The organism is Kitasatospora sp. NPDC001175 (assembly GCF_053598215.1).
This window is the reverse complement of the sequence record NZ_JBSFJU010000051.1, coordinates 1-53,290: the sequence shown is the minus strand read 5'-3', so window position 1 is coordinate 53,290 and position 53,290 is coordinate 1. Positions and strand designations below refer to the sequence as shown.

Below are 53,290 nucleotides of genomic sequence, written 5' to 3'. Positions count from 1 at the left end.
TTGGGTTCCCACTTGCACCAGAGGCCGGGCTGGCCCTCTGGGGGGCGGTTGTAGTCGCGGATGTCGGGGTCGTGGGCCTGGCCGTAGGGGGCACCGCCGTTGACGAAGTACGGGCCGTTGTCGCGGTTCATGCGGCGGGTGTCGGCGAACTTCCGCAGGTAGGTGATCTCGGTGGGGTTGAGGGGCGGGGTGATGGTGACGTGGCCGGTGAATTCGGTGGTGTAGCCCATAGTGGTCTCTCCTCGGGTTGGGGTGGCCGCCGTGCAACGGCCACCAAGTCAGTTCAGAGCGGGCTGAGCACACTGTTGGAAAGCTGGTAGGCGTATCCGTACTCGGGGTCCAGGAGGGGCCCGGCGGTGCCGTGGTGGTACTCGGCGACGGCACGAAGGAGCGCCTGCTGGGCGGCGAACAGGGCGTGGGCCTCGGTCTTCAGGTACTGCTGCGCCCACGTGGGGATGCTGCCCTCGACGACGTCGCCGCGGATCTCACTGTCGAGCTGGTCGAGGGCGTCGTACCAGGTGGACAGCATGTCGAAGTGTGCGCGGATGAAGGCGTCGGCTTCCTTTGCCGGGTATCGGCCGTTCTGGAGGCTGGCGGCGTATTCGGACAGTTCGCGGATGCTATCGCCGGTGAGGCTGTCGAAGCACTCAGGGATGCCGCCGATCGCGGCCTCGTAGGCGGCGATGCTGGGCTTGGTGGAGGGAGTCGAGTTGTCCATGAGTCGAGTTTATAGACCCCTATAAGATCAACTCAAGTGGTCTAGAAGAGAATCTTCAAGGCGTCTAGAATGCCCCCATGGAGCCCACCCCGGCCGAACTCACCCAGACCGCCATCGACCATGCCCTCGCCATGGACGACCCGGCCCAACGAGCACGCGCCATCACCGGGATCCTCGACGTCATCAAGACCGCCAGCCCACAGCTCCAAGCAACACGCCGCGCCGACGTCCTGAAGCTCCGCGAGACACTCACCCTCCGCGAGATCGGCGAAAGAATCGGGCTGTCCATCGGCCGCGTCGACCAAATCGCCAAGGGCGCCACCACCGGACGACGCGCCAAGGCCAAGGCAGACCAGGAGGCCGAGATAGAGGTTGAGCCTTCGGTCGGCACCGCCTAACCCACGTGTCACCATCGGAGCCCGCATGCGCAGCAACGCAACGAGCCTGCCGTCGGAGCGCCCGTACGATAGACGCCGTGCCGAACGCTCTGCCTCTCCCCGACGACCTGGTCGACCTCCACCGCGTCACCGCCGCTGCCGAGCTGGCGGTCAGCGAGTGCTGCGCCATGGCGCAGGCTCGCCGCCGCGAGTTGCACCCGGATGATGTCATCGCTCGCGCGTCGTGGGATGAGGAGGAGACCGCCGAGCTTGGCCGGCTTCGGGACGCGTATATGGAGGCGGCTCTTGCGGTGCGTGCGCATCCGTTGTGGGAGCAGGCCCGCGCTGAGGGGTGTCATGCTCAGACGTGGCAGGCGTTGATCGACGCCGTCAAGGAGTCGGCTGCGGCCTGAAATCCCTTAGGCGGCCGGCCTCTTCACTGCTGAGTGGAGGTTGCCGCGAACGAGGTACCACCCCAAGTGCGTTACCCTCGGGCACAGATCGATCCCTGGGTGTAGCCAGATTGGGAGTTCTCCGTGAACAGTGCCGTCAACCTCCCCAATCCGGGGCAGCCCTTCCGGCTCATCGTCACGGGAGGGGGAACCGGCGGCCACACTTACCCGGCGCTCACTGCGGTGCACACCCTGCGGGCCAGACTCGCAGCCGCCGGCAGGACGCTGGACGTGCTGTGGGTCGGAACCGCGACCGGCTTGGAGGCCAAGGTCACAACCGCCGAGCAGATCCCGTTCACCACGGTGGCCACGGGCAAGATCCGTCGCTCCCGCAACCCGCTCAAGCTCGCCTCGCCGGCCAACATCAAGGACATGGGGCGCGTGCCGCTCGGCGTTGCCCAGGCCCGCTCCATCGTTGCCGACTTCCACCCTGACGTGGTGCTCGCCACCGGCGGCTACGTCGCCGTGCCGGTGGGCCTGGCTGCTCGGATGTGCCGTCGTCCCTTGGTGGTTCACGAGCAGACGGTGCGCCTCGGACTGGCCAACCGGGGCCTTGCCCGCGCCGCGGCATGCTTCGCCGTGTCGTCGGAGTCCACGCTGCAGTTCCTGCCGGAGTCGGCCCGCGGGGCGGCGGTCGTCACCGGCAATCCCGTGCGCCCTCAGGTGCTTGCCGGTCACGCGGACAAGGCAGTCGCAGCTCTCGGCCTGTGGTCGTTCGACCGGACCCGCCCCACCCTGTACATCACGGGCGGAGCGCAGGGCTCGGCCCAGATCAACGGGTTGGTGCGCGACATCCTGCCGTGGCTACTGTCCTACGCCAACGTGATCCACCAGTGCGGGCCGACGCATGAGGAGAGCCTGCGGCAGGCAGCCGCAGCCCTCCCCGGCGACCTGGCCAGCCGCTACCTGGTCACTGGGTTCGTCGGCCCGGAGCTGCCAGATGTGCTCGCGTTGGCGGACTTGGTGATCTCCCGCAGCGGTGCCGGCACGATCGCCGAGCTGACCGCCCTTGGCAAGGCAGCGGTCTTCATCCCGCTCGCCAGTTCCGCCGGCAACGAGCAAGCGCACAATGCCAGCCACCTGCAGGAGATGGGCGCCGCAGTCGCCATGCTCGGCGAGGTGTCCCCGGCCAGCCTGCAGGAGGCCGTCGCCCCCCTGCTCGCGAACCCGGCCCGCCGCGCCGATATGGCGCAGCGGGCACGGTCGCAGGGACGGCCTGATGCTGCCGAGCGGCTGGTGGACGTTCTCCTGTCCGTTGCCGGGCGCTGAGGTTTCCGTCGCGCGTTGAAGCCCGAGGCGGCGATGCCTCGGGCTTCAACGGGTGCGCTGTCAGACCTGGTTGGCGGACGCCGCCCTCGTCCAGTCACTGCGGTAGCCGAGCGCGGTGTTGTCGCGGCTGTAGTGGGTGACGGCTTCGGAGTGGTCCTGTGGCCTGGGAACGATGTGGTCGAGCCGGGGCAGCGTGTCCGAGATGAGCTGCCGCCCGTAGCGCATGGCCCGGTCCCAGACGTCTTTGACCTCGTCGGTGTCCGGCCAGATGGAGAACACGGCTTCGGCGAGGATGGGGCCGGAGTCGATGCCGGTGTCGATGGCGTGGATGGTGATGCCGTGTAGCTGTTCGCAGTTGGCCAGTGCCCAGTTCACCGGCCGTGCGCCCCTGTATCGGGGAAGTCGGCCGGGGTGGCAGTTGATGATCTGCGGGGTGGTGTTGATTAGGCTCGGACCGATGATCTTGTCGTAGAGGACGCTGAACACCAGGTCGCACCGGCCGGGTTCCAGGTCCCGCCAGTCCCCCGATCGAATGATGCGGGTCTCGGGCCAGCGTTCGGCCACGTAGTCGGAGAGGCGAAGGTCCCATTCCGGCTCGACGGCGTTCGGGATCACCGTGTCCAGGGCGGTACCGGGCAGATCGGCGATAGCCTCGCACGCATGGGCCGCGAGCGAGCCCTTTCCCAGGACAGCCGCTCGCCTCATCGTCCGGCCCCGACGGCAGCGAGGGCCTGTTCCAGGGCCGTGACGACGCGGTGCGCATCGGTCCCGTCCATATGCTGGTGGAACGGCAGCGACATGATCTGCCGACTGATCTCCTCGGTCATGGGCAGCTGCCGGCTCCACGGTGCGAACGCGGGCTGGAGGTGGTTGGGCGGGTAGTGCACGCCCACTGCGATGCCCTGGCTCTTCATGTGGCGGAAGACCTGGTCACGGTGGGGCACTCGTACCACACACAGGTGCGGCACCGAGTGATCGACGTCCACGTCCACCAGCGTGACATCGTCTACGTGGTTGAGGGAGTCCCGGTAGGTCCGCCACAGCAGCTTACGGTCGGCCTCCGTGCCAGCGAAGTGCGGTAGTTGGGCGTTGCCGATCGCTGCGTTGATCGAGGACATCTGGTAGCGGAATCCGGCGGTCTTCACCTGGTAGGCGGTGGAGGTGGCTCGTTCGGCTGCCGATTCGACCACGCCGAGCATGCGCAGGTCGCGGATCTTCTGCGCTTCATCTGGCGTACGGGGGACGATCATTCCGCCTTGGCCGCAGGTGAGGTTCTTGATCGGCCCGAAGCTGAAGCAGGTGATCACAGCCGGGTCGGCGCCGACGCGCTGGCTGTCGAGGCAGGAGCCGAATGCGTGGGCCGCGTCTTCGATCACGGTGATGTGGCGTTCGGCCAGCAGGTCCTGGATGGGAGCCAGGTCGACGGCCCTGCCTCCGAAAAGGACGGGCATAACCGCCGTTGTGGTCTTGGAGAGATTGTTCAGCACATCCTCCGGGCACACGCACAAGGTGCCGGGGTCGACCTCCACAAAGCGGGGATTCGCGCCGCAGGCCAGGATCGCCTGGATGGTCGCGCAGAACGTCATGGAGGGGACGATGACCTCGCAGCCCGGTCCGACTCCGGCGGCGACGAGGGCCGTGTGGAGGGCGGCCGTTCCGGAGGAGACCGCGATGGCGTCCGGGACGTCGAGGAAGCGAGCCACCCCCCTCTCGAAGGCTTCGGTGACATCGGTGTGCCCGTAGTGGCCGCTGTCCAGGACTGCGGCGACGGCCTGCGATTCCTTCCCGTACAGGTAGGGGCTGGCGTTGCGGGTGGCGTCGGGCCGGTCGAAAGCGGGAATCACGATGGCTGCCTTTCTGTGAACGAACGCCGTCAAGCGGAGACTGTGAGAGTCGCCGTGGGAGAGGCAGAGACCTGCGACAGCGTCGCCCACCGGTCCGGGTTGCTGCGGTACCAGTCCACGGTCCCGGCGAGAGCGGCTTCCAGGTCCCGCTGCGGCTGGAAGCCGAGCGCGGCGACCTTGCCCCAGTCCAGGGCGTAGCGGATGTCGTTGGCGGTGCGGTCCTGGACGAACGTCACGGCGTCCCAGTCGGCCCCGACAGCACGAAGCAGCAGCGTGGTCAGCTCGATGGTCGTCAAGTCGGTGCCGCCGCCGATGTTGTAGATCTCGCCGGGCACACCGCGGCGCAGCACCAGTTCGAGGGCCTGGCAGTTGTCCTGGACGTGGAGCCAGTTGCGGATGTGCTGGCCGTGGCCGTGGACGGTCACCGGCTGGCCGTGAAGGAGCTTGCGGAGGAAGAACGGGATGAGCTTCTCGGGGTGCTGGCGTGGCCCGAAGTTGTTGCTGCTGCGGGTGATACACACCGGCACGCCGTAGGTGACGTGGTAGGAGCGGGCGATCAGGTCGCTGGCGGCCTTGCTCGCCGCATAGGGGACGGTGGGGCGCAGCGGGTCGCTCTCCAGCGCGGAGCCGGTCGGCAGCGGCCCGTACACCTCGTCGGTGGAGACGTGGACGACTTTCTGTACGCCGCACCGCATGGCGGCGTCCATGACGGTCTGGGTGCCCATGACGTTGGTGGCTACCGAGTTGCCCGCGTCGCGCAGGGAGCGGTCTACGTGGGATTCGGCGGCCAGGTGTACGACGGCGTTGTGGCCGAGCATGGTGTTGTTGACGAGCTGGGAGTCGCGGATGTCGCCCTGGACGAACCGCAGCTTCGGGGAGGTCTTAGCGGTGTCGAGGTTGCGCAGGTCGCCGGCGTAGGTGAGTGCGTCCAGCACGGTGACCTGGGTGATGTCGTCGGCCTGGAGGAGCCGGTCGACGAGGTGTGAGCCGATGAATCCGGCTCCTCCTGTGACCAGGATTTTTTCCATGGGAGCTGATCCAATCTGCCAGTGCTTTTGATGGAGCCGGTGACAGAGGGGCGCCTTTGATGGTGGCGCGCGCCACCAGCGGTCGATCGTTAAGCCAACTCGCGGACAGCGAAGCTAATTTGGTGCCAATCTGAAGGTCCGCTCTGGCCTCCACAGCCAGTACGGGCCATGTCACGACCGTATGGCGCGCCTGCGGCAAGAAGGACTCACCGGCAGTACGTGTTAAAGGCTCACCGAGGCTGTGGGGATGGCATGGCGAACCAGGAGAGTCGGCATTCGGCGAGCATCGGTATCGTCGCGGGTTACCTCCTTCGGCTGATCCGAGAGAGCACCCCGTTGACCCAGACCGGCTTGGCCGAGGCCCTGGAAGTGGACCTGGGAACGGTGCAGGGCTGGGAGTCCGGCCGCCGACCGCTGGCGAACATGAAGGCAGGTGCTCTCCTTACGCTGCGCCGCCGAATCCTGGCGCTCGGCGCGAGCCAACAGCTCGTACAGCTCCTGGATGCGGCCATGGACGCTGACAGGATCATCACGGCCTTCCTCCACCCACCGGCCAGCCTCGATCTCCATCCCCTTGCCCTGTGGGTCCAGACCCGCGAGACCGCTCACATGGTGGCCTGGGCAGCTCGCGACATCCCGCCGCCGGCGATCGTCGGACGTCCCGAGCGCCCTCGCCGAGGCCCTGTACCAACTGGGCCGAGACTCACCGCCACTGACCGAGCCGAGTTCTTCACCCATCTGCGGCTCATTGCCGAAACGGCTCAGTGCGCCGGCGATAGCGCGCACCTGCTGCGGCGTCAGGCCCTATACCTCGCCTCGTACGACCCGAGCCGAGACGCCCAGGAGTGGGCCAGCCACGTCCTCGGGAATCTCCGCGGCGCCCTGGCGGTACGCGGATGGTCCGACCGCTGGGTGGAAGCTCGAACCACTGCCACCGTCCTCGCCCGCCAGGGCGATCCGCAGGCGCTGTGGGACTTCATCGACCGGAGTCTGGTGGACGACGACACAGGGGAGGCGGCCAACCTCAACTATTGGGCGTACTGGCTCGGGGCCCTCCCCTCAACACAGTCCAACGATCGGTTCATGCGCGACCGCGAGCTGTCCCAGTGGAATCCACTGACACTGCTTCGCCTGCTTGTCGAGGGCCTCCACGAGACGCCAGGCTCGGTCGACCTGTACGTGCACTCGATGTGGGCGATCCTGACCGCGCATCCGTGGATCCCCCTGGCGGACCGCTGCTTAGCCGAAAGGATCGAGGACCGTAGCACACAGCTGCTCGACGGCAAGGTCATTTCGGCGAGGTCCCGGCGCGACCTCGGGGCGGTGCAATACCTTCTGAAACGACCCAACTGATGGGAACCGGAGGCATCACATGACGGAAGAGGCGGCCCACGCGACGGGCACTGCGGGATTCCTGCTGGAGGTCGGGATGCTCAAGCGGGCTAAACGGTCCGGCTGGTGGATCGCTGGCGTCAAAGACCCCGAGACGATCGCGGAGCACAGCTTCCGGGCCGGCATTATCGGTGCCGTCCTCGCGCTGATGGAGGGGGCGGACCCAGCGAAGGCAGCACTCATGTGTCTGTTCCACGACACGCAGGAGACCCGGGTAGGCGACATCCCGCACATCGGTCGGCGGTACCTCCAGGCGGCGAGTAACGAGAAAGTGACGGCCGATCAGTTCGCTGCTGCGCACCCGGCGGTCCGCGATGGGGTCCAGCAGATCATCGAGGAGCACGAGAACGGCGACTCCATCGAGGCGGTGATCTCCCGCGATGCCGACAAGCTCGAATGTCTGATCCAGGCCATCGAGTACCGCGAACAGGGCTATCAGAACGTCCAGCCGTGGATCGACAACAGCCTCGCTAGCCTCAAGACCCCATCGGCACGCGCCCTGGCCGAGGCGGCTCTGACGATGAGCTCCCTCGAATGGCAGAAGACGTACCTGCGCTGAGCGATCCGGTGGCACGATTCGACCCGGACGCCGCAATGTGCGCGACTCGGACCACCCAACGGGCAGGGGGCTGGCTCTCGGAGGCCGCAGCGGCTGTCGGTGTCCCAGACGTGACCATGGCCCCATGCTGTCTCGTGGTCCGCGCCACTGAATCGTACGCAAGGTCCAACTCGACTGCCCCCGCGGGGGATGGAGACTGACCGGACAGCCGCCGACTCAACTGCTCGCACGCCTAGGCGACCAGAGGGCACCCCTGGCGCTTGATCACACCAGGGCATGCCCATCGGGGCATTCATGCGGCGAAAACGCCACACAGGCCCCGCCAGGGCCCGTAACGAGTCCGCAACTCCCCCGCGACACCCGCACGTTCCCTGCCAGCCTGTCCCCGAACATCACCAAACCTCCCGAGGGACACGCATGAGCAACCACCAGCCGCCAACCTGGGCCCAGTCGGCGCCGCCCGTCCCGCCCGTTCCACCGAAGTCCGGCATCCCCCGAGGCGCGAAGATCACCCTCGGAATCTTCGCCGCCTTCGGAATCATCGGCGGCTGCAACGCCATCATCAGCGACGGCAAAGGCGTCGGCGACCAGTCCGCCGCGGCGCCCGCCCCCAGCGCTCCCCCAGCCACCAGCAGCCCCGAGCCAACCAGTAGCGCCCCAAGCCCGGCCGCGCCCTCCCCCTCGAAGGCCACGGCCGCCGGCCAGCTACCAACCCTCCCCAGCCCCACCCTTGCCCCCGCCGATGCCCGCAAGAAGGCCGCCACGATCCTCCGCGCCAACGACGCGTACTACCAGGACGAGTTCAACAAGGGCGTCGACGTCATCACCGCCCGCGGCACGGACGGCAGCTTCGACGCCTTCCACACTTGGTACCAGAGAGCCGCCACCGACGCGCAGCCCGGCATCGACGCGTTCAAGCAAGCCGACGGCTACTTCGACGCGAGCGATGAGCCGTCGTCGATCAGTGACTGGCGGGACGACAACGGCATCCTCGCCGCCGATGTCGCCGGCCTCGCGAACGACGGCCTCGACGTGGGCGGCCCGGGAGACGAGCAGGCCCGGCGGAGGATCCAGGCCGACATCGCCGAGATGCAGCAGGACTTCGCGACGGTCGAGCAGGACGCGGCGAAGGTCGAGGCCGGTAAATAGCCTCGGGCACGGCAACGCCCCGCCGGTTCACGGCGGGGCACGGCCGTGCAGCGGTCAGTCGACGACGTCCACGTCGTCGAGACGGGCACCGTCGACCTCGACAACCTCGTAGCCAGCATGCTCGGCCGCGGCCCACGCTTCGGCAGCCTGCTGCTGCGGGTTCTGGGGCCTGTCGGCCATCCGGGCCACTCGCTGGTAGACGGCCACCTTCGGCGTGTCAGCTCATGACCCAGAATCCGCCGCCCAATCTGCTGGGCTGACTACATGGCAGCATCTGCTGTACGAGCCGCAATCGACGTGAGCCAATCAGGCCGCTTAGCGCCCATTGGCTGCAATCATGGACCTTATTCCACGATTGCAGCCGACGTCACGCCTCACCTAAAGCGCCTGGATCCTCCCGGCGATCAGCTCGCCGGACTCTACGAGGTCGCAAGGAAGATTCAACGAGAAGTAAGCCTCGGCCAGGGCTAGAACGGCATCTACTCCTGAAATTTCAGGTTCAGGCTCTGCAAGCATTCCCAGCCGCATCATAGCCAGCAGGAGCAAATCAGGCTCACTCCCCGAACGATAACCAGGAAGATGACCGTCAAATTTACATACAACCTCCCCCTCCTTGCCGTAGATAAATTCTGAAGTAGCATCACCGGCATTGAGAAGGATTACCGCTTCCGTCCCCATCGATACTTGCTCCGCAATGCTGCGCAAGTCGCCGTGAGGCCCCCAGCTCCTCAAGCCAAAACTCCACCCCTCGCTGCAGCCTGCTCGAATATAGGGATCACCCGTTTGGATTTCTTCACGCTCGACGGCCTCGCGGCTTAGAGGGACCGCGGAGTCCGTCGCCACTCCCAGCCGAGACAACAGCTCCACAGGGGACAAATCTCGCGCAAAGATGACAAAGAACCCCAGATCATATTCCGCTGGAATCCACCGCAACCCGTTTCCCGCCATCAGGCATTCCACCTTCCCTGCCGAGTCCTATATGCCACCAAAGCCAGTGAACCTGCCATACTAGCAGGTTCACTGGCTCTAATGCATCAAGCTCCGCCTGCTACACGGGGGCAAGCTCCCCTTCCATCCAGTATTCACCGTCCGCTGGCACGGAAAATTCCATAGAAGCGGGCTCGTAAAGGTTCTGCGGCGAGCTCAAACTACCGCTATACCTATAGGTTCCAGATTTCGGCATGAGGACGTCATTCCATGCATACCATCCGGCCGCTATATGGATATCCTCTGATATGAAGCTTCCAGGGACCGAATTGTTGCCAGTATTCGGAATGATGAGCTTCCAGCTCCACCTATAGTTCCCTGCGGGAATATAAATTGACGCACTTGAAACCATTGAAGGCATGCCGGGAGTAGGCTGGGTGGTCAGATGGACGATTTTAGCCCCGTTGAACGCGTCCCTATCTGGAATATGCCGAAGTTTCCCTCCAGACATAAATCGTTTGGCGTTGCTTTCAACATAGTACTCGTCATCATCGAACAGTCGCATGCTTTGCGTAAAGCGCCCCAAATCTCCACCGGCGCCACTGTTCTGAGTCAGTTCAATGTTTGCCCGCCCGCACTGGGCTGTCGATGACGGAGCGAAGGGGTACCGTTCATCGGAACCGACCACCAGCTGGCCGTGCGAACCTCTATAGGTGGTGAACTGCAGGCAATCCTCGCCGCCTGTAACTCCGTTGCCACTTTCCTGGGTTACGGCGAACGGGTACTCGTCGCATGAAGTATCAGGGACGTCCGGATCGGGCCTGAAGGTCGAATTGCAAAGTTTTGCGCGATTCGCAGACCCGTTCTTTGAATCCTTTCGCAGCGTCTTTTTGAGCTGCTTCAGGCCAGAGCCGAAGTATGCCTGCTCCAGGCCATAGAATGCCTGAGCTTGTGGGTACTTAGCGCCATTGACAGTAAAGGTAGGGGCGATCCGCCGAAAGGCACAGCCAGCAGTTTTTCCTACCTGGTTGTCGCAGCGCACAGTGGCCAGCCTATTGCCAAAGGAGATCGACGCCGGCGCCTGCGCCACTGGTGTCATCCCTGACATCGTGTAAGCAACATCAATCTCATCATGGCTGTTGCGGGTCGCACTTCCGGTCCATCCGAGGCTCTGATAGACAGTGGCCGCGTGCACGTCGGTTTCGGATGTCCACGTCTGGCTGACCGGCTCACCCCTTGTTCCCACCCAGCGCTGCGAAATCGCTTGGCACTGCGGTGCACAATCTGCACGAAAGCTTAGAGTGAGTGGCGTGACTGGCTGGTCAATTTGCGTCGGAACCAGGGTAAGGGACGTATCCCAGTTGACCGAGTCATAGCTCAGCTTAATGCGCTGTTCCGCAAGGAAAGTAGCATGGCCAAGCGGAACGGTCGGAGCCAATTTAAAGAGCCAGACCTCCATTGGTCGAGCCCACTTTATGCAGCCCTCGAACCTAGTAAAGCCGGTCGTTGCCCTATTGTCGCACCAGGGCATTGAGATTCCGCCCAAGCTGTTCTGCGGCAAGGCGTGCTCTATGGGATTTCCCAGTTTAATGCACAGGTACGACCCATCTGGACGAGCTTGCGCTTGTGGGCAGTCGGGCATGATTTCCTGCCGCACCTGAACGCCGCCGCCAGGATCCTCATCTGGATCCTGCGCAAAGAAGTCAATGTCAGGAGCGTTCGAATCGGCCTCGGCGATACTGTACCCGCTGTCGGGGGCCACGGAGTCATCCGCCTCGGCGGGAATCGCTCCCACTGAAAAGACTAATGCCATGATGAGAGGCACAGGAGACAAGCCCCGGGCCACTCTCTTGAGAACACGTACCAAAATTCACCTCATGCAAAGCAGAGCGCTCAAATTTAGAAAATGATCGAAGCGGAACGCGTCTGACGGAGAGTCATGTCGTGTTGAGGGAAGTTAGCACACCCGCCCATTGGCCGCCAACGAAATGATGAAATCCCAAAGATCGGCCACATAGCTAGAAATATCCCAGCTTGCACCTTTTGCCTCAAAGCAAACGCATGTACCACACGAAACGAAGGTTCGGAGCCCTCGGCACTCGGAAGTCATGCAAAAGCGAGCTGGTGAGGAGGAAATGGTGCGGCGGCGAGTTGACCAGATGGCCGCACAACCTGCGCTCGCCATCATGCCGCCGCTGCCGCCGTGCACTTCTCGAACTCCTTTGCGGCTTGCTCCATGTAGCCGCACAGCCAGTCGCAGTTGTGGCTCTTGCCGCGCAGCACCAGGTGCAGTTCCTCCGGGCTCGCCCACGTCACGTCCGCAGGCGTCCGGGCTGGCGTGCCCGCGCAGGGCTGGAACACGCGCTGCGCCAGGTACGTGAGCGGGTTGGTGCAGGCGTCGCGTCGGCGGTGGTGGGCGTGGAGCCAGCGGGCGAACGTCATCTCTAGTCGCACGGCGGGGTGTTGACGGGAGGCGGGGCAGTTGGTGTTCGCAACCGCCCGGGCGTCGTTGAGCGTGAACACGATCGGGGCGTCCGGCACGTAGGGCCGCGGGTGGACGTAGCAGGTGCCGTCGCGGCGCAGCTGGATGGTCTCCTCGCACATCGCGCACAGGCCCTCATCGGGGATCCTCATTGTCAATTCCTCCTGGTTGATGAGTGACTGTCCTGAGAATTCGGGCATGCCGGCGCTGCGGTAATGCGCCGGGAGGCATCCAACTCGACCACGTGACGGGCGAGATGATGGTCTCCGGGAGGAGCCTGCGATGTCGGTCCGTAGACTGACCACCGACACGGAGGGGGAAGCTGTGACTCGGCTGCAGAAGTGGGCCGTTGGGCTGTGGGTCGTGCTAATGCTCGTGGGCGGAGGCCTGACACTCGCGATCCAGGACGACTCCCGAAGCGGTGAGCTGGACGGCTGGAGTCAGATCCCGGAGTCGTGCCGCTCGGCTATCCCCTCGCCCATGCCCACCGGCGAATTCGTCTACCACTGTGGGTACTCCGGGTCGACCGGCCGGTAGGGAGGCCGGTCGACCCGGCGCCATCACATCGGCCCGCCCGGCTTCTTGGGCAGCCCAGCCGTGAACGGGCAGCGGCGCGATCCAGCCAGCGCCTGTTCCATACGATCTCGCTGTACGTCTCGTGACAGTCCAGGCATCATGCAGCGGTGAGCAACATCGTGGAGTTCTTCATCGCACCGGATCACCAGTCCGCCACAAGTGTGCTGAACTGCGGGCCGGGTCACGCATTCGAATCGATGGCCTGCGAAAACCTCGATCTGGAAGACCTCATCGAATGGGAAGACCTCCTCACTGGACACTACGACGACCATCTCCTCCTCCACACCGATGACGACGAGGAGCAGCGCAGCGTAGTCCTCGCTGTGTCGGGACATCTCCACGTGGCGCTGAGGTATGCGTCGCCCTCTCGGCTCGCTGCGGTGTCCGAGCAGTGGGTGCGGGAGCGTGCTCAGGACGGGGACGACTTCGAGGCGGGTCCCATAGCCGAGATCCTGAGCGGTCTAGCCGCGCTGGCCCGCACCGCCACCGGACGCGGCCAGCGGGTCTACTGCTGGCTGGCGTAACTACCTGCCCCGGGGCGCTGCGCAGCGACCGCAACGCCCCCGGCAGCCAGAGGGCATCTCGAATGCCTCGGCGGCCTACTCCGCCGCCGGCTCCGGCTTCCTCGGCATGCCCGCCGTGCACGGGCAACCGCGGACCTGGTCGACAGCCTCCCGGTCGCGGTTGTCGACCAGGTACTCACAGGGGATACCCGTCGCGCCGGCCAAGTCGGGCTGGGTGAAGCCGCTGACGTTCTTGGCCTGCTTGCACAGCCGCGCCGTGCAGCACCCGCAGCCGGGGCAGTCGGCCGGGGCCGGCTGGACGTACTCCGGGCCCCACGGCTCGTGGAAGTAGCCCTCGTCGCTGTAGCTCATCTGCTTCTCCTGTCAGTTGACGTCACGGGTCATGTCGACAAAGCGGGAATAGTGCCCCTGGAAGGCCACGGTGATCGTCGCGGTCGCCCCGTTGCGGTGTTTGCCGACGATGACGTCCGCCTCACCCGCCCGCGGGGACTCCTTCTCGTACGCGTCCTCGCGATGAAGCAGGATCACCAGGTCCGCGTCCTGCTCCAGCGATCCGGACTCGCGGAGGTCCGAGACCATCGGCTTCTTCTCGGTCCGCTGCTCCGGCCCGCGGTTGAGCTGCGCCAGCGCGATGATCGGCACATCGAGCTCCTTGGCCAGCAGCTTCAAGTTCCGGGAGATGTACGACACCTCGACCTGCCGGGACTCGAAACGCCGGTTCGTGCCGGATCCCAGGAGCTGCAGGTAGTCGATGACGATCAGCCGCAGACCCCGCTTCTCCTTCAGCCCCCGGGACTTGGCCCGGATCTGCGCGAGGTCCAGGTTCGGCGAGTCGTCGATATACAGCGGCGCCGCGGTCACGTCGGGCATCCGGCGCGCGATACGAGTCCAGTCGTCGTCGGCAAGGGTGCCCGCCCGCATGTGGTGCAGGCCGACGCGGGCCTCAGCGGACAGCACCCGCATGTTGATCTCGTTGCGGCTCATCTCCAGCGAGAAGATCACCGACGGAAGACCGTGCTGAATCGAGCACGCCCGCAGGAAGTCGTTGGCGATCGTGGATTTCCCCATCGCCGGCCGTGCAGCGACGATGATGAACTGGCCACCGTGCCATCCCTGCGTGAGCGCGTCCAGGTCGGCGAACCCGGTCGGCAAGCCGGTGATCTTGCCCTTGTTCCGGGTGATGTCCTCCAGGAGGTCGAGTGTGCCCTCCATCGACTCGGAGATCAGGTGCAGCCCGTCCTCGGACCGCTCCTCCTCGGCCGTCGCGATCTGTGCCTGAATCGCGGCGATGATCTCCTGTGGGTCGCCCTCACCGGACAGCAGGTCACGGGTGGCTCGCATCGTCGCGGTAGCGAAGTCCCGTGCCACGTACCGCTCACGGACGATCTCGGCGTAGTACTCGCCGTTGGCCGCCGTCGGCACCGAGTTGGCCAGAGTGTGCAGGTAGGACGCACCACCCGCCCGTGCGAGCTCGCCGGACTTCAGCAGCACCTTGGCGACGGTGATCGGATCGGCGATCTCACCGCCAGCGTGCAACTCGACGATCGCGTCGTGGATCAGCTCGTGGGCGGGCCGGTAGTAGTGCTTACCCTTCACGATCTGGCAGATGTCGTCGATGACCGTGCGGTCGAGGAGCATCGCGCCGAGCACGGCCTGCTCCGCAGCGAGGTCGTGCGGGGCCTGGTAGTTCAGGCCGTCGGCCGGCGGCTGCTCCTCGCGGTCCTGTTCACCCTGGAATGGGTTGGTCTCGGTCATGCTGCTGCTCCTGCTTCGAGTCGGCGGCGACGGGCCACAGCCGCGGGGTGGCAGTCCTGGCACGGGACGAGCTCGTTGTCCCGGGCGGGGTCCTTGTGCATGCGGTGGTTGGGGTCGTCGCAGTGACCGCACCAGTCGGTTTTGCTGGCGGTCGTCTGGCGGGTGGTCGGGACGGTGGACCTGTCGCAATGCTGAGCGAGGTCGGTCCAGCCCTTGGCGGCGAGTTCGCGGGCCCGGTCCTGGAGCCACCAGGCGGGGAAGCCAGCGGCAAGGTACTCGGTCGCCTGCTGGTGGAGTTTGGTGCGGGTGGCGGGGCTGACGGGGCGTCCGAGCCCGGCGACGTAGGCGTCAAGGATCGGCCAGGCGGCTGGATTGATCGTCTCTCTCTCGCTTTGCGTGGGTGCGGGAGGTTCGGCGGGGGCCGCGGTCTTTGAGGGGAGAGAGAACTGAGGGGAGTGAGGAGTAGGCGTCCCGGATTCCGGGACACTGACGTCCCGGTTTTCGGGACACTGAGACTCGTCAGTGTCCGGGTTTTCGGGACGCTGAGAATCGGTGTCAGTGTCCGGGTTTTCGGGACGCTGAGAGGCGGTGTCAGTGTCCGGGTTTTCGGGACGCTGAGAGGCGTCAGTGTCCCGATTCTCGGGACACTGAGGTGCGAGCGGCAGGATCACGTACTTCGCGGTCCCGTTCTTCTGGCCCGACTGCTCCTTCTTGAGGACATCCTTGGCAATCAGGCCCTTGACGACCTCGTACAGCTGCGACCGCGACACCTTGGCCCGGCGCAGGATCTTCGGATCTTCGATGCTGTTCCAGGTACGCCGATTCCCGTCTCGGGCATCCTCGGCGAGGACAACGAGGAGCAGCTTCTCCCGGTGGGTCAGCGTCGCGGGCGCATAGTCCAACACCTCGACGACCAGCTTGATCCCCATCAGGACACCGCCATCTCGGCATCAGGGGCACGCAGGCACACGTCAACTCCAGCTGGGCGCAGAGTGGATGAAAGAACGAGGGGCCGCCCACGGCGGGGCGGCCCAGGACGGCTCAGCGGCCGGAGATGCCGCGCCGTGGAGCTTCCGGCACGGCCGGCGGCGTACCGGTCACCGAGTGGGTACCGGGCTGACCGTTCTCGCCGGGGTGATAGTGCGTCTCGACGTCCGTGTAGCCGAACTCTTCAGCCTGGCGCGCCTTCTCGACAGTGGCCTCGGCGGCGCCACGGCTGGTCTCGCTGATCCGGAAGATGCTCACCGCTCCCCCACCCCCGGGTTCAGCGCGCGGACGAGCTGGTGGTCGAGCACGCGGACAAACGCGAAGTCGAGCCGCTGGCGAGCCTGTTCACGGAGACGCGCGATCTCGAAGACGTCGAAGCGGCGGGGCCGCCACCGACCGATCGCGGCGTTCTCCGTCGGTCGTGCGATGCGGGAGGCACTCATGCCGGCACCCCGTCCGTGATCGTGACATCAGCGCCGCGGATCTCCCGGACCAGCCGGGCCACCAGGTCGCGGGTGAGCCGGGCCGGGTCGTAGCCGACCATGAGCATGGACTCATCGAGCCACACGTGGCGCAGCGGCTCGGAGCCAGCAGGGAGCGTCACGGCGATCAGGCCAACGGTCGGGCCAGCGAGGGTGGCGCTCATGCGGCCACCGCCAGAACCTCGGCCGGAGTGACGTCGATCAGGTCGCCGTACAGCTCGGCGAGCAGATTCTGCACCGAGTCACGGGTCTCGATTGCGGGGTTGTACGCAGCGATGACGCCCTCCTTGATACGCATGAGGCGCACAGGGACGGCGGCGTCGGTCGGGAGGATGCCTGCCACGGCGACGTAGCGCGGGGCGGACTGTTCTCCGGAGAAGTCGTCTGCCATGATGATTCCTGTCTTTGGTCAGCGCCCCGGTTTCCTAGGCCAGGCGGGCGCGGCGAATGATGGGAAGGGTCTGGCGTTCTCGCTGGACCCTTCGTCGTTTACGAGCTAGGCGACCTGGACGAGCAGGGCGTCCGCCGTGACGCCGTACGCTTTGGCGACGCGCATGACGGCGTCCAGGGACGGGCTGCGGCGGCCGCTGAGAAGGTTCGAGAGAGTCACCTCGTGGAGCCCGGTGCGGTCGGAGATGAGCCGGTTGGTGTGGTCACCCTTCGCCTTGGCGGCTTCCCGAACCGCCTCTCGCGAGAGCCGATAGTGCGGCATGACGTTCCCCCTAAGTTGACTTGAGGGCAGGGCTGTTGGCCGTCCACCCTTCGCGGTTGGTGCCTCAAGACTACGGCTTAACTTGGGCACTAGCAAGTAACAATTCTGGAGCGAGCCAGTTAGAGGCGCCAGCGGCGCCGTACGCGTCCTCGGTCGTAGCCGCGTCCCGGACGACGGCAGATCCCGCACTACGGCTGGCCGGCGGTAGCACCGTCGGCGAACACCAGCCAACACAGCGCCCAGCACTTCCTCAGCACCTAAACAGTCAAACCCGATCTTGAGCATTCGGTTCGAGTGTGGGAGGGTGTCCCGCCGGTCACGTACGGGTCCGCGGAACCGGGCTCACCTGCCCTGTTCTCGGCGATCTCCGGCAGTTCGAATTGACGGTTCGAACCGACAGGACGAACCAGCAGCCCGAGTGGGCTGTACGTGCAGGGGAGTGCAGATGGGCCTGATCACCGGTTGGCAGGAGCGCCGCGCCGTCAGACGGGAGGCCGAGCGGGTGAGCGCGCTTCGCGAGGAGGCCCTGCGGCTTCAGGTGCAAGGGCGGATGCAGGAGGCCGAAGCCGGGCTGCGGGAGGTGGTGGCCGTCCGTACCCGACTGCGGGGCGGTGACGATCCCGGCGTGCTCCTGGCCCGGTCGGACCTCGCGATGCTGCTGCTGGTACTCGGCCGTGTGGAGGAGGCCGACGCCGAGGCTGACGAGTGCCTGGAGGGATGCCGCCGCTCACTGGGCGAAGCGCACGACGTGACCGGGAAGGCCGCCGTGGCTCGCGCTCGGGTACTGCTCGCCCAAGGCCGCCACCGGCACAGCGAGGAGGAGGCCGCAAAGGTCATGGCCGCGCGAGGCGACCGGCCGTCGGACCTCACCTATCTCTCCGCGCGCGGTGCCCACGCTCACGCGCTGGGGAACCAGGGCCGGCATGCGGAGGCCGTTGAGGAGTTCGCTGCGCTGTCCAGGGCCTGGTACAAGATGGGCCGTGCCGGGCAGCCGTTGGTCGTCAAAGCACGGTCCGACCGGGCCCAGCACCTGATCTACCTCGGGCGTTACGAGGCCGCGGAAGCCGAGTGCCGGGCCCTGACCGAGCTGGCCGGTCCCAAGGGTGTCAACCGGCCGAGGGCAAGGCTGGCCGCGGGCATCGGCCTGGTGGTCGCGCTGGCGCACCTGGACCGGTTCGAGGAGGGCGAGGCGGTGGCGCGCGAGGCGATCGCGCAGGCGCCCGCCGAACTGGACGGCCACTTTCACGCCGTACTCCGCCTGGGGCTGGCCCGGTGCCTGAACGGGCAAGGACGCTGGCAGGAGGCGCTGGAGACCGCCTCGACGGCACAGGCCGACCTCAGGGAATCTCCGCCGGGGCGGCAGAGCTACCTTCCCGCGGCGGGGATTCCCATGGGCACCGCGTTGATCGGCCTGGGCAGGTCCATGGAGGCCGTGTCCCTGCTCCGGGAGAGCGTCGAGCTGTGCGGCTCTCTGCTCGCCCCCTCCCACCATCGCACCCTGGAGGCGGAGTTGGTCCTCGGCACGGCGCTCGCCGCCCGAGGCAGCCGCGCCGAGGCGGTGGAGACACTCATCGCCAACCACGCGGCGTGGTCGGAGCACTTCGGCGAGGCGCACCCGAAGACGCTGGCCGCCACACGGGAGTTGGCCGCCGCACGGGAGTCCACCTCGACCGGCGGCGGGCCGAGGGTCAACGGTCCCGGCGAGGACGGACTTTAGGCGGTCCGCTTTTGCCGTAGCCTGACAAGTAACTTGCTCGCGCACACGATCCGAAAGGGGAGCAGTCATGAGTGACCACAGCGCCTTCGCCGCCTGGCTCACGGAGCTGGTCACCGCCGCCGGCTACGACCTCAGCTCCCCGCGCTCAGGAGGCCGCTCAAAGCTCGCCGCCGACACCGGGATCTCCCTGTCCCAGATCCAGCGCGCCCTGTCCGGAGACTCGCGCCCCGATATCCAGACTCAGCGGATCCTCGCCAAGACCCTTGGGGTGCCCCCGCGAGAGATGTTCATCCAATCGGGAACCATCGACCCCGCAGACCTGCAGGGGATGCCCGAGACGGTATCCGACCTCGACGTACGCCAGCTTGGTCTGAAGCTCGGCGTACCTGCCGGTCGGCTTGGCATCTTTGAGGACCTCGTGCGGGCCGTGGCGCAGACGCTTCAGACAGACGGCCAACGCACCGCGTAGCTGTACGTCACGGGTTGGTCACTTCACCATCACCCGCCAACCTCACCTGCCACGCTGGCCGACATGCGCAAAACCCTCACCACCACCGCGGTTGTGCTGCTCCTTGCCGGCTGCTCCAACGCCACCAGCAGCTCCAGCAGCACCGCAGCCAACGCACCCGCGAGCCAGGCCCCAGCCGCCCCGCGGAAGACCCCAGTCACTGCGGACCAGGCCCTCGCCGCGATCAGCAAGACCGTGACGACCACGGCGAAGCCCATCGTTGTGACCGCCGAAAACGACCGCAACCACCTCCTCGGCAGGCCCGGCCAGTACACGTCCAAGGTGATGTTCACGGACACCCGGATCAAAGCCTCCGACGTGGACGGCCTCAACCCGGACGACGTCGAGCGCGGCGGCGGCATCGAGGTGTTCGCCAACGCGGCCGACGCGAAGGCCCGCGCGGACTACATCCAGTCCGTGGTGAAGAACATGCCAATGGTCATGGAGTACGACTACCCGCATGGTGACGTCGTCGTGCGCGTCTCGAAGTTCCTCACCCCGGACCAGGCGGCCGCATACAACGAGGCTGCCGCTGCCCTGGGTTGACCTCTGCGGCCAGCGGGTGGCCTCGGCGCAGCCGGGAACGGGACCAAGCCTGCGATGTGGCAGGCACGGGGACCTCCGGCTGCGCTACCGTTTCAAACGACCGCATACCGCCGGGCCGACGGCCCGGCTGGTCACACTGCCCCTCAGCGCAGACCGGGAGGACCCGATGAGCGACACCGTCGAGCCGTGGACGATCGAGCGGGTCTGCGCCGCCCTCGGAAACCCGACCCTGGCGCAGCGGTGCGTCAGCGAAATCAACAGGGCGCCGGCCTACCAGCTGATGAACGTCTTCGCGAAGTGGCAGGGGATCGCCGAGCGCACTCTTGAAGCCGTGGCCCGGGGCCAGGCGTTGCACGCCAATGCTGGCTCCGGCGGCGAGCTGCCGGGCGACTTCATCGAATACACCGTCGATGACCTGCGCGCCAAGGCCGAGCAGCTCCGCGCGCGCGACGCCGCCTGATCGGGCCCCATTTCGGCCGTTTCACGGACCTGAGCCCGGCTGCGCCCCTAGGCTCACGGCATGCCGTACATCCTCCGTGTCGACGAGGTTCTGCAGCATGCCTGGGACGCCCTCCCGCCCTCGGCTAGCGCCGAACTCACAAACGCGATGATCAACGTTTGCGAGGATCCGCTCGGCGCAACTACCCCGTACGGCGAGGACGACGGCGTAATGCGCACCCTGGCGCTCCAGTCTGTGATGGCGGTCCTGATGATCACGCACGCCACCCGACACGTCCGCATCCTGCAGATCACCCACATCGGCTGAGCGGGCCGCTTCCGCAGCCCCGCGTTCGCTCGCATGGGCGCCTACCGCTTTCGGTTCTGTCCATACATGGAGCATCCTGTATAGACGAAGCGCATCCCCCTGCGATCACCGCATGATCCAGTCGGTAGCGTTAGCGCCTGAGTCAACGCCACCAGGAGGATCCCGTGTCTACTCCGCCGCAGCAGCCGAAAGGCCGCGAAGCGATTACCGAAGACCTTCGTCGACGGATCGCAGAGGGCGACGTCGGGGACGAAGGCCGCCTGGCCGGCAGCGAGCAAGAGCTCGCAGACCACTACGGCGTGAACCGCCTGACCATGCGCGCCGCATTGACACAGCTCCGCACCGACCGCCTGATCGAAACCCGCCGAGGACGCGACGGCGGGATCTTCGCCGTCAAGTGGCGCCCCATCCCCCGCGTCAGCCCTCAGCGCCTATCCGCCGAACAGCGAACTTCGGGTCGCTCGATCTGGGACATCGAGCTCGACGGACGCCCGTACGAGGTTCGGGACATCCAGATCGAGCAGCTGCCGGCCCCGGAGCGCGTGGCCCGCTCTCTGGAGCTTGAGCCGGGCGCGCTTGTCTGGCGGCGGTATCGGCGCTTCTTCGTCGAGGGGGTTCCGGTTCAATTCGCCGAGTCGTTCCTTCCCGCTGGCCTCGTAGAAGGCTCCCGCATCACGCAGATTGACAGTGGCCCCGGCGGGACGCCGGCCCGCCTGAAGGAGCTCGGCCATGAGCCAGTTCGCCACCGCGAGGAGTTGCGCTCTCGGGCGGCGACGGCCACTGAGCGAGAGAAGCTCGCGCTGCCGATGGACGCGGGCGTCCTGGATATCGTCCGCGTGGCATGGGATGCATCCGGCCTGCCTGTTGAGCGGACCGAGATGATCCTTGATGCTTCTCGATACCTGCTCGCGTACGAGTTCTAGCTGCACGTTTGCCATCTGAGCCCCCGTCGGGTTGATCCCGGCGGGGGCTTTCCCATGCCCCCCGGGATGGCTGGATCAGACTTCAGAGTCTAGAGAAAGCTTGCATTGTCTAGACACTAATGCCACTATCTATACATCGAAGCTGCCGGGAAGGACCGGCGGCCTCTACACCAAGGAGGAGCCATGTCGACAACGACTTCCTCTGCGGTTGCCGAGTGGCTCACAGCCAAGGAAGCCGCAGAGGTCATGGGCTGCAGCCCACAGACCGTGTACAAGAAGGCCGGCGCCGGCCTACTGCCCGGCGCCAAGGCCGTCGGTAACGGCAAGGTCCGTCGGACCGGATTCCGAGTGCCGCGGTCGGTGGTCGAGGAGTACCTCGCCAGCTCTGAGTTCGGCCCCACGGCCGCCTGATGTCGACCCTGCCGCCTGACCACCACGCCGACCAGCCGCAGCCCCAGCTCCCACCAGCGCCGCAGAAGTGAGCGACTGGGACAACCGGCCGTGGCTGCCGAAGATCCCGCGGCCTCGTAAGCCGCTTGATGACGAGAAGCCCGAGTGAGCTGGCGAACTGCCGGCAGAGTCCTCGGCCCGTACAGCGCCGTGATCGCCGCGTAGCCCTTCGAGCCCGGTGATCAGCGCCACCTGCTTCACGAGTTCCTGATCTACCCGTCCGCACACCGCAGTTCGACGAACAGGAGCACCGCCATGCCCACCTCCACCCCTGCGCAGCACGATCTGCGCCAGCTCACCGCCGACGTAATGCGCGAGCTCGGGCAGAGCTACATCGAGTGCACCGGCTGCCCGGACACCTTCCACCCCTCCGAGATCAGCCACCGGTCCGGATGGCCCCTGTGCGCGGACTGCGCCAGCGAGTACGCCATCGCCGCGGACCGCGAACTCACCCGCCAGCTCGCCACCATCGCCTAGGAGCAGCACATGCCCCAGGCCTTCGACGAGCTGGACGAGAACTACGACGACTGCCCCGACTGTGGCAGCACCAACATTCGCAAGGACGCCGAGCGCTACCGGCCCTGGGTCTTGGTCCTGGACTGCCAGGACTGTGGCCACGAGTGGCGGCTCGCCAACTGACCCCAGTCGGGGCGATGCCGACAGCGCCCCGGCCACCCACCGAAGGGACAACCCATGAGCAGCACCGGCACCGAGGCCAGCCCCCGCATCTTCAGCAGGCCCACTCAGCCTCCGGGGCGGTGCCGACAGCGCCCCGGCCACCACACGAAGGGAGAACCCTGATGTACGAAGAGCACATGACGGGCCCTGAGCACTACCGCGAGGCCGAAGCGATCCTCGGCCGCCTCAGCACTGCCCGCACCGAGCCTGTCCGGGCCAACCTCCTCGCCGAAGCCCAGGTCCACGCGACCCTCGCGCTCGTGGAGGCGACCAACAGCGCTCGCGGCGGCACCTACGCGAAGCAGAGCTACGTCTGATCACCCACCCGGGCCGGGGCGGTGCCAGCGGCACCCCCGACCGCCCACCGGAGATGCCTCGCCGAGGACCCACTTCTCCAGCCTGGCGCATCCCTCAACTCCCGCCCGTCCAAAGGAGAGCAGCATGAACAAGCCCAACAGCACCACCGTCCGCGCGGCCGTCGCCGCCATCGCCCTAGCCGGCGTCATCGCCGTGGCCGGCGCGGCTCCCGCCAACGCCAGCTCCGACCTGCTGACGCAGGGTTCGTCTGGCGGCGAGGTGAGCCACCTGCAGGAGATGCTCAACGCCGAGCTGTCCGAGTCCCAGTTGAAGGTCGACGGGAAGTTCGGTCCGCTGACCGCCGACGCGGTCACCTGGTACCAGACCTGCGCCGGGATCAAGGTCGACGGTGTCGTCGGTCCCGAGACCCGGGCTTCGTTGGAGAGCAATCTCAACAAGCGCACCGTGGACGAGCCCTGTGTCCGTGCGGCTCAGTGACCTCCTACACGTAGCCAGCTGCTAGCAGGCCAGCCCCGGGGCGGGTCGATCGGATGCGGACCCGCCCCACCAATCCACTGTCATGATCACGCCAGAAAGGGTGCGTCCGATGACCAACACCCAGTACTACTGCGCCGAGGTCCACGTCCGTACCACTGCCGGTGACCTGGTCACCTACTACCACGACGGTCCCGGCCCGGCCGGTATGTCCGCGTCGGAGGTCCGCGCCGCCGCCGAGAAGGCCGCCCTGGCCTGGGAGCCCGGCGGCAAGGTCGAAGGCTCTCGGGTCAGCTGCAACTGACCGTCTGGACTGTCCACAGGCCCCTGATCGCCCGCACCTGACCACGCCCCCAGGGCGGCCGCCATCTCTGGCCGGATCCGCCGGCCGCCCCGAGCCTCCTGACCACCCAGCGAAGCAGACAGGACAACCAATCATGGCCCGTACCCACCACGATGAGCCCAGTGGCAGCAGCACCGCCTGGCCCGTGGGCGTCATCGCCCGCTACCGCACGATCGCCGACGCCACCGTCGACATCCAGCGCACCACCGAACCCGACGCGACCTGGCAGCCCGCCACCACCGAATGCACCGGCTGCGGCACCAAGCGGCTCTTCATCAACATCGCGAACGCCGAAATCGGCACCCCCGCGAACGCCCGCACACTCACCGAGACCGAAGCCCGCGACTGGGCCCAACAGCACTCCGAGAAGTGCCGCGCCGAGCCCAAGCCCACCGACGTTTCGGCCTGATTCAGGCGGCACTACGCGCATTGATCACCGTACGGCACCGCCAGCCCCCGACTGTTGCGGCGGCCGGCAGTACCCAAACTCCACCCACAGAAGGCAACAGCGCATGACCAGCTTCCGGCGCACCCGAGAAACCACCCGCACCCGCACCGTGCCGTACACCGCCAACGGCCGCACCGAAATGGTCGACGAGGAATACACCGTCCACGTGCCCATCCCGCCGCGCGACTGGGACCAGATCATCCGACGCGGCGTCATCACCTCCAGCGCCCTCTCCGTCATCGGCTCCATCGCCTGGTCCACCGCGTCCATCGGCGACCTCCTCAGCTCCGTCGTCGAACCCGCCATCGCCTACGGCTCCTCCAGCGTCTTCGACCTCGGATGGATCACCTGCATGGGCGCCGAGTGGCTCGCCCGCTACCAGCCAGCCAAAGCCCGCCTCCCCCGCATCGCGGGACACGCCGCCCTGGCCATCGCCATGGCAGCCCTGTGCGTCCACGGTGTACTCGCCGGCGGCCCGAAGGGCATCTGCGTGGGCCTGGTCGGCGCCGCGGTCTCCGCCATCGCCAAGGGCATGTGGACCATCGCGCTCAGGCAGTCCGCCAACCCCCTCAACAACCTTGCCCAGCAGTGGGTCGACCAGCAGATGTCCGCCGCCGGGGCGCGCCTGGCCCTCGCCGCCGTGGAACGCGAGCTCATGCGCGCCGACGGCCAACTCGCCGACTACCAGGCCGCCTACGGGCCGGACACCGCCCCCGGACAAGGACCGGACAAGCCGTCCGGACAGCCGGACACCGTGTCCCCGACTGTCCGCTCCGCTGTCCGGGCAGCACTCGCCATCGCCCCTGACGCGCGCCCTGAGGACATCGTCGAGCAGCTCGCCAGGATCGGTATCGACACCGACGCGGACACTGTCCGCCTCGTGTCCGGACAGGCCTCGGACACGTCGTACAGCAGGTCAGGACAGGTCCTGCCTCTGAAGCAGCCTGGCGTGTCCGGAAGCATCGCGGACACCGTCCGGCAGACCATCGCCCGACGCGGACAGGCCGACCTGGACACCGTTCTTGAAGATGTCCGCCGAGTCCACGGGCCGGACGTTGATCGGGACACTGTCCGCCGGACACTCAACCGCGTAGCGAGCTGAGGTTCGTCATGGGCCTGGTCATCTTCGCTCTCCCCGCAGCGGCAGCACTCACCTACCTGTACTGGGCCGCCGCAGAGCACCGCCACGAGCTACGGCTGGCCGTCGCAGCGGTCGTATGGGCCACCATCCTCTGCCTCTTCATCAACTGGAGCTGACCATGTCCGACGATCTCCTTCCCGACTTGCACAAGACCGCGATCGAGCCCACCCAGGTCGTCCCCGGCCAGCCCGAGCCGCCGCAGGACGACGACCCGTTCGATGACATGCCGCCCACGGTTCTCGTCTCGGTCCGCACCGTTCCCGACCCGGATGCCGACCCCGCCCCGGAAGAGGAGCAGCCGAAGGAGGAGCGGCCAGAGGAGGAACAGCCGAAGCCGCTGACGAAGCGCCCCAAGCGCGACCGTTCCCGCAAAGTACGGCTCGCCAAGCGCCTGAAGCGCCGGCCACCCAGCCGCTCAGCCTCCCCCGACCCCGACTCGGATCCCGAGACCGACGAGGACGAGAACGAAGAAGAGGAGACGGAGGAGGACGACGCCACCCCTGCAGCAGCACCAACTCGCCGCCGCTTCACCCTCCGCCGCGAACCGTCCCCCAAGACCGGCCCGCGAACCCTCAGCCAGAAGCAACGCGGCCGACTCAAGGCCATCGCCGTCACCGCCATCGCCGCAGGCATCGGCTGGCAGCTCTACCTCGGCCCGTTCCTCATCACCACGATCCACACCATCGGCCACGCCAGCCCCCGTTGGGCCGTCGGAGTCGGCCTCGGATTCGTCGCCGCAGGCCTCTACGTGGACTTCTTCCTGCGCGGCGGCACCACCGACCGCGGTGCGATCCGCGTCCGCGACATCACCGGCTGGGGCCTCATCTTCGCCACCATCGCCCGCATCCCCCTCGGCACCGCCCTCCTTGCCCTTGGCCTCTACGCACCTGGACGGATCTGATCACCATGCAGCAGCTCGCCGACGTAAGCATCCAATCCGGACAGATCCTCGGCTCCCTCGGAACCGGAGGCGCCGCCCTCGGAGCCACCACCTACCTGATCCTCGGCTGCCGATCCAAGGGCCGCATCAAGCTGTCCGACGACGCCGCGTCCATCACCGGATTCGTCGCCGGCACCCTCTACGCTTCCGCGGCATCGTTCTGGACCGCGCCCAAGACCATCACCGACTCGGTCGTCGCGAGTGTTTCCGGAGCTGACGGGCCGTTCGGAAATGTCGGGCTCGGTGCTGTCGCCGTCGTCCTTTCACTCCTTGCCTACGGCACCGCCTGGGGGAAGGGGAAGAAGGCCGCTCTGGGGGTCGCGGGCGCCACCGTTTTCGCCGAAGCCGGCGGGATCTGGGGAATCGCCCCAGTTCTCGTCACCAGTGTCGTCGGTAAGACCCTCGGGGTTCACTGATGGCCATCAGCCTGGAGAAACCGCAGGAACCGTCCGGCGCCGAAACATCGGAACGGCCAAAGGCCTTCGGAATGCCGGACCTGACCCCGTACGTGCGTGGCGGAGGAAGCACGATCCGGGCGCTCGGACACGGGTCAGCCGCCCTCAGCAGCCGCCTATGGAGTGCCCGCAAGGCACCAAAGCTCATCGAGCTCGTCAAAAAATCAGGGATTGTCAGCTGGGGCGGGGCATTCTGCACCGCATGCGGGGCTGTAGCCGTGTGGAAAATCATCGGCCCGTACATCTCCCTCGTCGCAACCGGTTCCGTAGCGCTGTGGGCCGTCGCGGCACTGATGCACAGTCGCCCCGCGAAGGCCCTCGCTGAGGAAGCTAGCGAAGCCCCCGACGCCCCCTCGGGCGGCGCCCAGGAAGACGCTGGCACGGCCTTCCTCCACCTCCTCCACGAGCTCCTACCCAAACCCGATAGCCGGCTCCACCTCGCCCAGATCGCTGAGGCCCTCACCGGTAACCCGAAAGCCACCAGCCACGTCCGGACACTGTGCGCCGCCACAGGGGTCACCATCACCGACGGGGTCCGCGTCCCCGACCGGGGAGTCTCCACCGGCATCTACGGGCGACACGTGCCCCCGCTCCCCGCCCCCTCCCCTACCCCTCCTGTGGGCGTTGTTGTCGCAGGTCAGAACGGCCAACAACAGCAACAACACCTCGGAGAGGGGCTTCAGAAGGGGTTCACCACCGCCCCCGACCCCAACGGCGACCCCCGCCGGACCATCGTCCACTGGCACGACCAAACGACCCGCCGAGCCTCCTAGGAAGCAACCCGTGACCGGCATCAAGGAACACCCTGTGACCAAGGAAGACGCCATCCACGCCGCGGCCGAGGCCGTCATCGAGCACGTCACCCCCGAACCCAGCAGCGACCCGCACACCGCCGTCCGCCTCATGGACCAGGCCATCAACCTCGGCGCCACCCACGAGGACATCGCCGCAGAGATCCTCCGGATTCAGCTGGAGGCCGGCCAGTGATGCTCCAGCTCATCGCCGCCCTACGCGCCAGGCTCTGCCCCCGATGCGGCTGGTATCACGAAGGCACCTGCCACCCCGTCGATCGCTGATCAACTCGCCTGCCCCGGATTGCCTCTTGGGGCGGGCGCTACGGCAGTTACCAGCCCGGCTTCCATCGTCTGTTCTGACCCGATCCAACGTGCCGAAAATTTACCTCAGATGGGGATCCAATCTACTGCGCAAGGGGATCACTCGCCTATTCGTGTTCCCGTAAGACTGAGACAGGCGTGGCTACCAAGTACTGTCTCACCCCTCGGCTAGATTGCAGTCAGCTCTGGATATGCAACGGGGTGAGGCGATCATGAAACTGGCAGTGGAACCGAGCCAGGGCGCTTGTCCCGTATGCCATGGCGCAATGCCTAATGGCCATCATCCAGGTTGCCCCTACCGTAAGGCCTCCGCAGCCGCCTTTGACTCGGCCGTAAGTACCGCCGCACCGCTTCTCGGGGGGTTTACGCTCACATTGATCGGCCTCATCGCTTCAAAGCCCGAACAGTTCCGATGGCCGGGCTGGACCGTCCTGTCACTCACTGCGGCCATTCTGTTGTTTGTCGCGTGCATTGAAGCCGGATTCTTTACCCGCCAGTACCGGCCGGATTTCGACGATACGAGCCTGGCGCCAGACCAGGAAGAGGAACGACGCTACCAGCGCTGGTCTGGGGCCGCTCGCGAGACGTATGACCTGGCGATTGTGCTCCTGTTCACCGGCCTTGGGGCAGTGCTCGCTCCCACTTCCCAATCCGATTCCCTTCCGCGCTGGGCAGCGGCAGGGCTGTGCTGGGTAGCGGCTACAGCCGAGCTCATCTGGCACTTTTCCGCACATCGCAGGCTCCGGGTACACAAGGCTGCATAGGAGTTCAACGACGCGATGGTGTTCCGCGTCCCAGGCGAAGCTCTGCGGTCTGGGCAGAGCATTCACTGTCCACCACACTGAGGAAAGACCGCCCTCACTTGCCTGCCGAGAGACAGCCGCCGTCCGTAAACCGATCCACACGGCACCGAGCCAAATCTTGGTGGCGCGGCCAAAACTCGCGATTGCTCTCCGCGCGTTGACCACCACCGGCATCAGCCCCACGAGATGATGCACCGCATGACCAACTGCACCGCCACCGGCACCATCACCCTCAACGACGATCCCATCGTCGTCATCTGCAACCTGCCACCCCACGACGGCGACCTGCACCACGACGTCGTCCACGGCGACTGGACTGGCGCGCCCGACGACTGACTCACTGAACAGGCGATCCGGCCCCGCACCTCCCCCGAGCTCGGGGCCGACACACGCCGGATCCGCGAAGGAAGCCAGCCAGCCTTTGCCCTAGGGGTCGGCTGAATGGCCCATCGGACAGTTACCCGATGCCCAGCTCTTCGTTCCTCCTCCAAAAGGAGGACAAAGTGGGCCACATCGATCCAGCGTCCAAGATCAGACCTGATTGGTGGTCAGATCAGACATATCTACACCTCCGCGATCTGGACGATGGACTTAACGAGAGATGGCGGCGCACGGGCTGGGCTGCCACCTCGTCTCTGCTCGCGGCTAAGCGACTAGCACAAGCCTTCTGGTATCTAGGAAAGACGGGAGGGTGGCCGACTCCCGATCCATCGGGGTGGCTGGTTGATCATCTACGGACTGCTGAATACGACGCGATGCAGGCTGGCGCGGAAATCCGCGCGATGCTCAGCCAGTGCTCCGATGAGGATGACAACGACCTCTGGGAATCCGTGGAGCGCAGCTGTGAGAAAGATCCCGAGATGGGGCCGCAAGTCCACGTACTTCAGGCGGACGTGGTGCTGGAAGTGCCGTCTATTGGTGGCGACACCATCCAGCTACACCTCAGCATCGACACCGAGGGGATTATGACGGCCGACGGCAACGGGTCACTCTCCGATCTCGATCTCCGGTCTCTGCTCGATCTCCGAGCCGCGATGCGGATTATCGAGGAGGTGGCCAAGCGGAGCCTCGAACGGCCCGCGCTTACTGAGCAAGCCAGTCACTGACAGAACCCTTGATGTCTCGGTGGTCCCGCGCTCCCTGCGAGCGTGGGGCCGTTTCGCGATTACGTTGAACTACAACCACCAGTGCCACACTGGGCATTGATCACCCCGCGCCACCCGGGAGGACCAACATGCCCACCAGCCCCACCCCGTGCCCCGGCGGATGCAACCGCGCCTGGCGGCAAGCCGAAACCACCGGCCTCCCCCGCGACTACCAACCCACCTGGGGCCAACCCGTCCACTGCCACGAATGCCAGCACCGCACCCGCACCTGCCTGGCCGAACTCCCCGAACTCCTCGCCGCGATATGGCTGGAGGCGATGAACGGTACCGCCCGACCGGCCGACGTCACCACTATGCGCCCCGCTGGCACCGCCCCCTGGCCCGGCCAAGCCTCCCGCCTCCTCACCGACCTCATCGTCGGCGGCCTCGCCGAACTCGAAGACGACATCCGGCAGCTTCGCCAACTCCCCGCCCGGGCAGTCGACATACGCGAAGGCACCGCCATCACCGCGACCATCGCCTTCCTCGACACCCACCTCCACTGGGCACTCGAACACCACCCCTGCGCCGCCGAGATCCACGAACGCGACTCCGCCAACCCCGCCTCGCAGATCCGCACCTGGCACGCAATGGCCCTCCGGTTCACCCGCCGCGACGCCCGCGTCGAACAGCGCACCGCACCGTGCAAGCGCTGCGGCTGGCGGTCCCTGTTCTACGCCGACGGCGAGGACTACATCGAGTGCCGCAACCCGGCGTGCGGGGCACTCCTGACCGAGGACGAGTACGCCTCGTGGGCCCGCGAGATTGCCGAGACCAGCAGGACACAACTTCGCCAAGTCGCTTGACTAGTGCTCTGACCGCATACGTTCACCGGGTTGGCAGTGGCGGGGCCTGAGCCGATTGGATGTGGGCGGACATCCGATTCGGCGCGGGGAGGCACGGTGGCGGAACCGGTCAAGGTCCGGAGACTGACGGACCAAGAGGGCCAGCAGTTACAGCGGATCGTGCGGCGAGGCAGCACGAACACGGTGCGCTACCGGCGGGCGATGATGCTGCTGGCCTCGGCCGGCGGCAACCGGGTCCCGGTGATCGCCCAGCTCGTGCAGGCAGACGAGGACACCGTGCGGGATGTGATTCACCGGTTCAACGAGATCGGCCTGGCTTGCCTGGACCCTCAGTGGGCGGGAGGCCGTCCCCGCCTGCTCAGCACTGACGACGAGGACTTCGTCATCAAGACGGCCACCACCCGCCCGGCCAAGCTCGGGCAGCCCTTCACCCGCTGGTCGATCCGCAAGCTGCTCGCCTACCTGCGCAAGGTCCACGGCCGGGTGATCCGCATCGGCCGCGAGGCCCTGCGCTGCCTGCTCACCCGACGAGGCGTCACCTTTCAGCGAACCAAGACCTGGAAGGAGTCCACCGATCCCGAACGGGACGCCAAGCTCGACCGGATCGAGCACGTCCTGGAACGCTTCCCCGACCGCACGTTCGCGTTCGACGAGTTCGGCCCGCTCGGTATCCGCCCCACCGCGGGCAGCTGCTGGGCCGACCCGACCGGCACCCGGCGACCTACACGCGCACCCACGGGGTCACGTACTTCCACGGCTGCTACTCGATCGGTGACGACACCCTGTGGGGCGTCAACCGGCGCCGCAAGGGCACTGCGAACACTCTGGCCGCGCTCAGGTCGATCCGGGCCGCCCGCCCGGACGGCGCCCCGGTCTACGTGATCCTGGACAACCTCTCCGCCCACAACGGCAAGAAGGTCCTCCGCTGGGCCCGCAAAAACAACGTCCACCTGTGCTTCACCCCGACGAACGCCTCCTGGGCGAACCCGATCGAAGCCCACTTCGGACCGCTGCGGCAGTTCACGCTGGCGAACTCGAACCACCCGAACCACACGGTCCAGACCCGCGCACTGCACGCTTACCTGCGCTGGCGCAACACCAACGCCCGCCACCCCGACATCCTGGCCGCCCAACGCCGCGAACGCGCCCGCATCCGCAGCGAGAAAGGAATCCGCTGGGGCGGGAGGCCGCTGGCCGAAGCGGCGTGAACGGCCGCTTCGGCCAGGATCGCTCACCCGGACGAGCCATCGAACTCCTCGAAGCCCGCTTCCACGCTGCCCCGGAACGCCAGCGCCTTGCGGTCGATACCGAGGGCGCGGAGCAGAATGTCCAGCGCCGCGTCCACGTCCTCCGCTGAGCGGCTCACCCAGACGAAGGTATCCGGGACAACCGCTCCTTCAAGCTGGCTCAGGGCAAAGTCCACCTGCTCGATGCGGAACATGGCGACGTCCACGTACCCGAGGTCTTCCCACCCTCGCTCAACAATCAGCCGCAACCGCGCCGCAAGTGCCTCCAGCGGCGGCTTCAACCCCGCCACCAGCTGGAAGGAGCTGGCGGCGAACTCCCACATGCTCTGTTGGAACGCGGGATTGCGCTTCCCGCCCTGGTATTCCGGAGCTGTCTCCCACTCCGGCTCAGGCCCCGGAACCTCAATCTCCGCCATGCCGACCTCCCCAGCCCGAACACCGCCGCTACAGACAGCGATCACCGTAGCCCACGGCCCAGCTCGGCCCTCACCCGGTGAACGTATGCGGTCAGAGCACTAGCGCAAGATCCAAGGATGCCGTAATCTCAACGGCAGACAGGCATGCCCTCATGCAGCCTCGTCGTGAAGCAATCGAACCCCGTCGCCCCACCGCGGCGGGGTTTTCGCATGCCCGGGGGTGAGCAGCGCGGTGGCCGTCGTCGACTTCCCGCAGCCGGTGACCATCAGCGGCCCACTCGACGAAACCTTCTGGGCGCCGGGCGAAGCCTCCCGCGCCGCCCCCGTGTCGAAGGGTGTCATCGCCGCGTGGGCGCACCGCGGCTACCTGGTCCGGGTGAACGCCAAGTCGGCCCGGACCCCGCTGTACCGGGCCTCCGAAGTCCTCGCGGCCGAATACGCGGTGCGCTGCCGGCGGCAGGCCGCGTGATCCCCATGACTCCCTCTGGTGCGGCCACCGTCCAGGCCCCGGCAGGGACGGCCCGCCCCGAGGGCGGCGGGCCCGTTCGCGACCCCGGCGTCGGCGAGCCCCAGCCGGGGTCGCGGACCTGAAAATCAATCGCCACCCACCACCCTCGCTTCCTACTATCAACACCAGCACCGAGGAGCAGCAGCTCCAACCACCCGGTGTGACACACGCGTTGAGCGCTGGGCGCAACGGGGCCTGTAAAGCCCTGGCCTTCGGGCACGCGAGGTTCGATCCCTCGGCAGCGCACATGGGCAAGCCTCGAAGCCCAGTTCCGGTTCGCTACCGGGAAAGCCGGCAACGGCGCGAGGCACTTTGGTCCGTAGCTCAGTTGGTAGAGCAGCCGTCTCCAAAGCGGCGTGTCGCAGGTTCGAGTCCTGCCGGGTCAGCTGGTCCCCGCTGGTGTAACTGGCAACACGCCGCGCTCTGAACGCGGAGATGTCGTGGTTCGAATCCACGGTGGGGAGCGGTCTCGAATGCGACCCGGTTCCCCGTGTCTCCTCGCGAGCATGGGTGTTCCCGGGCTGGAGCGAGATGCAGTATCCGCGAGGACTGTGACGGCCTGGCTGGCGCGCGCAACGCCAGGCCGCCAGTGGCCCGTAGCTCAGTTGGTAGAGCAGCGCCCTCATAAGGCGCAGGTCGCAGGTTCGAATCCTGCCGAGCCAACCATGAAGGCGGTGACAGTGACCGTCGACGACAGGTGGCGCGCTCTCGACGCCCCGTTCACCCAGCCCGACGAGTGGGACCCGATCCCCGGCATCTGCTCCCGTTGCGGGCAGCCTGCCGTGTTGGGCGAGCGTCGCTGGTGGCACCTCGGCCCGACCTGCCGGGCCCGGCGCACCGACCGACTCACCGCACCCCGAACAGCCGAGTTCATCCCCGACTCACCTGGAGAACCCCATGTCGAAGATCGCTGACGAGTTCCACAACCTGATCACCGAGCTGGAAGCCGAAGGCCACGCGCTCGCCGCGAAGTTCCGCGCCGCCCTCGCCAAGCTGCACGGCGACGAGCAGCAGCTCGCCACCGACGCCGAAGCCGACGCGCAGCAGGTGGCGGCCGATGCCAAGCCCGTCATCGCCGAGGCCGTGACCGACGCCGAGCAGCTCGCCGCCGAAGCAACGGCCGACGTCAAGGACGCCACCAGCAAGTAGCCGCCAACCCGCACCGGACGGAGGCAACATGGCGCGCGGCAACAAGCCCATCTGCGGCGCCAAAACCCGCCAAGACGGCTCCGCTGAATACTGCGGACTACCAGCCGGCTGGGGAAGTAACCACCCCGGAACGGGCAGATGCAAACTCCACGGTGGAAAGACCATCACCCAGCGGGTCAAAGAGGACCGGATCCGGGTTGATCGCGAAGCCCGAGCCATTCTCGCCGAACTCGACGTCGCACCCGTCGACGACCCGCTCACGGCCCTCATGCAGCTCGCCGGGCAGGTACTCGCCTGGCAAACCGCAACGTCCGCCCTGGTCAACCAACTTGGTGCAGAGATCCGCTATGAAGGCGTAGCTGGCGGCGAGCAGTTGCGCGCCGAGGTCCAGCTGTATGAGCGGGCGATGGACCGGGCGGAGAAGGTCTTGTCGTCGATCGCGCGCCTGAATATTGAGGAACGGCTCGCCGCGATCGCCGAACGCCAAGCCGAGAAGGTCCTGCAAGCGATCGACGCCGCGCTCGCCTCCGCTGGCGTCACCGGGCCGGCCGCCCACACCGCGCGGATGACCGCCGCCCGTCACCTCGCCGCCGTACCCGACCCCAGCTGACCGGGAGGTGCCGGGGTGCCCCAAGGTCGTTTACATCGACAGGCATCCCGGCGCCTACACCGCACCCGCCATCCCCACCTCAGGCACGCCACTGCGCTCGCCGGCCTGGCGGGACGCCGCCGTGACCATCACCGGCGGGACCGTCACCGGTATCGCCGTGGACGGGCAGACCACCGGCGTCACCTCGGGTACGGTGCTCGTCCCATCCGGCCGCACCGTCACGCTCACCTACTCCGCCGCACCGGCCTGGACGTGGATGCTCCTCTGACCTGGGGGAGGGTTCTTGCGCGCCGATCCTCTCCTCATCGCGGCCCGTAGGATCCGCGACCGCGCCGAACTCGACGCCCGCACAGCGGATTACCGCCACGATCCGGCTGCCTGGGCACGGGACCGCCTCGGCGAACACCTGTGGTCCAAGCAGGTGGCCATCGCGGAGTCCGTGCGCGACCACCGCCTGACCGCGGTCCAGTCCTGTCACGGCGTCGGGAAAAGCTGGACAGCGTCCCGGCTTACGGCCTGGTGGCTGGACATCCACCCGCCCGGCGAGGCCCGGGTGGTGACCACCGCGCCGACCGGCGACCAGGTGAAAGCGATCCTGTGGTCGGAGATCAACGCCGCGTTCGCCCTCGCGCAGGCCCGCGGCAACCCTCTGCCGGGCCGAATCAACGAAACGGACTGGAAGCTCGGCAAGCGGCTGATCGCGTTCGGCCGCAAGCCGTCCGACTACAACCCGCACGCCTTCCAGGGCATCCACGCCAAGTACGTCCTCGTGATCTTGGACGAGGCCTGCGGGATCAACAAGCAGTTCTGGACCGCCGCCAACGCCATCGCCACCGGCGAGCACTGCCGGATCCTCGCGATCGGCAACCCCGACGACCCCGGATCCCAGTTCGCCCGGGTGTGCGCCAACACCGACCGGTGGAACATCATCCGCATCAGCGCGTTCGACACCCCGAACTTCACCGGCGAGGACGTACCCGACGAGCTGCGGCCGATGCTCGTCTCACACGCCTACGAGGAGGACATGCGCGTCGAGTTCGGCGAGCAGTCCCCCACCTACATCTCCAAAGTCCTCGGCCTGTTCCCCTCGGACGCCGAGGACGGAGTCGTCCGCCTGTCCGCCATCCGCGCCTGCACCCAGCCACCAAGCACTCCGCTTCAGGACAGCGATCTCACCCCGGTGGAACTCGGGGTCGACCTAGGCGCCGGCGGCGACGAGACCGTCATCCGCGAACGCTGCGGCCGGCAGGTCGGCAGGGAGTGGCGCAGCCGCGAGAAGGACCCGGTCAAGGTCATCGCCGAGATCGTCCGGGCGATCCGCACCACCAAAGCCACCGCGGTGAAGGTCGACTCGATCGGAATCGGCTGGGGCATCGTCGGCTCGCTCCGCGAGAAGCAGGCGGCGGGCGACCATGACGCGGACATCCTCGGCGTCAACGTGTCGGAAGCCTCGACACAGCCCGCCAGGTTCGCCCGGCTCCGCTCCCAGATCTGGTGGGAGATCGGCAGGCAACTGTCCGAGGACCGCGGCTGGGACCTGTCCGGACTCAACCAGGACGACCGCGAGCGGCTCGTCTCTCAGCTGACCGCGCCGAAGTACACGACGGACGCCTCCGGGCGGATCGTCGTCGAACCCAAAGACGAGACGAAGAAGCGCCTCGGCCGGTCCCCCGACAACGCGGACGCGCTGCTACTCGCGTTCTACTCAGCGGCCGGTGGCCACCGCGAATCGATGGACTGGCTGAAGCAGTACAAGGCTGCCTGAGAGGAGGCGTCGTGGTCCGCTGGTTTCCGGGGCGCCGCCGTACTCCTATCCAGCCAGACTCGGCCAAGGCCGACGGGCAGGTCTTCTCAGCCGCGCAGGTCGCGGCGATGCTCGAAGCCGTCTCGGTGAACCCGCAGACCAGCGGCGGCTTTGTGCCGCTGCCGCGTACCGATCCGCAGGTCGCGTTCGGCCCTGGTATACCGCTGATCCCGGCCGCGATCGACCCGGCCCGGCAGGACTCCGGCCGGCCGGAGCCGCGGTACAACGAATACCCGGTCTCCTCCAACCTTCCCGGGGTCACCGACAAGCTGGTGCCGTGGAAGGTCCTGCGGGACGCCGCCGACCAGGGCGGCATCCCGCGGCGGTGCATCGAGATCCGCAAGGCCGAAGTCGCCACCCTCGACTGGGCGATCACGATCAGCAAGAGCGCGGTCGCCGCCGCCCAAGCCGCCCAGCCCGATGCCGCGCGCGCCGACGTCGAAAGCGCCCTCCAGGAACGCCTCGGCGCGGAGATCGCCCGCTGCACCACGTTCTGGGAGCAGCCCGACCGCGGGCAGGGCGAGGACACCATTGAGTGGATGTCCAAGCTGCTGGAGGAGCACTTCGTGCTCGACGCCGTGGCGATCTACCCGCGGCGGACCTACGCCGGTGACCTTCACTCCCTGGAGATTCTCGACGGTGCCACGATCAAGCCGCTGCGGGACTGGCGCGGCGGACGCCCCCAGGCCCCGCAGCCCGCCTTCCAGCAGATCTTGTGGGGCTTCCCGCGGGGTGAGTTCGTCGCGGACACCGACGCCGACGGCACGGTCCTCAACGGCTACCGCGCCGATCAGCTGATCTACAAGCGGCGCAACGTGCGGGCCAACACCCCCTACGGCTACTCCGCGGTCGAGCAGGCCCTGGCGGACATCGACGTGTGGATGCGCCGGCACCAGTGGATCCGCGCCGAGTACACCGACGGCACCCTGCCGGCCGGCTGGCTGAAGCAGACCGGGGCGGTCGGGTGGACGCCGCAGCAGACGCAGGAGTACGAGCGGCTGCTGAACGACACCTACTCGGGGCAGACCGCCGAGCGGCACCGGCTCCGGGTTCTGCCGCCCGGCTTCGACGCCGAGATCTTCGACACGGTCGCGGAGAAGTACAAGCCCGAATACGACCTGTACCTGCTCAAACTGGTCGCCTCCCACTTCGACACGACGATCGCCGAGTTGGGTTTCACGGAGACCGGCGGTCTCGGATCGGCCGGCTACCACGAGGGCCAGGCCGACGTGCAGCACCGCAAGGCGACCCTGCCGACGCTGCGCTGGCTGCAGCAGCTGATCACCTCTATCTCCCGGACCCACCTGGGCATGCCCGCCGAGTTGGAGTTCCGTTTCCTCGGCTTGGAGAACGAGGACGAGGCGGCTGCGGACGAGGTCGCGTCCAAGCGGGTTGGTACCGCCCGGATGACTCTGAACGAGGACCGGGACAGGATCGGCCTGCCGCGGTACTCGTTCCCGGAGGCGGACATGCCGATGCTGATGACCAGCCGCGGCGTGGTCTTCCTCGAAGGCGCATCCGAGCTGGCGCAGCCCGGGGAGATCGTCGAACCGCCGAAGCCCGCAACCGACGAACAGCCCACCGGCGAAACCGACCCGGACGACGACAGCGCAGACTCCGGCGACCGGGACGACACTGGCGCCGGCCCCGACGGCGAGGACGACCACGAGGACGACGACGGGGACAGCGACGGCACTGCGGCCGACAGGGGACAGCTCGTCAAGGCTGAACTCGCCGCCTACCACCGCTGGGCACGGCGCAACCCCCAGTCGCGGCGGACTTTCCGGTTCGACACCGTCACCAAAGCCGACGCCCCCGACCTCGCCACCGACCCCCGGGTCCAGTTCGCCGGCGGTGACAGCGACCCAAAAGACCGTGGCCCGCGTGGGGCCGCGACCTGACCACCGCCAACCGGTGGGCACCACGCATCACCACCGCCCTGCACGACGCCGTGAACGAGGACACCCTCGCCGAGCGGTGGACCGCCGAACACGCCGTCACCAACCCCAACACCAGTGCCGATGACGGCACCGACGAGTACTGGACCAGCCCCGGCCAGGCCCAGCACAACGAGGACTGGGCCCTTCTCGCGGCCCTCGCATTCCTCCGCCGCCACGGCACCACCCTCCTACCGGCCATGGCCGTCCTGCGCCTGATCTGGCTGGAGGGCTGGGCCATCGGCCACACCGCCGCAGCCGCGCTACTGCGTGACGAGGACGCGGCATGGGCGTGGGCCGAGGGCGACACCGAAGCCGCAGTCCGAACCCTCCCGCAGGACGTCGCCCAGGCCGCCGAGGCATGGGCTCAAGCATCTACGGCGTGGGCGCAGCAGATCGCCTCCGGCAGGGAGCAGGCCCTCGCACAGCTCCTGGCCGCCGCCGCCGGGCAACGGCTCACCGCGGCCAGGCTCGCCACCCGCATCCGGCAGCTGCTGGGTGACCGGACGTGGGCCCGGATGACAGCGCTGACCGAGCTCGTCCGAGCGTCCACGGCCGCCGCCGTCGACCAGTACACACGCACCGGGGTAAGGATGGTCGCGTGGGTCGCCGAACCCGACGAGCGGACCTGCCCACGATGCCTGGCCAACGACGCCCACGGGCCGGTCCCACTCGGCTCGGTATGGCCCGACGGCTCCACCGCACCGCCGGCGCACCCCAGTTGCCGCTGCTACCTCGCCCCTGCCTGACCATCCAAGACTCTGCGCGCCCGCGCGACGGGCGAGGAGGAGACATGACCGATACCGCCTACGCGTGGGCGCCCATCACCAAAACCGTCCGGGAGGACGACGGCACGCTGCTCGTCTACGGGCCCGCCGCGTCCTCCGCCCTCGACCGCGACCAGCAGCGCCTGGACGGGACGTGGCTCGACTCCGCGATGCCCCGCTGGCTGGCCGACGGCGGCGGGGTACGCGAGCAGCACGACCCCAAGAAGGCCGTCGGTGTCGGAGTCGGCCTGTCCAAGGGGGAGGACGGCGCGCACTACCTGACCGCGCGGATCGTCGACCCGGTAGCCGTGAAGAAGATCGAGCACGGGGTGCTGCGGGGCTTCTCCGTCGGCATCAAGAACCCGCGGGTTCAGATGGGCAAGGCCGATGCGCCGAACGGCCTGGTCGTCGACGGTGACGTGATCGAAGTAAGCGTGGTCGATCGGCCGGCCAACCCGGAGTGCCGCTTCGACATGGCCAAGGCGGACGCCGCCGGTGACCTCCAGCTCGTTGAGGACGCCCAGGTGGTGGAGAAGACCGAGGAGACTCCCCCCTCCACGACCCATGTCGAGGTGTCCGGGGCCGTGATGGGCGTGACGGAGGTTCGCGAGGTGGTCGACGAGCAGATGGGCAAGCTCGGAATGGCCGCGGCCGGCCCGCAGATCCGCACCAAGGCTGATCTGCGGAAGGCCATCCAAGCCGCCGACAGCGCCAGCGCCGATCACGAGAGGCTCCGCGCGCACATCACCAAGCGGGCCAAGGCTCTTGGGCTGGAGGCCATGGTGCCCGGCTCCTGGCAGCCGGACAGCGGCATCAGCGCCGAGGCCAAGGCCGATCGGGTGGAGAAGGCCGAGGAGATCCTCCGCCAGGTCCGCCAACTCGTGCCCGTGCTGGCGAAGGCCGACGACGAGCCGGACAGCGGCGGCGAGGCGCAGGACATCACCGGAGCCTGTGAGGCGATCGCCGCGATCGCCCGGCTCATCATCTCCGAGGCCGAGTCCCTCGCCGCCGGGAACCTCAGCGAGGCCGGCGATATCGAGCTCCTCCTCGAAGCCGTCCGCAGCATCGCCTACTTCAAGTTCCGTGAGGAACAGGAGGACGACACCGACATGGGACTCGCCGACACCACCAAGACCGACGACACCCCGGCCGCCACCGCGGACAACGGCATTGACATCGCCGCGGCCGACACCGGCGAGACGCCCGACGTGGCGAAGGCCGAGCAGGAGAGCGTCCTCACCAAGGCAGAGATCACCGAACTCATCAAGGCCGCCACCGCAGAGGCCACCACCGCGGCAGAGGAGCGCATCACCGCGCTCGCCACGGAACTGGCGAAGGCGCAGGCGACCATCGACGAATTCCGTTCCATGCCCCTCCCTGGCGGCCCGGTACTCACCCGCACCGCCGACCAGCAGGCCGAGGCCCGCAAGTCCGATGCCGACCGGCTCCGCGCCGAGGCCCACGCCTACCTGGCGAAGGCGGACCAGGTCGAGGACCGGTACCTGCGCGACGGATACCGCGAAAGGGCCCAGCAGCTCCTCGCGAAGGCCGACGCCTAACCCCACAGACCACCCGGGCCCCGCCAACGCGCGGGGCCTTTCGCATGGAAGGAACCAGTGCGATGGCACTGCCCAATGCCGATGTGCTGTTCGGTGACTCCCCGTACGCACCCCCCCTGTCCAAGGCCGACGCCGCGGTCCGCTTCGACGAACTGATGAAGGCGATCGACAACGCGCCGACACGCACGGTCGGCGCGCAGGACGTGGTGGCCGCGTTCTCCGCCGGCCACGGGCTCGACTTCACCTCACAGCCGACGAGTGCCTACGGGATGCTCACCAAGGCGCTCGACACTCCGGCCATCACCAAGGGTCTGTCGCCCGAGGCTCTTGCCTCCGTCACCGACGCGCTCGCGCAGCTCAAGGCTCAGCAGCCGGACCTGGTCAAGGACATCACCACCAGCTCGCCTCTGTCCTCCGGTCTGGTCGCCTTCGACCTGGAGGCACCCGCCAAGCTCCTGACGCCGCGTCCGACCCCGCTGCGCAACCGGATCGCACGCCGCAAGGGCGTCGGTCTGTCGCACCGGTTCAAGCGCATCACCGGCATCACCGGTAGCGGCACCGGCGGCGTCGGCGTCTTCCACCCCGGCATCGCCGACAGCACCCAGACGAACTTCGCCCCGGCCGGTGCCAGCAACAGCCTGTACTACGCGCGCGGTCCGAAGATCAGCTACGCCGGTGACGACCAGGTCGTCCCCTACTTCCAGTTCTCCGCCAGCGACGAGGTGACCTGGTCAGCGCAGTACGCCGGCCAGGGCTACCAGGACGTCCGGCAGCTGTCGCGTACCAGCCTGCTGTACTCCAGCATGCTTCTGGAGGAGCGCATGCTCCTGATGGGCCGCGGCACCGCCACCGGGTTCTCCGGCGCCCTCACCGCCCCGACCGGCGTGACGCTCGCCGCCCGCTCCGCAGCCGCAGGTGAGACCGCGATCTCCGGCGCAACCACCAACGTCTACGTCAAGGTCACCTCCGACGCGGGCGACTTCGGGCAATCCGTGCTCTCCAGCGCCGCGAACGTCGCCGTCTCCGCCGGACAGGTCGTCGACGTCACCTGCACCCTGCCCGCCGGCGCCACCGGTGTCCGCGTCTACGTCTCCACCGGCGCCTCCGACCCCGGCGACGCCTCCCGCTGGTACGCGGGCCGGTCCGGCTACAACCTGTTCACCCTGCAGGGCGCTCTCCCGACCGCAGGTGTCGCCGCGTCCACGGTGACCGCAGACACCTCCGCCTACGCCAACGGCTACGACGGCATCCTGCCCATCGTCACCGGCCCGAACTCCGGCTACACGCGGCAGCTCAACGCCGCCCTGTCGACCCAGTCGCCCGGCAGCGAGTTCCAGACCGCGTTCGCCGCGATGTACCAGGCCGTCAAGGCCGAGCCCGACCGGATTCTGTTCAACGGCTCCGACCGCAAGCAGCTCTCCGAAGCGCTCAAGGGCTCCAGCAGCAGCAACTACCGGCTGACCGTCACCCAGGACCAGCTCACCGGCGTGACCCTCGGCGACGTAGTCAACACGATCATCAACGAGGTCAACGGCAAGGGCGTCGCGGTCGAGGTCCACCCGTGGATGCCGCAGGGCAACACCGCGATCCTCTCCGACACCCTGCCCATGCCCGACACCCAGGTCTCCGACGTGTGGGCCGTCTACAACGTCCAGGACCTCATGGGAGTCGACTGGCCCGTCCAGCAGTTCGCCTACGAGTCCTCGTCCTACTGGTACGGCACGTTCCTGTGCTACGCCCCGGCGTGGAATGGATCCGTGACCGGGATCAAGTTGGTGTAGCCGTCATCTCCGTGGGCCTGGCCTTCCGCTCCAGAGGCCAGGCCCACGGGCCATCCTCGAAGGGAGGGCGCCGTGGCGCGCCTGTGCCTGCCCGATGGCGCCGTCCGAGGCGTCGACATCCAAGGCGCCCAACTGGGCACCACCACCAGCTACACCGCCGGCCGCGACGGCACCGTCACCGTGAACAACCCCCAGCACGAGCGGGCCCTGCGCGAGCTCGGCGCGTTCTCCGCGAACCTTGGCGGCCGCCCCCGCGGCGGATGGCACTGCCCCGACTGCGGCTTCGCCGCGTTCATACGGAAGTGCTCCCGCTGCGGCGGGACCTGCGAGAGGGAGAGCTGATGCCGCCCCGCAAGCGACTCACCGACCCGGACACCGCCAACCGGGAGCAGCCGTGCCCGGAATGCTTCCCCGACGGCTGGCCCGAAGGTGCCAGCGCAGTCGGCTGCGAACACGGCTCCTGGCCAGCCGCCGAGCAGGAGTCCTAATGCCCGCACATCAGAACCACCGAGCCTCGACCGTCTCTCGCAGCGGCCAGCACCACCACAACGCACCGCACCGCCGCTCCGACCACAAGTTGACCGCCGCACACCACCGCCGCCTCCACAAGCGGACGTCGGTGCGGCGCCTGCCACGCCCGCGCCACCTGCACTGACTCCCGGGAGGGCCATCGATGACGCCGTACGTGTCGGCCCCGGCGTTCATCGCCTACCCCACCTACCTGGACCTGGACGACCTCAGGTCCGGATCGAACCTGGCCGCCGACCAGACCGCCGAACTCGTCAACATCCTGCTCATGGCGAGCCAGTGGTGCGACAACTACGCCGAGCAGCAGCTCGGCGCGCACGTGGTGGTGCAGAACACCCGGGCCCGCGCTGACCGCAACGGCAACCTGCGCCTGCACCTGGACGACCGGCCTTACCTGTCGATGGTGCAGGTCGGCTACGGCTACACCCCGACCTCCCTCACCACGCTCACCTCCCCGCAGGTATGGGCAGAGAACAACAACCTTCTCGTCCCCATGAGCAGCGGCGGCGCCTGGTCCGGCAGCCTGCAGTTCGGAGTCCCCGCCATGGGCGCCGAGCTGTTCGTCCAGGCCGTGTACGTGGCCGGCTGGGTCTCCACGCAGCTGACCACGGCAACCTCCGCCGGGTCGACCTCCCTCACCGTGGCGGACCCGACCGGTATTCAGCCCGGCGGCCAGTACCGGATCTGGGAACCCGGCGTCGAGGAAACCGTCACCATCTCCCCGGCCTGGGCGTCACCGCCCACCGCCGTCCCACCGAACACGCCACTGCCCGCGACGGTGACGCTCGCCCAGCCCACCCTGTTCGCCCACACCTCCGGGCACGACCTCTCCGGGATGCCCGCCGACATGCGGCTCGCCGTCATCAACTACGCCGTCTCCCAGCTGATGCGCCCCGACACCGCCGCCGAGGACACCTACCCCGACACCCACCACTCCGCCGGCACCCGGCAGACCGACTCACGGCAGGACGGGTCGGGTCTCGTGGCGGAGGCCGAGCGGATCCTCGACCGCTACCGCAGGATCAGGTAAGGAGCCCGGTTTGAGCGTGCAGTCCGCCCTGGACGGCATCTGCAGGTACTTCGGCGGCCCCTACGACCCTGCGACCCGCACCTACCGTGCATCGCCCGTCCCCGGGATCGGCGTGGTCCGCCGCGCCTTCGCCAAACGCGACGACCACGCCGACTACTTCCACGGCATGCCGCCCGGCGCCCGTACCGGCTGCCAGATGGTCGTCACGATCTACCGCTCCCACGAGTTCCGGGTCGCGGTCGGCGGCGCCGAGAACGGCATGAAGCAGCGCAACTTCGAGGTCGAACTCGGCTGCTTCATCCGCAGCCGGACGCCGCACGCCGAGGACGCCCAGGACGACGTCTACGCCCTGCAGGACGCGATCGTCGAATGGATCCGCGTCGACCGCACTCTCGGCGGCGCGGTTTTCCAGGCCGGCGAGCACATCGACGGCGGCGGCAACAACGGCATCAGCATCGCCTACGGGCAGCCGGAGACGAAGGCCGAGCTCACCAAGTCCTATCTCGCGGTGACCTTCTCGGCCTGCGAGTTCGTCAACGCCTGACCAGGAGAGAAGGAAGCCGTGCCCGCCAAGAACAGCCCGCCCCCAGAGCCGGACCCCGCGCAGGCCGATGCCCCCGCCAAGCCGGGGGCATCGCCCTCTCCAGAGCCCACCACGCCAGCGGCATTCGAGTACGCCGCCGGCTTCGACACGGTCTACGTGTCCGTGCCGCTCACCGCCCACCCGGACGACCATCGCGGACCGGCCACCGTCTACGCGTGGCCCGACGGCGCGCCCCAGGACGGCCGGTGGCAGCCCACCACTCTCCAGCCCAACCAGGCACCGGACAACGCCGGGCCCCAACTGAAGGAGTAGACCGGTGCCGACCCCTATCACCTGGGCCCCAGCACGCCAGTTCCTCCTGATCGGCAACGAGACCGTCCAAGGAACGGCCGTAGCGGGCACGTTCACGCAGCTGGTCAACTCGCTCAAGCCGAAGGACAGCCCGAAGTGGCTGGAGGACAAGTCCTGGCGCGGCAGCATGGGCACGGACGCCTTCGCCGAGATCCAGGGCGTGAAAGCCGCCTCGTTCGACCTTGGCGGCCCCGTCTACGGCGACGGCCTGCCGTTCTTCCTTCGCAACATCCTCGGAGACCTCGCCGTCACCGGCACCCCGACCGGCTCCGGCGCCACCACCCTGTCCAGCTCGGCCGCCGCCGGAGCGACGTCCATCCCGACCGCGGCGTCCATCCCGAACGGCACTCTCATCCAGATCGGCACCGGCGCCACCGCGGAGGTCGTCACCACCGGCACGCCCAGCGGCGCCGGCCCCTACACGATCCCGATCTCCACCCCCACGTCCGGCCTGGTCTACGCGCACGCCTCCGCGCAGGCCGTCACCCCGGTGACTGGCCCCTACACCTACGCCTGGAGCCTGCTGAACTCCGGCTCCGGGCAACCGATCAGCCACACCCTCATCCACTACCTCGGCCCGACCGCCACGTCCGGCGCCCGCCAGTACCCCGGCAGCTGCCTCTCGGAGCTGGGGCTCAAGTTCAACGCCGAGTCCGAGCTGCTCAGCTGGTCCGGCAAGGCCACCTCGTTCCCGTCCGTGCCCGCCGGATCGACGCCGACCGCGAACCCCACCGGCGTCCTGCCCGTGGCCTCCTGGCGGGCCCAGGTCGGCATCGGCGGGCCAGCCTCCGGCGGCACCCTCGTCAACACGGTCACCGACGGCGAGATCACCATCAAGCGCGAGCTCGGCGTCTACTACACGGTCGCCGGCGTACAGACCCCGTACGTCATCCAACGCGGCGGCCTCAGCGTGGAGGGCAAGCTCAACTTCGGCGCGGTGCCGGACGAGACCGCACTGCTGTACATGCTCAACAACACTCAGCCCCAGGTCCAGATCGTCTGCTCAAACGGCCTGTCCGGGGTCAACGCCATCACCGTGCAGATCGACTGCCAGATCGCCGCGTTCACCAGTTCCGAGGTCGAGACCGGCAAGACCGCCGTCGGCTACCAGAACGGCTTCAAGGCCGTCTTCAACAGCACCAACGCTGGCGGGTCCGGCGGTCTGAGCCCCATCAAGATCTCCGTCACGAACAACATCGCCCCCAACACCTACTAACGAACCGCCCATGGAGCAGCACATGTCTGAGCGCCACACCCTCCCCTCCGGGAACTGGATCGAGCTACGGGACTGGCGCGAGCTACGCCGCGGCGACAAGAAGAAGGCGATGTCCCGTGTCACCGACTTCGAGCGGGTCGTCGCCGCCGGCTACGAGATGACCGACGGGCTCCTCACCCTTCTCGTCACCAACTGGTCCTACGAACTGCCGCTCCCCTCCATCTCGCAGCAGTCCCTGGACCTGCTGCCGATGGAGGACGACAACGCGCTGATGACCCTCGTGCAGCCCGCCATCCGCGCCCTGTTCCCCGCCCAGGCCGACGACACCGACCCGGGCCAGCTGCAGGACGAGGCGTCCCCTACCGGGCCCTCCGCCGGGTAGCCGCCCGGTGGAGGGGCGACACCGTACCGGCCGGCCCGTGGACACCCGAGGAAGAAGCGGCCGCCTACGTCTGGTACGCGGAACGCTGGGGCTGGACCCCCGCACAGGTCGACGACCTCCCGGCGTGGCTCGACCAGCAACTGCCCGTCCTCGCCGCGGTGTGGTCGGACGTCGTCGCCGAGGCGCAGCAGCGGGCAGGTGAGCCGTGAGCGTGACCCTCGCAGGAGTGTCTGAACTCGCCAACGCTCTGGAGACCTTGTCCGTTCGGGCGGCGGCCGCGGCGCCGTCGGCGATCGTCGCCTCCCAGGCGCTGATCGAGGGTGAGGCCCGCGCGGCCCTGTCGCGGTACTCGCACCCGCCAGGCACACCCACCCCATCCCCGCCCGGTGAGCCCCCGGCAAAGATCACGGGCCGCCTGTGGGACTCGTTCGAACTCGCCGGACCGACCGCGACCGGCTTCGGTGTGTGGACATCGGTGATGGGGCCGACCGCGCCGTATGCCCGCATCCAGGAACTCGGCGGGCGCGCCAACCACAGCGAACTTCCGGCCCGCCCGTACTTCAGACCCGCGGTCGAGACGCTGCTGCGCTCCGGCCGCATCGCCGAGGTGTTCCAGCGGGCGTGGCAGACCGCTCTGTCGCCCTGACCGCCCAGCCCCCGACCTTCGACCTGTTGGAGGTGCCGGGTGTCCGAGTCGTTCCTTCCTCCGGTCATCGCCGAGATCGGCGCGAACGCCGCACCGTTCACGGACGCGATGGCGACCGCGATCGAGGGGCTGCAGGGGTTCGCGGCGGCCGCCGAAGAGACCGGCGCGCTGGTTACCGAGGCGTTCGCCGCGATGAGCCGTGCCGCGGAGGAAATGGCGGCGGCGGTCTCCGCGTCGGCGGACACCGCGAAGAAGGGCATCCGGCAGGTCGCATCCGCCGCGCGAGCGCTCACGAAGGCGATCGACGGTCTCGCGACATCGGCTCCGGAGCAGATGGCCGCGATCGGCGCTGCCGCGACGGAGATGGCAACCACCACGGCCGGCGCTTTCGCGCGCGTCACGGATTCAGCGGCAGCGGCCAGTACCTCGATCAAGGCTGCGGCGGCTTCCGCTGACGGCGCGGCTGTGACAACGGCTGCCGCGGCTGGGAAGACGGAAGCGGCCGCGGCCAGTTCCGCCAAAGCGTCCGAGACGGCCTTCGGGTCGGCTGCCGCGGGCCTGAAGAAGTACGCGGCGGGATTGGGCATCGTCGGCGGCGCCGTGCTCTTCGAAGCGATCAAGGGAGCGACGAGCTTCGAAGCCGAAATGACCAGAGTCAACACGCAGGCGGGTGTGGCCAAAAGCCAGCTCGGGATCCTGGGCGACGGCGTCCTGCAACTGGCCGGCCAGCTCGGGGAGAACCCGGACTCCCTCGCCGAGTCGCTGCTGCACGTCGAGTCGAACTTCGAAAGCCTCGGTATCAGCGCACCAAAGGCCCTTGAACTGGTGAAGATCGCCGGGGAGGGTGCGAAGGTCGGTGGCGCGGACCTGGTCGACGTCACGAACGCCCTGACCGCGGCCGTCGCCGCGAACATCCCCGGCGTGGAGGACCTGAACCAGGCGATGGGCGCACTCAACGCCATCGTCGGCACCGGCGACATGAAGATGCAAGACCTCGCCAATGCGTTCGGCACCGGCATGGTCGCCAGCGTCAAGGGCTACGGCCTCAGCATCACGGACGTCGGCGCGGCCCTCGCTACGTTCGGCGACAACAACATCCGCGGCGCCCAGGCCGGCACGCAGCTGCGGATGGCCGTGCAGTCCCTCGCCGTCCCCGTCTCGGGCGCCAAGGAGTGGCTGGACAAGTTCGGCATGACGTCACACACCCTCGCGCAGGACATGCAAAAGGGCGGCCTGAAGCTCGCACTGGAGGATCTGACCGAGCACTTCAAGAAGGCCGGCATCACCGCGGACCAGCAGGGCGACGTCATCACCGAGATGTTCGGCAAGAAGGCTGGCACCGGCCTGTCGATCCTCCTCGGCCAGATGGACCGTGTCGAGTCGAAGTACCCGGCGATCACCGAAGGCGCGGACAAGTTCGGAACCGCCTGGCAGAGCGCCACACAGACGATGAGCATGCACGTCGACCAGCTGAAGGCCGGGATCGAGGCGCTCGCCATCAAGATCGGTGAGGCGCTCCTGCCGTACGTCGAGAAGTTCCTGACGTGGATCCAGCAGGGCGTCGGGTGGCTGACCCAGCACAAGGGCGCCGTGCAGGCACTGGCCGGAGCAGTCGGCGGCGTGCTGGTAGGCGCCATCGTGGCACTTGGAACCGCCCTGACCTCAGCGCTGCTTACGCCTGCCGGCGCCATCGTCGCGGCGGCAACCGCGCTCGGGGCCGCCTTCGTCTACACGTACAACCATTCGAGGACCTTCAGAACAGCCATGAACGACCTGGGACGGTTCCTGGCAGGCGCGTTCAAGGTCGCGTGGACAGCGGCGGCAACGGTCATCCACTGGTTCGCGTCAACCGTTCTGCCCGTGCTCAAGGCCGCGATCCAGGCCGTGTTCGGCTGGTTCGAGCAGCACAAGCAGGTCTTCATCGGCGCCTGGAACGTCATGGCGCAGGCGGTCCGGGGCATCGTCCAGTGGTTCAACGCCAACGTCCTCACGTGGATCAAGGCTAGGGTCGCGGAGCTGGTCGCCTGGTGGACCGAGCACTCGCAGCAGATCCATGAAGTCTGGTCTGCGGTCTGGAAGATCGTCGAAACGGCAGTCAAGGTCTGGTGGGACGGCGTCATGCGCCCCACACTGGCGATCATCCAGTCGGTGTGGACGGTCGTATGGGGTGTCATCAAGGACACCATCAAGATCGTCTGGGATGTGATCTCCGGCGTCGTCATGACCGGCATCCACTTCGTCGAGAACACGATCGGCCTCGTCCTGGACATCCTCACCGGCAAGTGGGGCAAGGTCTGGGGCGACCTCAGCCACCTGGTCGGCCAAGCCCTGGACGACGTCGTCACGACGATCGGCCACATCGCGTCTGGCTTCGGCAACCTGCTCTGGGATGCCGGCGCGAACATCGTCCGAGGGCTGATCAATGGCATCAGATCCATGGTCGGCGGCGTGGGTCGCGCGATAAGCGACGTGGCATCGACCATTCGCAGCTACCTGCCGTTCTCTCCCGCGAAGGTTGGCCCGCTCTCCGGCTCCGGCAGCCCCGACCTCGCCGGAGCAAAGATCGGCACCATGGTCGCCGACGGCATCCACGCCTCCGTCGGCACCGTCTCCGCCGCAACCGGACGCCTCGCCGGTGCCGCCTCACTCACCGCCGGCGGGCCCGCATTCGCCGGCACGGCCCGGACCGGCCTCGCCACGCCACTCGGCAACGCGGCGGGCGCGCCGACCTACGTCGTCAACGTCACGGTCCAAGGCTCCGTGCACTCCGAGCGTGACCTGCGCGACGTGATCGAACGGCAGATGTACCAGCTCGGCATGCGCGGATCCACCACCTGGCAGAACTACGCCCGCCGCTGAGAGGAGGTCTCCGTGGCCATCAACCCCAACTGGCCGACGATGTTGTACGAGTGGGGGCCGCGCTGGAACTGCAACGGCGCCGCACAGCCCCTAGACCGGTACGTGGAGGTCACCGCCCGGACCCGCGGTCGGGCCGCAGTCCAACGGGGCCGGCAGTACGAGCTCGATCAGGTCCGCGCCGGCACCCTGGACCTTCAGCTTGCCAACAACGACGGCGCTCTCGACCCGCTCAACGCCTCGGGGCCCTGGTACGGGCACATCATGCCGTACCAGCCCATGAGAATCCGCGCCCAATGGCCCCCCACAGTCAATCTCCTGACACAGGTCCAGGCGACCTGCGGAGACGTAGGCGGCTACTTGCCCGGGCCGATCCCGACCGGCCCGCAAGGCATTTCGGTCTTTAGTGGCACCGACAGCAGCGGCGGCAGCATCATCGCCTCCGGCAGCGCCTGGGTGGGCACGAATGTATTCCAGTTTTCGGTACCGTCCACCAGCACAGTCACCGCGCTGCCGCTCTGGACGCCACAGGTCCCGCCGCAAGCCGGCGTCACCTACTCCACCCAGACGAGAGTCCGGAACGTCACCTCGGCAACCAGCATGCAGGTCCAGGCGCTGATTCAGACGTACGACGCCAACCTGGCGCTCCTCAGTCAGCAACTCGGCAGCACCGTCACACTGACCGGCTCAAGCAGCGCAAGCTGGACCCAGATCACGACCACCAGCACCGTTCCGACCGGGGCGGCCTACATGGTGATCGGAGTCGCCCTTGTGGCGCTCCCGGCGTCCAACGCCCTTTTGCAGGCTGATGGCTGGCAGGTTGAGAAGAACGCATCGCCAACGACCTGGGTGCAGCCCGGCGTGACGTATCCGATCTACAGCGGTTTCGTGGAGCGCTGGCCCTCCAGCTGGGACCTGCAGGGCACCTACGGCACGGTTCAGCCCACCGCCGTGGACACTTTCAGCCTGCTGTCCCAGCGCATCCTGCGCGACCCACTCACCGAGGAGATCTACCGGCGTAACCCCAGGTTTCTATTCACGCTCGGCGACCCGCAAGGATCGTCGTCGTTGACGGACTCCATCGGCAACTTCCCACCCGCGCCGGTCGCCATCTCCAAATACGGGGCCGGCAGCCTCGTTTCGGGCACTCAAATCACCTCCGCAAGCCCGGGCGGCACCTACACCGGCAGCACCCAAACCGTGGTGACGATCAACAACCCATCGCCCGGCACCGCTCTCCCAAAGCCCGCCTCGTTCATCAGCCTCGGGTCATCCGGGATTCTCGGCCCAGCCAACCCCGCGTCCTGGACCAGGATGATCGCCGTCCGCTACCCCGGCCCGCTCCCATCCTCCGCCGCCTACATCTGGTCGTGCATGGACCCGGTTCGTGGCGCGACCACGCCGAACGGTGCGAGCATCTTCCTCTACATCGACAGTGCCGGTCTCCCCAACTTGGCGATCACCGGTCCCGGAAATGTCGGCTCCGCGTACTACTTTGGCGGCGCAACCAACATCTGCGACGGCAACTGGCACCTCCTGCTTTTCGGATACTCCACCGCCACCGCCCAGGTCATGGCTTCTCAGGATGGCTCCCTGATCGCCTACTATTCCGGAATACCCGCAAGCAACACTCCAACAGGGCTGATATCCGACAACGTCGGCGGCTATGTTGATGCCACGGTCGGCAACGGAACCAGCCAGAACTACGCAGGCGACATCTCCTACGTCGCCGAATTCCCCACCTTGTTCACCAATGGTGACATCACTTCGGTCTACCAGGCATGGAAGACCAGCTTCGCCGGGGACAGTTCGGACGCCCGTTATCAGCGGATCCTTGGTTGGGCCGGATTTTCCGGCCCAACGAACATCCAGGCGGGAATGACCACGAGCATGGGCGTAGCTGCCGTGGACGGTCAGGACGCCTTGAGCGCCCTGCAGGCGGTGGTGGACACCGAAAACGGCGCGCACTATGTCGATCGGACGGGCGTGGTCGTCTTCAAATCCAGGTCGAACCGGTACAACGCGCTGACCCCGGCTTATGTACTCGGGGAGAACACGGCGGGTGGAGAGATCCCGTACGAAGGGATCGCTCTTGATTTCGACCCCACGAGGATCGCCAATCAGGTCGCTGTTACCCAGGCCAGCAGTAGCCAGGTCTTCTCCGCGCAGGACGCCACCAGCATCACCAACTTCTTCCCCCGCCAGTTGACTCGCACCGTCAACTCGGCTTCCACGCAGGAGTGCCAGGACGCGGCGAACTACCTGCTCAGCAGGTACAAGAGCCCCGCGGTCCGGGTCTCCTCGGTCACCCTGCACCCATCAGCCAACCCGTCCCTGCTGTGGCCGGTCTGCCTGTCTCTCGAACTGGGCACCCGGATCCGGGTGATGCGCAGGCCACCGGCCCCGGCCGCCGCGATCCAGGTCGACTGCTTCGTCGAGAACATCGCCTGGGAGTTCGGAGACGACGGCGAGGCCCGGGTCACTCTGCAGTGCAGCCCGGCCGACCTCACGCCCTACGGCCTCTTCGCCTCGTTCCACACCACGCTGAACACGACGATCGCGTCCGGCGTGAGCAGCATCGTCATCAGAAACGGCGCGGACAACACCAACCCGGCGGCCGCCCAACTCGGGTACGGCCAGCAGCTGGTCCTCGGCCTCGGAACCGCCAACCAGGAGATGGTCACCATCCAGTCGGTCGGCACCACCACCTCGGGCTGGACCACCGCCACCATCACACTCCAGGCCGCCACCACCAAGAGCCATACGGCCGGCGTCACGGTGTGCGAGCCGCTGCCCACCGGCGTGACCGACCCGACCACCTGGGACGCCACCAGCAAGTTCGACTCGATCGCGTTCGCCTACTGAACCGCCCCGGGTTCGGTAGAGATCTCAGGTTGTGGCTGTGACCAGGGGTTTCGTGGTCGCCAGGTAGTAGTTGGTCTCGTATTCGGCGGGTGGGACGTGGCCGATCTCACCGTGGAGTCGCCGGTGGTTGTACCAGTCGGTCCACTCGGCTGTGGCGAGCTCGACCTGGGAGAGGGTCTTCCAGGGTCGGCCGGGCTTGATCAGCTCCGTTTTGTAGAGGCCGATGGTGGATTCCATCAGAGCGTTGTCGTAGGCGTCGCCGACGGATCCGATCGAGGCTGCGAT

General features: G+C 67.4%; 69 protein-coding genes, 3 tRNA genes and 1 pseudogene (1 of these 73 cut by a window edge). 54 read left to right on the top strand and 19 right to left on the bottom strand.

All coding sequences use genetic code 11. The annotated features are described in order from the left end of the window. Both ACWDAK_RS29250 and ACWDAK_RS29245 read right to left on the bottom strand, forming a co-directional pair. Nucleotides 1–230, bottom strand: the 5' portion of a protein-coding gene (locus tag ACWDAK_RS29250) for a hypothetical protein (protein ID WP_427395286.1). Its footprint begins 241 nt before the window's first position; 230 of the gene's 471 nt are visible here — the first part of the coding sequence; the start codon lies at nucleotides 228–230; the stop codon falls past the left edge of the window. A 53-nt stretch (nucleotides 231–283) separates the two neighbouring features. Next, entirely contained in the window at nucleotides 284–718 is a 435-nt protein-coding gene (locus tag ACWDAK_RS29245; protein WP_427395285.1) for a hypothetical protein, read from the bottom strand. A 77-nt stretch (nucleotides 719–795) separates the two neighbouring features. Between ACWDAK_RS29245 and ACWDAK_RS29240 the strand changes: the two genes are divergently transcribed. From ACWDAK_RS29240 to ACWDAK_RS29230, 3 genes are all read left to right on the top strand, one after another. Further along, nucleotides 796–1,116 (top strand): sigma factor-like helix-turn-helix DNA-binding protein, encoded by a 321-nt coding sequence (locus ACWDAK_RS29240; RefSeq protein ID WP_427395284.1) that lies wholly within the window; start codon nucleotides 796–798, stop codon nucleotides 1,114–1,116. Between the two features lie 77 nt (nucleotides 1,117–1,193). After that, entirely contained in the window at nucleotides 1,194–1,508 is a 315-nt protein-coding gene (locus tag ACWDAK_RS29235; RefSeq protein WP_427395283.1) for a hypothetical protein, read from the top strand. Nucleotides 1,509–1,631: 123 nt separating this feature from the next. Further along, entirely contained in the window at nucleotides 1,632–2,816 is a 1,185-nt protein-coding gene (locus tag ACWDAK_RS29230) for a UDP-N-acetylglucosamine--N-acetylmuramyl-(pentapeptide) pyrophosphoryl-undecaprenol N-acetylglucosamine transferase (protein ID WP_427395282.1), read from the top strand. A gap of 60 nt (nucleotides 2,817–2,876) precedes the next feature. Here ACWDAK_RS29230 and ACWDAK_RS29225 read toward each other — a convergent pair whose 3' ends face one another. Genes ACWDAK_RS29225 through rfbB form a run of 3 tightly spaced genes read right to left on the bottom strand, consistent with a single transcriptional unit; the run spans nucleotide 2,877 to nucleotide 5,688 of the window. Next, nucleotides 2,877–3,521, bottom strand: a complete 645-nt coding sequence (locus tag ACWDAK_RS29225) for a formyltransferase family protein (protein ID WP_427395281.1) — start codon at nucleotides 3,519–3,521, stop codon at nucleotides 2,877–2,879. Then, nucleotides 3,518–4,660 (bottom strand): DegT/DnrJ/EryC1/StrS family aminotransferase, encoded by a 1,143-nt coding sequence (locus ACWDAK_RS29220; RefSeq protein ID WP_427395280.1) that lies wholly within the window; start codon nucleotides 4,658–4,660, stop codon nucleotides 3,518–3,520. The genes ACWDAK_RS29225 and ACWDAK_RS29220 overlap by 4 nt, the downstream gene beginning before the upstream one ends. Nucleotides 4,661–4,689: 29 nt before the next feature. Further along, the gene (gene rfbB, locus ACWDAK_RS29215; RefSeq protein ID WP_427395279.1) at nucleotides 4,690–5,688 is read right to left on the bottom strand and encodes a dTDP-glucose 4,6-dehydratase; all 999 of its coding nucleotides are present in this window, start codon (nucleotides 5,686–5,688) and stop codon (nucleotides 4,690–4,692) included. Between the two features lie 252 nt (nucleotides 5,689–5,940). Between rfbB and ACWDAK_RS29210 the strand changes: the two genes are divergently transcribed. From ACWDAK_RS29210 to ACWDAK_RS29200, 3 genes are all read left to right on the top strand, one after another. Further along, nucleotides 5,941–7,041 (top strand): helix-turn-helix domain-containing protein, encoded by a 1,101-nt coding sequence (locus tag ACWDAK_RS29210; RefSeq protein WP_427395278.1) that lies wholly within the window; start codon nucleotides 5,941–5,943, stop codon nucleotides 7,039–7,041. Nucleotides 7,042–7,060: 19 nt separating this feature from the next. Beyond that, the gene (locus ACWDAK_RS29205; RefSeq protein WP_427395277.1) at nucleotides 7,061–7,639 is read left to right on the top strand and encodes an HD domain-containing protein; all 579 of its coding nucleotides are present in this window, start codon (nucleotides 7,061–7,063) and stop codon (nucleotides 7,637–7,639) included. Nucleotides 7,640–8,056: 417 nt separating this feature from the next. Then, the gene (locus ACWDAK_RS29200; protein WP_427395276.1) at nucleotides 8,057–8,788 is read left to right on the top strand and encodes a hypothetical protein; all 732 of its coding nucleotides are present in this window, start codon (nucleotides 8,057–8,059) and stop codon (nucleotides 8,786–8,788) included. A 54-nt stretch (nucleotides 8,789–8,842) separates the two neighbouring features. On the opposite strand, the gene ACWDAK_RS29195 is transcribed toward ACWDAK_RS29200, so the two are convergent. The 4 genes from ACWDAK_RS29195 to ACWDAK_RS29180 all read right to left on the bottom strand — a co-directional run bounded on the left by ACWDAK_RS29195 (nucleotide 8,843) and on the right by ACWDAK_RS29180 (nucleotide 12,349). After that, on the bottom strand, nucleotides 8,843–8,968 hold the full coding sequence (locus tag ACWDAK_RS29195) for a hypothetical protein (protein WP_427395275.1): 126 nt from the start codon (nucleotides 8,966–8,968) through the stop codon (nucleotides 8,843–8,845). Nucleotides 8,969–9,166: 198 nt separating this feature from the next. Then, nucleotides 9,167–9,736 carry a DUF6461 domain-containing protein gene (locus ACWDAK_RS29190; RefSeq protein WP_427395274.1) on the bottom strand — a complete coding sequence of 190 codons (570 nt, stop codon included), beginning with the start codon at nucleotides 9,734–9,736 and terminating at the stop codon, nucleotides 9,167–9,169. Nucleotides 9,737–9,836: 100 nt separating this feature from the next. Then, nucleotides 9,837–11,528 carry a NucA/NucB deoxyribonuclease domain-containing protein gene (locus ACWDAK_RS29185; RefSeq protein WP_427395273.1) on the bottom strand — a complete coding sequence of 564 codons (1,692 nt, stop codon included), beginning with the start codon at nucleotides 11,526–11,528 and terminating at the stop codon, nucleotides 9,837–9,839. A gap of 371 nt (nucleotides 11,529–11,899) precedes the next feature. Then, entirely contained in the window at nucleotides 11,900–12,349 is a 450-nt protein-coding gene (locus tag ACWDAK_RS29180; protein WP_427395272.1) for a hypothetical protein, read from the bottom strand. Between the two features lie 531 nt (nucleotides 12,350–12,880). Here ACWDAK_RS29180 and ACWDAK_RS29175 point away from each other — a divergent pair. Further along, nucleotides 12,881–13,297 carry a hypothetical protein gene (locus tag ACWDAK_RS29175; protein ID WP_427395271.1) on the top strand — a complete coding sequence of 139 codons (417 nt, stop codon included), beginning with the start codon at nucleotides 12,881–12,883 and terminating at the stop codon, nucleotides 13,295–13,297. Nucleotides 13,298–13,372: 75 nt separating this feature from the next. On the opposite strand, the gene ACWDAK_RS29170 is transcribed toward ACWDAK_RS29175, so the two are convergent. The 8 genes from ACWDAK_RS29170 to ACWDAK_RS29135 form a co-directional block, all read right to left on the bottom strand. Beyond that, the gene (locus ACWDAK_RS29170) at nucleotides 13,373–13,648 is read right to left on the bottom strand and encodes a hypothetical protein (RefSeq protein ID WP_427395270.1); all 276 of its coding nucleotides are present in this window, start codon (nucleotides 13,646–13,648) and stop codon (nucleotides 13,373–13,375) included. 12 nt (nucleotides 13,649–13,660) lie between these two features. Then, entirely contained in the window at nucleotides 13,661–15,052 is a 1,392-nt protein-coding gene (dnaB, locus tag ACWDAK_RS29165) for a replicative DNA helicase (protein WP_427395269.1), read from the bottom strand. Next, nucleotides 15,049–15,981, bottom strand: a complete 933-nt coding sequence (locus ACWDAK_RS29160) for a hypothetical protein (protein WP_427395268.1) — start codon at nucleotides 15,979–15,981, stop codon at nucleotides 15,049–15,051. The genes dnaB and ACWDAK_RS29160 overlap by 4 nt, the downstream gene beginning before the upstream one ends. 112 nt (nucleotides 15,982–16,093) lie before the next feature. Further along, nucleotides 16,094–16,297, bottom strand: coding sequence for a hypothetical protein (locus ACWDAK_RS29155; RefSeq protein WP_427395267.1), 204 nt, complete (start codon nucleotides 16,295–16,297; stop codon nucleotides 16,094–16,096). Further along, nucleotides 16,294–16,482 (bottom strand): hypothetical protein, encoded by a 189-nt coding sequence (locus tag ACWDAK_RS29150; protein WP_427395266.1) that lies wholly within the window; start codon nucleotides 16,480–16,482, stop codon nucleotides 16,294–16,296. Before ACWDAK_RS29150 ends, ACWDAK_RS29155 begins: the two co-directional genes overlap by 4 nt. Next, complete coding sequence (locus tag ACWDAK_RS29145) at nucleotides 16,479–16,685, bottom strand: hypothetical protein (RefSeq protein ID WP_427395265.1); 207 nt, start codon at nucleotides 16,683–16,685, stop codon at nucleotides 16,479–16,481. The genes ACWDAK_RS29150 and ACWDAK_RS29145 overlap by 4 nt, the downstream gene beginning before the upstream one ends. Further along, the gene (locus tag ACWDAK_RS29140) at nucleotides 16,682–16,912 is read right to left on the bottom strand and encodes a hypothetical protein (RefSeq protein ID WP_427395264.1); all 231 of its coding nucleotides are present in this window, start codon (nucleotides 16,910–16,912) and stop codon (nucleotides 16,682–16,684) included. The genes ACWDAK_RS29145 and ACWDAK_RS29140 overlap by 4 nt, the downstream gene beginning before the upstream one ends. A gap of 105 nt (nucleotides 16,913–17,017) precedes the next feature. After that, nucleotides 17,018–17,233: a helix-turn-helix domain-containing protein gene (locus ACWDAK_RS29135; RefSeq protein WP_427395263.1), complete on the bottom strand. Its 216-nt coding sequence runs from the start codon at nucleotides 17,231–17,233 to the stop codon at nucleotides 17,018–17,020. 445 nt (nucleotides 17,234–17,678) lie between these two features. Here ACWDAK_RS29135 and ACWDAK_RS29130 point away from each other — a divergent pair, with 445 nt between their 5' ends. From ACWDAK_RS29130 to ACWDAK_RS29015, 24 genes and pseudogenes are all read left to right on the top strand, one after another. Next, the gene (locus ACWDAK_RS29130; protein ID WP_427395262.1) at nucleotides 17,679–18,950 is read left to right on the top strand and encodes a tetratricopeptide repeat protein; all 1,272 of its coding nucleotides are present in this window, start codon (nucleotides 17,679–17,681) and stop codon (nucleotides 18,948–18,950) included. Between the two features lie 67 nt (nucleotides 18,951–19,017). Beyond that, nucleotides 19,018–19,419 carry a helix-turn-helix domain-containing protein gene (locus ACWDAK_RS29125; RefSeq protein ID WP_427395261.1) on the top strand — a complete coding sequence of 134 codons (402 nt, stop codon included), beginning with the start codon at nucleotides 19,018–19,020 and terminating at the stop codon, nucleotides 19,417–19,419. A gap of 63 nt (nucleotides 19,420–19,482) precedes the next feature. Next, nucleotides 19,483–20,004: a hypothetical protein gene (locus tag ACWDAK_RS29120; protein ID WP_427395260.1), complete on the top strand. Its 522-nt coding sequence runs from the start codon at nucleotides 19,483–19,485 to the stop codon at nucleotides 20,002–20,004. 166 nt (nucleotides 20,005–20,170) lie between these two features. Further along, the gene (locus tag ACWDAK_RS29115; protein WP_427395259.1) at nucleotides 20,171–20,464 is read left to right on the top strand and encodes a hypothetical protein; all 294 of its coding nucleotides are present in this window, start codon (nucleotides 20,171–20,173) and stop codon (nucleotides 20,462–20,464) included. Nucleotides 20,465–20,524: 60 nt separating this feature from the next. Beyond that, nucleotides 20,525–20,770: a hypothetical protein gene (locus tag ACWDAK_RS29110; protein ID WP_427395258.1), complete on the top strand. Its 246-nt coding sequence runs from the start codon at nucleotides 20,525–20,527 to the stop codon at nucleotides 20,768–20,770. 164 nt (nucleotides 20,771–20,934) lie between these two features. Further along, nucleotides 20,935–21,693, top strand: a complete 759-nt coding sequence (locus ACWDAK_RS29105) for a GntR family transcriptional regulator (RefSeq protein WP_427395257.1) — start codon at nucleotides 20,935–20,937, stop codon at nucleotides 21,691–21,693. 183 nt (nucleotides 21,694–21,876) lie between these two features. Continuing rightward, nucleotides 21,877–22,104 (top strand): helix-turn-helix domain-containing protein, encoded by a 228-nt coding sequence (locus ACWDAK_RS29100; RefSeq protein WP_427395256.1) that lies wholly within the window; start codon nucleotides 21,877–21,879, stop codon nucleotides 22,102–22,104. A 294-nt stretch (nucleotides 22,105–22,398) separates the two neighbouring features. Further along, nucleotides 22,399–22,620 carry a hypothetical protein gene (locus tag ACWDAK_RS29095; protein WP_427395255.1) on the top strand — a complete coding sequence of 74 codons (222 nt, stop codon included), beginning with the start codon at nucleotides 22,399–22,401 and terminating at the stop codon, nucleotides 22,618–22,620. 9 nt (nucleotides 22,621–22,629) lie between these two features. Further along, nucleotides 22,630–22,782 (top strand): hypothetical protein, encoded by a 153-nt coding sequence (locus ACWDAK_RS29090; RefSeq protein WP_427395254.1) that lies wholly within the window; start codon nucleotides 22,630–22,632, stop codon nucleotides 22,780–22,782. Between the two features lie 161 nt (nucleotides 22,783–22,943). Then, nucleotides 22,944–23,138: a hypothetical protein gene (locus ACWDAK_RS29085; protein WP_427395253.1), complete on the top strand. Its 195-nt coding sequence runs from the start codon at nucleotides 22,944–22,946 to the stop codon at nucleotides 23,136–23,138. A gap of 124 nt (nucleotides 23,139–23,262) precedes the next feature. Further along, entirely contained in the window at nucleotides 23,263–23,616 is a 354-nt protein-coding gene (locus tag ACWDAK_RS29080; RefSeq protein ID WP_427395252.1) for a peptidoglycan-binding domain-containing protein, read from the top strand. Between the two features lie 109 nt (nucleotides 23,617–23,725). Beyond that, nucleotides 23,726–23,917 (top strand): hypothetical protein, encoded by a 192-nt coding sequence (locus ACWDAK_RS29075; RefSeq protein ID WP_427395251.1) that lies wholly within the window; start codon nucleotides 23,726–23,728, stop codon nucleotides 23,915–23,917. A 133-nt stretch (nucleotides 23,918–24,050) separates the two neighbouring features. Continuing rightward, the gene (locus tag ACWDAK_RS29070) at nucleotides 24,051–24,365 is read left to right on the top strand and encodes a hypothetical protein (protein ID WP_427395250.1); all 315 of its coding nucleotides are present in this window, start codon (nucleotides 24,051–24,053) and stop codon (nucleotides 24,363–24,365) included. Between the two features lie 103 nt (nucleotides 24,366–24,468). Further along, a complete protein-coding gene (locus ACWDAK_RS29065) occupies nucleotides 24,469–25,506 on the top strand; it encodes a protein transporter Sec31 (protein ID WP_427395249.1) in 1,038 nt (345 codons plus the stop codon). A gap of 8 nt (nucleotides 25,507–25,514) precedes the next feature. Beyond that, a complete protein-coding gene (locus ACWDAK_RS29060; protein ID WP_427395248.1) occupies nucleotides 25,515–25,661 on the top strand; it encodes a hypothetical protein in 147 nt (48 codons plus the stop codon). Between the two features lie 2 nt (nucleotides 25,662–25,663). Then, complete coding sequence (locus ACWDAK_RS29055; protein WP_427395247.1) at nucleotides 25,664–26,446, top strand: hypothetical protein; 783 nt, start codon at nucleotides 25,664–25,666, stop codon at nucleotides 26,444–26,446. 5 nt (nucleotides 26,447–26,451) lie between these two features. Continuing rightward, the gene (locus ACWDAK_RS29050) at nucleotides 26,452–26,901 is read left to right on the top strand and encodes a hypothetical protein (RefSeq protein WP_427395246.1); all 450 of its coding nucleotides are present in this window, start codon (nucleotides 26,452–26,454) and stop codon (nucleotides 26,899–26,901) included. Continuing rightward, entirely contained in the window at nucleotides 26,901–27,713 is an 813-nt protein-coding gene (locus ACWDAK_RS29045; RefSeq protein WP_427395245.1) for a hypothetical protein, read from the top strand. Before ACWDAK_RS29050 ends, ACWDAK_RS29045 begins: the two co-directional genes overlap by 1 nt. Nucleotides 27,714–27,747: 34 nt before the next feature. Further along, entirely contained in the window at nucleotides 27,748–27,927 is a 180-nt protein-coding gene (locus ACWDAK_RS29040) for a hypothetical protein (RefSeq protein WP_427395244.1), read from the top strand. Between the two features lie 502 nt (nucleotides 27,928–28,429). Further along, nucleotides 28,430–28,819, top strand: a complete 390-nt coding sequence (locus tag ACWDAK_RS29035) for a hypothetical protein (RefSeq protein WP_427395243.1) — start codon at nucleotides 28,430–28,432, stop codon at nucleotides 28,817–28,819. A 237-nt stretch (nucleotides 28,820–29,056) separates the two neighbouring features. Then, entirely contained in the window at nucleotides 29,057–29,194 is a 138-nt protein-coding gene (locus tag ACWDAK_RS29030) for a hypothetical protein (protein ID WP_427395242.1), read from the top strand. 128 nt (nucleotides 29,195–29,322) lie between these two features. Next, nucleotides 29,323–29,964 carry a hypothetical protein gene (locus ACWDAK_RS29025; protein ID WP_427395241.1) on the top strand — a complete coding sequence of 214 codons (642 nt, stop codon included), beginning with the start codon at nucleotides 29,323–29,325 and terminating at the stop codon, nucleotides 29,962–29,964. 128 nt (nucleotides 29,965–30,092) lie between these two features. Continuing rightward, nucleotides 30,093–30,809: a hypothetical protein gene (locus ACWDAK_RS29020; RefSeq protein WP_427395240.1), complete on the top strand. Its 717-nt coding sequence runs from the start codon at nucleotides 30,093–30,095 to the stop codon at nucleotides 30,807–30,809. A 96-nt stretch (nucleotides 30,810–30,905) separates the two neighbouring features. Further along, nucleotides 30,906–32,017, top strand: a pseudogene (locus tag ACWDAK_RS29015) (IS630 family transposase). A gap of 23 nt (nucleotides 32,018–32,040) precedes the next feature. On the opposite strand, the gene ACWDAK_RS29010 reads toward ACWDAK_RS29015, so the two are convergent. Continuing rightward, on the bottom strand, nucleotides 32,041–32,472 hold the full coding sequence (locus ACWDAK_RS29010; RefSeq protein WP_427395239.1) for a hypothetical protein: 432 nt from the start codon (nucleotides 32,470–32,472) through the stop codon (nucleotides 32,041–32,043). A 220-nt stretch (nucleotides 32,473–32,692) separates the two neighbouring features. Here ACWDAK_RS29010 and ACWDAK_RS29005 point away from each other — a divergent pair, with 220 nt between their 5' ends. From ACWDAK_RS29005 to ACWDAK_RS28895, 23 genes are all read left to right on the top strand, one after another. Beyond that, nucleotides 32,693–32,941, top strand: coding sequence for a hypothetical protein (locus tag ACWDAK_RS29005; RefSeq protein ID WP_427395238.1), 249 nt, complete (start codon nucleotides 32,693–32,695; stop codon nucleotides 32,939–32,941). Nucleotides 32,942–33,293: 352 nt separating this feature from the next. Then, a tRNA-Trp gene (locus tag ACWDAK_RS29000) sits at nucleotides 33,294–33,366 on the top strand. A gap of 4 nt (nucleotides 33,367–33,370) precedes the next feature. Beyond that, nucleotides 33,371–33,444 (top strand) — tRNA-Gln (locus ACWDAK_RS28995). Between the two features lie 126 nt (nucleotides 33,445–33,570). Further along, nucleotides 33,571–33,646 (top strand) — tRNA-Met (locus ACWDAK_RS28990). An 8-nt stretch (nucleotides 33,647–33,654) separates the two neighbouring features. Further along, a complete protein-coding gene (locus ACWDAK_RS28985) occupies nucleotides 33,655–33,894 on the top strand; it encodes a hypothetical protein (RefSeq protein ID WP_427395237.1) in 240 nt (79 codons plus the stop codon). After that, the gene (locus ACWDAK_RS28980; RefSeq protein WP_427395236.1) at nucleotides 33,878–34,129 is read left to right on the top strand and encodes a hypothetical protein; all 252 of its coding nucleotides are present in this window, start codon (nucleotides 33,878–33,880) and stop codon (nucleotides 34,127–34,129) included. The genes ACWDAK_RS28985 and ACWDAK_RS28980 overlap by 17 nt, the downstream gene beginning before the upstream one ends. Before the next feature lie 28 nt (nucleotides 34,130–34,157). Then, nucleotides 34,158–34,739, top strand: a complete 582-nt coding sequence (locus ACWDAK_RS28975) for a hypothetical protein (RefSeq protein ID WP_427395235.1) — start codon at nucleotides 34,158–34,160, stop codon at nucleotides 34,737–34,739. Nucleotides 34,740–34,860: 121 nt separating this feature from the next. Beyond that, on the top strand, nucleotides 34,861–35,007 hold the full coding sequence (locus ACWDAK_RS28970; RefSeq protein WP_427395234.1) for a hypothetical protein: 147 nt from the start codon (nucleotides 34,861–34,863) through the stop codon (nucleotides 35,005–35,007). A gap of 15 nt (nucleotides 35,008–35,022) precedes the next feature. Next, nucleotides 35,023–36,504, top strand: a complete 1,482-nt coding sequence (locus tag ACWDAK_RS28965) for a hypothetical protein (protein ID WP_427395233.1) — start codon at nucleotides 35,023–35,025, stop codon at nucleotides 36,502–36,504. A gap of 11 nt (nucleotides 36,505–36,515) precedes the next feature. Next, a complete protein-coding gene (locus ACWDAK_RS28960) occupies nucleotides 36,516–38,444 on the top strand; it encodes a hypothetical protein (RefSeq protein WP_427395232.1) in 1,929 nt (642 codons plus the stop codon). 50 nt (nucleotides 38,445–38,494) lie between these two features. Then, nucleotides 38,495–39,229 carry a phage minor head protein gene (locus ACWDAK_RS28955; RefSeq protein WP_427395231.1) on the top strand — a complete coding sequence of 245 codons (735 nt, stop codon included), beginning with the start codon at nucleotides 38,495–38,497 and terminating at the stop codon, nucleotides 39,227–39,229. A gap of 44 nt (nucleotides 39,230–39,273) precedes the next feature. Next, the gene (locus ACWDAK_RS28950; protein WP_427395230.1) at nucleotides 39,274–40,806 is read left to right on the top strand and encodes an HK97 family phage prohead protease; all 1,533 of its coding nucleotides are present in this window, start codon (nucleotides 39,274–39,276) and stop codon (nucleotides 40,804–40,806) included. A 62-nt stretch (nucleotides 40,807–40,868) separates the two neighbouring features. Further along, nucleotides 40,869–42,587, top strand: a complete 1,719-nt coding sequence (locus tag ACWDAK_RS28945) for a hypothetical protein (protein WP_427395229.1) — start codon at nucleotides 40,869–40,871, stop codon at nucleotides 42,585–42,587. Between the two features lie 72 nt (nucleotides 42,588–42,659). Further along, nucleotides 42,660–42,929, top strand: a complete 270-nt coding sequence (locus ACWDAK_RS28940) for a hypothetical protein (protein ID WP_427395228.1) — start codon at nucleotides 42,660–42,662, stop codon at nucleotides 42,927–42,929. Next, nucleotides 42,929–43,075, top strand: a complete 147-nt coding sequence (locus ACWDAK_RS28935) for a hypothetical protein (RefSeq protein ID WP_427395227.1) — start codon at nucleotides 42,929–42,931, stop codon at nucleotides 43,073–43,075. Before ACWDAK_RS28940 ends, ACWDAK_RS28935 begins: the two co-directional genes overlap by 1 nt. A 185-nt stretch (nucleotides 43,076–43,260) precedes the next feature. Beyond that, nucleotides 43,261–44,145: a hypothetical protein gene (locus ACWDAK_RS28930; protein WP_427395226.1), complete on the top strand. Its 885-nt coding sequence runs from the start codon at nucleotides 43,261–43,263 to the stop codon at nucleotides 44,143–44,145. 16 nt (nucleotides 44,146–44,161) lie between these two features. Beyond that, a complete protein-coding gene (locus tag ACWDAK_RS28925) occupies nucleotides 44,162–44,689 on the top strand; it encodes a hypothetical protein (RefSeq protein WP_427395302.1) in 528 nt (175 codons plus the stop codon). A gap of 18 nt (nucleotides 44,690–44,707) precedes the next feature. Next, nucleotides 44,708–45,001, top strand: a complete 294-nt coding sequence (locus tag ACWDAK_RS28920; protein WP_427395225.1) for a hypothetical protein — start codon at nucleotides 44,708–44,710, stop codon at nucleotides 44,999–45,001. Between the two features lie 4 nt (nucleotides 45,002–45,005). After that, entirely contained in the window at nucleotides 45,006–46,256 is a 1,251-nt protein-coding gene (locus tag ACWDAK_RS28915) for a hypothetical protein (protein ID WP_427395224.1), read from the top strand. Nucleotides 46,257–46,278: 22 nt separating this feature from the next. Next, on the top strand, nucleotides 46,279–46,638 hold the full coding sequence (locus ACWDAK_RS28910) for a hypothetical protein (protein WP_427395223.1): 360 nt from the start codon (nucleotides 46,279–46,281) through the stop codon (nucleotides 46,636–46,638). Between the two features lie 226 nt (nucleotides 46,639–46,864). Further along, nucleotides 46,865–47,284, top strand: coding sequence for a hypothetical protein (locus ACWDAK_RS28905; protein WP_427395222.1), 420 nt, complete (start codon nucleotides 46,865–46,867; stop codon nucleotides 47,282–47,284). Between the two features lie 39 nt (nucleotides 47,285–47,323). Continuing rightward, nucleotides 47,324–50,143: a phage tail tape measure protein gene (locus tag ACWDAK_RS28900; protein ID WP_427395221.1), complete on the top strand. Its 2,820-nt coding sequence runs from the start codon at nucleotides 47,324–47,326 to the stop codon at nucleotides 50,141–50,143. A gap of 12 nt (nucleotides 50,144–50,155) precedes the next feature. Further along, nucleotides 50,156–53,005 carry a hypothetical protein gene (locus tag ACWDAK_RS28895; RefSeq protein WP_427395220.1) on the top strand — a complete coding sequence of 950 codons (2,850 nt, stop codon included), beginning with the start codon at nucleotides 50,156–50,158 and terminating at the stop codon, nucleotides 53,003–53,005. Between the two features lie 24 nt (nucleotides 53,006–53,029). Here the strand turns inward: ACWDAK_RS28895 and ACWDAK_RS28890 are convergent. Continuing rightward, a partial coding sequence (locus ACWDAK_RS28890) for an integrase core domain-containing protein (protein WP_427394932.1) occupies nucleotides 53,030–53,290 on the bottom strand: 261 nt, incomplete at its 5' end.

Bases quoted from the DNA above. Each gene is read 5' to 3' on its own strand.
- ACWDAK_RS29060 (WP_427395248.1), top strand. From the start codon at position 25,515: ATGGGCCTGGTCATCTTCGCTCTCCCCGCAGCGGCAGCACTCACCTAC.
- ACWDAK_RS29120 (WP_427395260.1), top strand. From the start codon at position 19,483: ATGCGCAAAACCCTCACCACCACCGCGGTTGTGCTGCTCCTTGCCGGC.
- ACWDAK_RS29045 (WP_427395245.1), top strand. From the start codon at position 26,901: ATGGCCATCAGCCTGGAGAAACCGCAGGAACCGTCCGGCGCCGAAACA.
- ACWDAK_RS29070 (WP_427395250.1), top strand. From the start codon at position 24,051: ATGGCCCGTACCCACCACGATGAGCCCAGTGGCAGCAGCACCGCCTGG.
- ACWDAK_RS29095 (WP_427395255.1), top strand. From the start codon at position 22,399: ATGCCCACCTCCACCCCTGCGCAGCACGATCTGCGCCAGCTCACCGCC.
- ACWDAK_RS29160 (WP_427395268.1), bottom strand. From the start codon at position 15,981: ATGGGGATCAAGCTGGTCGTCGAGGTGTTGGACTATGCGCCCGCGACG.
- ACWDAK_RS29200 (WP_427395276.1), top strand. From the start codon at position 8,057: ATGAGCAACCACCAGCCGCCAACCTGGGCCCAGTCGGCGCCGCCCGTC.
- ACWDAK_RS29125 (WP_427395261.1), top strand. From the start codon at position 19,018: ATGAGTGACCACAGCGCCTTCGCCGCCTGGCTCACGGAGCTGGTCACC.
- ACWDAK_RS29030 (WP_427395242.1), top strand. From the start codon at position 29,057: ATGACCAACTGCACCGCCACCGGCACCATCACCCTCAACGACGATCCC.
- ACWDAK_RS29090 (WP_427395254.1), top strand. From the start codon at position 22,630: ATGCCCCAGGCCTTCGACGAGCTGGACGAGAACTACGACGACTGCCCC.
- ACWDAK_RS28930 (WP_427395226.1), top strand. From the start codon at position 43,261: ATGACGCCGTACGTGTCGGCCCCGGCGTTCATCGCCTACCCCACCTAC.
- ACWDAK_RS29190 (WP_427395274.1), bottom strand. From the start codon at position 9,736: ATGGCGGGAAACGGGTTGCGGTGGATTCCAGCGGAATATGATCTGGGG.
- ACWDAK_RS29025 (WP_427395241.1), top strand. From the start codon at position 29,323: ATGCCCAGCTCTTCGTTCCTCCTCCAAAAGGAGGACAAAGTGGGCCAC.
- ACWDAK_RS28935 (WP_427395227.1), top strand. From the start codon at position 42,929: ATGCCGCCCCGCAAGCGACTCACCGACCCGGACACCGCCAACCGGGAG.
- ACWDAK_RS29170 (WP_427395270.1), bottom strand. From the start codon at position 13,648: ATGAGCTACAGCGACGAGGGCTACTTCCACGAGCCGTGGGGCCCGGAG.
- ACWDAK_RS29195 (WP_427395275.1), bottom strand. From the start codon at position 8,968: ATGGCCGACAGGCCCCAGAACCCGCAGCAGCAGGCTGCCGAAGCGTGG.
- ACWDAK_RS29135 (WP_427395263.1), bottom strand. From the start codon at position 17,233: ATGCCGCACTATCGGCTCTCGCGAGAGGCGGTTCGGGAAGCCGCCAAG.
- dnaB (WP_427395269.1), bottom strand. From the start codon at position 15,052: ATGACCGAGACCAACCCATTCCAGGGTGAACAGGACCGCGAGGAGCAG.
- ACWDAK_RS29065 (WP_427395249.1), top strand. From the start codon at position 24,469: ATGACCAGCTTCCGGCGCACCCGAGAAACCACCCGCACCCGCACCGTG.
- ACWDAK_RS29010 (WP_427395239.1), bottom strand. From the start codon at position 32,472: ATGGCGGAGATTGAGGTTCCGGGGCCTGAGCCGGAGTGGGAGACAGCT.
- ACWDAK_RS28945 (WP_427395229.1), top strand. From the start codon at position 40,869: ATGGCACTGCCCAATGCCGATGTGCTGTTCGGTGACTCCCCGTACGCA.
- ACWDAK_RS29150 (WP_427395266.1), bottom strand. From the start codon at position 16,482: ATGAGTGCCTCCCGCATCGCACGACCGACGGAGAACGCCGCGATCGGT.
- ACWDAK_RS29240 (WP_427395284.1), top strand. From the start codon at position 796: ATGGAGCCCACCCCGGCCGAACTCACCCAGACCGCCATCGACCATGCC.
- ACWDAK_RS28950 (WP_427395230.1), top strand. From the start codon at position 39,274: ATGACCGATACCGCCTACGCGTGGGCGCCCATCACCAAAACCGTCCGG.
- ACWDAK_RS29205 (WP_427395277.1), top strand. From the start codon at position 7,061: ATGACGGAAGAGGCGGCCCACGCGACGGGCACTGCGGGATTCCTGCTG.
- ACWDAK_RS29225 (WP_427395281.1), bottom strand. From the start codon at position 3,521: ATGAGGCGAGCGGCTGTCCTGGGAAAGGGCTCGCTCGCGGCCCATGCG.
- ACWDAK_RS29210 (WP_427395278.1), top strand. From the start codon at position 5,941: ATGGCGAACCAGGAGAGTCGGCATTCGGCGAGCATCGGTATCGTCGCG.
- ACWDAK_RS29140 (WP_427395264.1), bottom strand. From the start codon at position 16,912: ATGGCAGACGACTTCTCCGGAGAACAGTCCGCCCCGCGCTACGTCGCC.
- ACWDAK_RS29180 (WP_427395272.1), bottom strand. From the start codon at position 12,349: ATGAGGATCCCCGATGAGGGCCTGTGCGCGATGTGCGAGGAGACCATC.
- ACWDAK_RS29020 (WP_427395240.1), top strand. From the start codon at position 30,093: ATGCCCACCAGCCCCACCCCGTGCCCCGGCGGATGCAACCGCGCCTGG.
- ACWDAK_RS29075 (WP_427395251.1), top strand. From the start codon at position 23,726: ATGACCAACACCCAGTACTACTGCGCCGAGGTCCACGTCCGTACCACT.
- ACWDAK_RS28980 (WP_427395236.1), top strand. From the start codon at position 33,878: ATGTCGAAGATCGCTGACGAGTTCCACAACCTGATCACCGAGCTGGAA.
- ACWDAK_RS29055 (WP_427395247.1), top strand. From the start codon at position 25,664: ATGTCCGACGATCTCCTTCCCGACTTGCACAAGACCGCGATCGAGCCC.
- ACWDAK_RS29185 (WP_427395273.1), bottom strand. From the start codon at position 11,528: ATGGCATTAGTCTTTTCAGTGGGAGCGATTCCCGCCGAGGCGGATGAC.
- ACWDAK_RS29245 (WP_427395285.1), bottom strand. From the start codon at position 718: ATGGACAACTCGACTCCCTCCACCAAGCCCAGCATCGCCGCCTACGAG.
- ACWDAK_RS29130 (WP_427395262.1), top strand. From the start codon at position 17,679: ATGGGCCTGATCACCGGTTGGCAGGAGCGCCGCGCCGTCAGACGGGAG.
- ACWDAK_RS29050 (WP_427395246.1), top strand. From the start codon at position 26,452: ATGCAGCAGCTCGCCGACGTAAGCATCCAATCCGGACAGATCCTCGGC.
- ACWDAK_RS29085 (WP_427395253.1), top strand. From the start codon at position 22,944: ATGTACGAAGAGCACATGACGGGCCCTGAGCACTACCGCGAGGCCGAA.
- ACWDAK_RS29080 (WP_427395252.1), top strand. From the start codon at position 23,263: ATGAACAAGCCCAACAGCACCACCGTCCGCGCGGCCGTCGCCGCCATC.
- ACWDAK_RS29100 (WP_427395256.1), top strand. From the start codon at position 21,877: ATGTCGACAACGACTTCCTCTGCGGTTGCCGAGTGGCTCACAGCCAAG.
- rfbB (WP_427395279.1), bottom strand. From the start codon at position 5,688: ATGGAAAAAATCCTGGTCACAGGAGGAGCCGGATTCATCGGCTCACAC.
- ACWDAK_RS28910 (WP_427395223.1), top strand. From the start codon at position 46,279: ATGTCTGAGCGCCACACCCTCCCCTCCGGGAACTGGATCGAGCTACGG.
- ACWDAK_RS29145 (WP_427395265.1), bottom strand. From the start codon at position 16,685: ATGAGCGCCACCCTCGCTGGCCCGACCGTTGGCCTGATCGCCGTGACG.
- ACWDAK_RS29110 (WP_427395258.1), top strand. From the start codon at position 20,525: ATGCCGTACATCCTCCGTGTCGACGAGGTTCTGCAGCATGCCTGGGAC.
- ACWDAK_RS29115 (WP_427395259.1), top strand. From the start codon at position 20,171: ATGAGCGACACCGTCGAGCCGTGGACGATCGAGCGGGTCTGCGCCGCC.
- ACWDAK_RS28975 (WP_427395235.1), top strand. From the start codon at position 34,158: ATGGCGCGCGGCAACAAGCCCATCTGCGGCGCCAAAACCCGCCAAGAC.